This is a genomic window from Desulfosediminicola ganghwensis (assembly GCF_005116675.2).
In the GTDB taxonomy this organism is placed as follows: domain Bacteria; phylum Desulfobacterota; class Desulfobulbia; order Desulfobulbales; family Desulfocapsaceae; genus Desulfopila; species Desulfopila ganghwensis.
The window spans coordinates 4,276,030-4,330,000 of the sequence record NZ_CP050699.1; the positions used below are offsets into that span (position 1 = coordinate 4,276,030).

Annotated in this window: 47 protein-coding genes and 1 tRNA gene (1 of these 48 cut by a window edge); 28 read left to right on the forward strand and 20 right to left on the reverse strand. The window is 48.9% G+C overall.

Annotated elements, in window-relative coordinates; translation table 11 throughout:
• Both FCL45_RS18270 and FCL45_RS18275 read left to right on the forward strand, forming a co-directional pair.
• Window positions 1-274, forward strand: partial view of a bile acid:sodium symporter gene (locus FCL45_RS18270; RefSeq protein ID WP_136798512.1) — the 3' portion only. It extends 686 nt beyond the left edge of the window; the window shows 274 of its 960 coding nt (coding positions 687-960); the start codon falls outside the window, past its left edge; the stop codon is at window positions 272-274.
• A gap of 31 nt (window positions 275-305) precedes the next feature.
• Window positions 306-1,172, forward strand: a complete 867-nt coding sequence (locus tag FCL45_RS18275; protein ID WP_136798513.1) for a DUF2156 domain-containing protein — start codon at window positions 306-308, stop codon at window positions 1,170-1,172.
• Window positions 1,173-1,231: 59 nt separating this feature from the next.
• Here the strand turns inward: FCL45_RS18275 and pyk are convergent, their stop codons facing one another.
• The 3 genes from pyk to FCL45_RS18290 form a co-directional block, all read right to left on the reverse strand.
• Window positions 1,232-2,647, reverse strand: coding sequence for a pyruvate kinase (pyk, locus tag FCL45_RS18280; protein ID WP_136798514.1), 1,416 nt, complete (start codon window positions 2,645-2,647; stop codon window positions 1,232-1,234).
• A gap of 136 nt (window positions 2,648-2,783) precedes the next feature.
• Entirely contained in the window at window positions 2,784-3,143 is a 360-nt protein-coding gene (locus tag FCL45_RS18285) for a translation initiation factor Sui1 (RefSeq protein ID WP_136798515.1), read from the reverse strand.
• 34 nt (window positions 3,144-3,177) lie between these two features.
• Entirely contained in the window at window positions 3,178-5,556 is a 2,379-nt protein-coding gene (locus FCL45_RS18290; protein ID WP_136798516.1) for a DNA topoisomerase 3, read from the reverse strand.
• A 432-nt stretch (window positions 5,557-5,988) separates the two neighbouring features.
• Here FCL45_RS18290 and FCL45_RS18295 point away from each other — a divergent pair, with 432 nt between their 5' ends.
• Window positions 5,989-7,293 carry a CDP-alcohol phosphatidyltransferase family protein gene (locus FCL45_RS18295; protein WP_136798517.1) on the forward strand — a complete coding sequence of 435 codons (1,305 nt, stop codon included), beginning with the start codon at window positions 5,989-5,991 and terminating at the stop codon, window positions 7,291-7,293.
• A 226-nt stretch (window positions 7,294-7,519) separates the two neighbouring features.
• The gene (locus tag FCL45_RS18300) at window positions 7,520-7,852 is read left to right on the forward strand and encodes a hypothetical protein (RefSeq protein WP_136798518.1); all 333 of its coding nucleotides are present in this window, start codon (window positions 7,520-7,522) and stop codon (window positions 7,850-7,852) included.
• 55 nt (window positions 7,853-7,907) lie between these two features.
• Here FCL45_RS18300 and FCL45_RS18305 read toward each other — a convergent pair whose 3' ends face one another.
• A complete protein-coding gene (locus FCL45_RS18305; protein WP_136798519.1) occupies window positions 7,908-8,279 on the reverse strand; it encodes a hypothetical protein in 372 nt (123 codons plus the stop codon).
• 584 nt (window positions 8,280-8,863) lie between these two features.
• On the opposite strand from FCL45_RS18305, the gene FCL45_RS18310 reads away from it, so the two are divergent.
• A complete protein-coding gene (locus tag FCL45_RS18310; protein WP_136798520.1) occupies window positions 8,864-9,160 on the forward strand; it encodes a hypothetical protein in 297 nt (98 codons plus the stop codon).
• A 321-nt stretch (window positions 9,161-9,481) separates the two neighbouring features.
• Here the strand turns inward: FCL45_RS18310 and FCL45_RS18315 are convergent, their stop codons facing one another.
• From FCL45_RS18315 to FCL45_RS18340, 6 genes are all read right to left on the reverse strand, one after another.
• A complete protein-coding gene (locus tag FCL45_RS18315; RefSeq protein ID WP_136798521.1) occupies window positions 9,482-10,081 on the reverse strand; it encodes a superoxide dismutase in 600 nt (199 codons plus the stop codon).
• A 421-nt stretch (window positions 10,082-10,502) separates the two neighbouring features.
• A complete protein-coding gene (locus FCL45_RS18320; protein WP_136798522.1) occupies window positions 10,503-14,147 on the reverse strand; it encodes a DUF3683 domain-containing protein in 3,645 nt (1,214 codons plus the stop codon).
• A 365-nt stretch (window positions 14,148-14,512) separates the two neighbouring features.
• On the reverse strand, window positions 14,513-16,228 hold the full coding sequence (recD, locus tag FCL45_RS18325; protein WP_136798523.1) for an exodeoxyribonuclease V subunit alpha: 1,716 nt from the start codon (window positions 16,226-16,228) through the stop codon (window positions 14,513-14,515).
• Window positions 16,215-19,793, reverse strand: coding sequence for an exodeoxyribonuclease V subunit beta (recB, locus tag FCL45_RS18330; RefSeq protein ID WP_167495824.1), 3,579 nt, complete (start codon window positions 19,791-19,793; stop codon window positions 16,215-16,217). The genes recD and recB overlap by 14 nt, the downstream gene beginning before the upstream one ends.
• Entirely contained in the window at window positions 19,786-22,971 is a 3,186-nt protein-coding gene (gene recC / locus FCL45_RS18335) for an exodeoxyribonuclease V subunit gamma (protein WP_136798525.1), read from the reverse strand. The genes recB and recC overlap by 8 nt, the downstream gene beginning before the upstream one ends.
• Window positions 22,972-23,182: 211 nt before the next feature.
• Window positions 23,183-23,473 carry a hypothetical protein gene (locus FCL45_RS18340; RefSeq protein WP_136798526.1) on the reverse strand — a complete coding sequence of 97 codons (291 nt, stop codon included), beginning with the start codon at window positions 23,471-23,473 and terminating at the stop codon, window positions 23,183-23,185.
• Between FCL45_RS18340 and FCL45_RS18345 the strand changes: the two genes are divergently transcribed.
• Entirely contained in the window at window positions 23,474-24,526 is a 1,053-nt protein-coding gene (locus FCL45_RS18345; RefSeq protein WP_136798527.1) for a type 2 periplasmic-binding domain-containing protein, read from the forward strand. It begins immediately after the preceding gene.
• A gap of 112 nt (window positions 24,527-24,638) precedes the next feature.
• Here the strand turns inward: FCL45_RS18345 and FCL45_RS18350 are convergent, their stop codons facing one another.
• Window positions 24,639-25,133 carry a universal stress protein gene (locus FCL45_RS18350; RefSeq protein WP_136798528.1) on the reverse strand — a complete coding sequence of 165 codons (495 nt, stop codon included), beginning with the start codon at window positions 25,131-25,133 and terminating at the stop codon, window positions 24,639-24,641.
• A gap of 322 nt (window positions 25,134-25,455) precedes the next feature.
• On the opposite strand from FCL45_RS18350, the gene FCL45_RS24405 reads away from it, so the two are divergent.
• Entirely contained in the window at window positions 25,456-26,184 is a 729-nt protein-coding gene (locus tag FCL45_RS24405; protein WP_217907603.1) for an MOSC domain-containing protein, read from the forward strand.
• A gap of 96 nt (window positions 26,185-26,280) precedes the next feature.
• Entirely contained in the window at window positions 26,281-26,592 is a 312-nt protein-coding gene (locus FCL45_RS18360; RefSeq protein ID WP_136798529.1) for a DUF1820 family protein, read from the forward strand.
• Between the two features lie 70 nt (window positions 26,593-26,662).
• Here the strand turns inward: FCL45_RS18360 and FCL45_RS18365 are convergent, their stop codons facing one another.
• The 8 genes from FCL45_RS18365 to hisB form a co-directional block, all read right to left on the reverse strand.
• Window positions 26,663-28,606 (reverse strand): AMP-dependent synthetase/ligase, encoded by a 1,944-nt coding sequence (locus FCL45_RS18365; protein ID WP_136798530.1) that lies wholly within the window; start codon window positions 28,604-28,606, stop codon window positions 26,663-26,665.
• Window positions 28,603-29,286 carry a bifunctional demethylmenaquinone methyltransferase/2-methoxy-6-polyprenyl-1,4-benzoquinol methylase UbiE gene (ubiE, locus tag FCL45_RS18370; RefSeq protein WP_228721361.1) on the reverse strand — a complete coding sequence of 228 codons (684 nt, stop codon included), beginning with the start codon at window positions 29,284-29,286 and terminating at the stop codon, window positions 28,603-28,605. The genes FCL45_RS18365 and ubiE overlap by 4 nt, the downstream gene beginning before the upstream one ends.
• Window positions 29,287-29,329: 43 nt before the next feature.
• On the reverse strand, window positions 29,330-30,358 hold the full coding sequence (locus tag FCL45_RS18375) for a zinc-dependent alcohol dehydrogenase family protein (RefSeq protein ID WP_228721514.1): 1,029 nt from the start codon (window positions 30,356-30,358) through the stop codon (window positions 29,330-29,332).
• A gap of 231 nt (window positions 30,359-30,589) precedes the next feature.
• Window positions 30,590-31,963 carry an asparagine--tRNA ligase gene (gene asnS, locus FCL45_RS18380; RefSeq protein ID WP_275942939.1) on the reverse strand — a complete coding sequence of 458 codons (1,374 nt, stop codon included), beginning with the start codon at window positions 31,961-31,963 and terminating at the stop codon, window positions 30,590-30,592.
• A 20-nt stretch (window positions 31,964-31,983) separates the two neighbouring features.
• The gene (locus FCL45_RS18385) at window positions 31,984-32,877 is read right to left on the reverse strand and encodes a damage-control phosphatase ARMT1 family protein (RefSeq protein WP_136798532.1); all 894 of its coding nucleotides are present in this window, start codon (window positions 32,875-32,877) and stop codon (window positions 31,984-31,986) included.
• Window positions 32,874-33,605 (reverse strand): tRNA lysidine(34) synthetase, encoded by a 732-nt coding sequence (locus FCL45_RS18390; RefSeq protein ID WP_136798533.1) that lies wholly within the window; start codon window positions 33,603-33,605, stop codon window positions 32,874-32,876. The genes FCL45_RS18385 and FCL45_RS18390 overlap by 4 nt, the downstream gene beginning before the upstream one ends.
• A 182-nt stretch (window positions 33,606-33,787) precedes the next feature.
• Window positions 33,788-34,411 (reverse strand): hypothetical protein, encoded by a 624-nt coding sequence (locus FCL45_RS18395; protein ID WP_136798534.1) that lies wholly within the window; start codon window positions 34,409-34,411, stop codon window positions 33,788-33,790.
• A gap of 85 nt (window positions 34,412-34,496) precedes the next feature.
• Window positions 34,497-35,099, reverse strand: a complete 603-nt coding sequence (gene hisB / locus FCL45_RS18400; protein ID WP_217907604.1) for an imidazoleglycerol-phosphate dehydratase HisB — start codon at window positions 35,097-35,099, stop codon at window positions 34,497-34,499.
• Window positions 35,100-35,352: 253 nt separating this feature from the next.
• Between hisB and FCL45_RS18405 the strand changes: the two genes are divergently transcribed.
• The 5 genes from FCL45_RS18405 (at window position 35,353) to truA (ending at window position 38,388) form a co-directional block, all read left to right on the forward strand.
• Window positions 35,353-35,427 (forward strand) — tRNA-Gly (locus FCL45_RS18405).
• A gap of 70 nt (window positions 35,428-35,497) precedes the next feature.
• Window positions 35,498-35,926, forward strand: coding sequence for a 50S ribosomal protein L13 (rplM, locus tag FCL45_RS18410; RefSeq protein ID WP_136798535.1), 429 nt, complete (start codon window positions 35,498-35,500; stop codon window positions 35,924-35,926).
• 18 nt (window positions 35,927-35,944) lie between these two features.
• Window positions 35,945-36,337 (forward strand): 30S ribosomal protein S9, encoded by a 393-nt coding sequence (gene rpsI / locus FCL45_RS18415; protein WP_136798536.1) that lies wholly within the window; start codon window positions 35,945-35,947, stop codon window positions 36,335-36,337.
• Window positions 36,338-36,554: 217 nt separating this feature from the next.
• Window positions 36,555-37,595, forward strand: coding sequence for an N-acetyl-gamma-glutamyl-phosphate reductase (gene argC / locus FCL45_RS18420; RefSeq protein WP_136798537.1), 1,041 nt, complete (start codon window positions 36,555-36,557; stop codon window positions 37,593-37,595).
• 28 nt (window positions 37,596-37,623) lie between these two features.
• Entirely contained in the window at window positions 37,624-38,388 is a 765-nt protein-coding gene (truA, locus tag FCL45_RS18425) for a tRNA pseudouridine(38-40) synthase TruA (RefSeq protein ID WP_136798538.1), read from the forward strand.
• 101 nt (window positions 38,389-38,489) lie between these two features.
• On the opposite strand, the gene FCL45_RS18430 is transcribed toward truA, so the two are convergent.
• Window positions 38,490-39,464: a LysR family transcriptional regulator gene (locus tag FCL45_RS18430; protein WP_136798539.1), complete on the reverse strand. Its 975-nt coding sequence runs from the start codon at window positions 39,462-39,464 to the stop codon at window positions 38,490-38,492.
• A gap of 289 nt (window positions 39,465-39,753) precedes the next feature.
• Here FCL45_RS18430 and FCL45_RS18435 point away from each other — a divergent pair, with 289 nt between their 5' ends.
• From FCL45_RS18435 to FCL45_RS18505, 15 genes are all read left to right on the forward strand, one after another.
• On the forward strand, window positions 39,754-40,176 hold the full coding sequence (locus tag FCL45_RS18435; protein WP_136798540.1) for an NADH-quinone oxidoreductase subunit A: 423 nt from the start codon (window positions 39,754-39,756) through the stop codon (window positions 40,174-40,176).
• Complete coding sequence (locus FCL45_RS18440) at window positions 40,149-40,682, forward strand: NADH-quinone oxidoreductase subunit B (RefSeq protein ID WP_338031710.1); 534 nt, start codon at window positions 40,149-40,151, stop codon at window positions 40,680-40,682. The genes FCL45_RS18435 and FCL45_RS18440 overlap by 28 nt, the downstream gene beginning before the upstream one ends.
• Window positions 40,683-40,742: 60 nt before the next feature.
• Window positions 40,743-41,285: an NADH-quinone oxidoreductase subunit C gene (locus FCL45_RS18445; RefSeq protein ID WP_136798542.1), complete on the forward strand. Its 543-nt coding sequence runs from the start codon at window positions 40,743-40,745 to the stop codon at window positions 41,283-41,285.
• Window positions 41,282-42,400: an NADH-quinone oxidoreductase subunit D gene (locus FCL45_RS18450; protein WP_136798543.1), complete on the forward strand. Its 1,119-nt coding sequence runs from the start codon at window positions 41,282-41,284 to the stop codon at window positions 42,398-42,400. Before FCL45_RS18445 ends, FCL45_RS18450 begins: the two co-directional genes overlap by 4 nt.
• Window positions 42,401-42,410: 10 nt before the next feature.
• The gene (nuoH, locus tag FCL45_RS18455; RefSeq protein ID WP_136798544.1) at window positions 42,411-43,421 is read left to right on the forward strand and encodes an NADH-quinone oxidoreductase subunit NuoH; all 1,011 of its coding nucleotides are present in this window, start codon (window positions 42,411-42,413) and stop codon (window positions 43,419-43,421) included.
• On the forward strand, window positions 43,422-43,862 hold the full coding sequence (locus tag FCL45_RS18460) for a NuoI/complex I 23 kDa subunit family protein (RefSeq protein WP_136798545.1): 441 nt from the start codon (window positions 43,422-43,424) through the stop codon (window positions 43,860-43,862).
• Window positions 43,859-44,383 (forward strand): NADH-quinone oxidoreductase subunit J family protein, encoded by a 525-nt coding sequence (locus FCL45_RS18465; protein ID WP_136798546.1) that lies wholly within the window; start codon window positions 43,859-43,861, stop codon window positions 44,381-44,383. The genes FCL45_RS18460 and FCL45_RS18465 overlap by 4 nt, the downstream gene beginning before the upstream one ends.
• On the forward strand, window positions 44,383-44,709 hold the full coding sequence (nuoK, locus tag FCL45_RS18470) for an NADH-quinone oxidoreductase subunit NuoK (protein ID WP_136798547.1): 327 nt from the start codon (window positions 44,383-44,385) through the stop codon (window positions 44,707-44,709). Before FCL45_RS18465 ends, nuoK begins: the two co-directional genes overlap by 1 nt.
• A 17-nt stretch (window positions 44,710-44,726) precedes the next feature.
• Window positions 44,727-46,220: a monovalent cation/H+ antiporter subunit D family protein gene (locus FCL45_RS18475; RefSeq protein ID WP_136798548.1), complete on the forward strand. Its 1,494-nt coding sequence runs from the start codon at window positions 44,727-44,729 to the stop codon at window positions 46,218-46,220.
• Window positions 46,217-46,468: a hypothetical protein gene (locus FCL45_RS18480; RefSeq protein WP_136798549.1), complete on the forward strand. Its 252-nt coding sequence runs from the start codon at window positions 46,217-46,219 to the stop codon at window positions 46,466-46,468. Before FCL45_RS18475 ends, FCL45_RS18480 begins: the two co-directional genes overlap by 4 nt.
• Window positions 46,458-48,248 (forward strand): Na(+)/H(+) antiporter subunit D, encoded by a 1,791-nt coding sequence (locus FCL45_RS18485; protein ID WP_136798550.1) that lies wholly within the window; start codon window positions 46,458-46,460, stop codon window positions 48,246-48,248. The genes FCL45_RS18480 and FCL45_RS18485 overlap by 11 nt, the downstream gene beginning before the upstream one ends.
• Window positions 48,249-48,275: 27 nt before the next feature.
• Complete coding sequence (locus FCL45_RS18490; RefSeq protein WP_136798551.1) at window positions 48,276-49,799, forward strand: NADH-quinone oxidoreductase subunit M; 1,524 nt, start codon at window positions 48,276-48,278, stop codon at window positions 49,797-49,799.
• A gap of 34 nt (window positions 49,800-49,833) precedes the next feature.
• Window positions 49,834-51,246, forward strand: coding sequence for an NADH-quinone oxidoreductase subunit N (locus FCL45_RS18495; RefSeq protein WP_136798552.1), 1,413 nt, complete (start codon window positions 49,834-49,836; stop codon window positions 51,244-51,246).
• Window positions 51,247-51,393: 147 nt separating this feature from the next.
• Window positions 51,394-52,629, forward strand: coding sequence for a M48 family metallopeptidase (locus FCL45_RS18500; protein WP_136798553.1), 1,236 nt, complete (start codon window positions 51,394-51,396; stop codon window positions 52,627-52,629).
• Window positions 52,630-52,818: 189 nt separating this feature from the next.
• Entirely contained in the window at window positions 52,819-53,712 is an 894-nt protein-coding gene (locus FCL45_RS18505; protein WP_136798554.1) for a phage holin family protein, read from the forward strand.
• Window positions 53,713-53,971: the final 259 nt, after the last annotated feature.

Sequence of the window (53,971 nt, forward strand, 5' to 3'; positions counted from 1 at the left end):
CGGCTCCGTTCCACTGGTCATTGCGCTTACCTTCACCTTTCACCTCGTACTGGTGCTCCTTGCCCTCCTTCTTACAGGTTGTACCGGAATTGGCAAAGGCCGGCGGGAAAGTGTTATTCTGATGGGAGGCCAAAAGACCCTGCCGCTCTCCATCATCCTGCAGGTCTCACTTTTCCCAGAGTATGGTCTGGCGCTGGTAGTCTGTGTGCTTCACCACATAACGCATTTGGCAATGGATGGATTTCTGGTACAGTACCTCAAAGAAAAACAGTGATCAAAAGTCAATTTGAAAGAGAACTTCAGCCATGAACAGTATCCCGCTCTATCCGGATTCCTGCAGCCTCTCGATGCAACTGCGGCCTGTTCTGCACGATCGTCTGCGCCTGCTGCCCGAGGGCATATCCGAATTCACCTTTGCGAATCTCTACCTGTTTCGGGAAAAGCACCAGTATACGCTTTCCCGTCTGGTCAATGGGCAGCTCATAATTCTTGGAAATGATAACGGGGCAGACTTTTTCATGCTGCCATTCGAACTGCCCGACCAAAAGACCCTGAGCCAGCTCTTCAAAGAGCATAGCTCAATGAAATGTGTCTCAGAACCGCAGGCGAGCCAACTCGAAGCCATGGGGTTTACAACGACAGAGGACAGGGATAATTTTGACTACCTCTATTCACGCCAGGAATTAGCCGAGCTGAAAGGCAGAAAATTTCACAAGAAACGTAACCTGATAAAAGCCTTTATCAACAACAACGAATACCTCGCTCAGCCCCTGCTGGACGAACATATAGCTGATGCCCTGCAGATTCTTGAGCTATGGCATAACGAAAATATCGAGAGGGGTGCTAAAGATTACAATGCCGCCCGTGAAGCCCTGGAGCAATCCTGGGATTTGCAGCTCTGTGGAGGGATTTACTTCGTTGACGGTCAGCCGGCTGCTTACAGCCTGGGTGAAGAACTCGCCAACGGAACCAGCTTTGTCATCCATTTCGAAAAAGCGGTGGGCGGTTTTAAGGGCCTCTATCAGTTCATCAATCAGACTTTTGCCGCCATCCTGCCCAGTTTTTACATGACCATCAACAGAGAACAGGATCTGGGTGATCCCGGTCTTCGCCAGGCCAAACACAGCTACAAGCCCATTGGCTATGTAAAAAAATACAGGGCAAGCCTGTAAGCGGCCGGCCCTGTACAATGGAGCTATCTCAAACTGGTGCACATTGCAGCACCTGTCGACTACATCAGCTTTTCCTTCAAATTCGAAGCAGTACTGATTTCGATATATGACGGACCATGACTGGCACCGAAGCTGCCGGCCAACACGATAATCAGGTCATCATCCTTGAACTGTTTCTCATCCAGCAGTCTGCAGATTGACTTTCGGAGCGGCTCTGCAGAACTCTCCTCCCGGGATATGGTCTCTGCGTAAACTCCGTACGAGAGTGACAGGCGACGCATCACCTGCTCATCATAAACCTGTCCGTAAATAATATTGCAGCCCCGATATGCTGCAAGCTCCAGGATTGAGTTACCAGTCTGGGAGTCTGCAACAATGGCCTGGGTCTCAAGCCGCATTGAGGCTTTTACCGCGGCTTTGGCCAGGTAGGCGGCGATCCTGTTTTCATGGCTGTAAGCGACATCCAGGGGATTTCGCTTTTGCTCTTCCACCTCTTTGATTACTTTGGCCATGGTTCGCACTGCCTCCTCAGGATATTTGCCGTTGGCAGTCTCTCCTGAGAGCATCAGTGCGTCGGCGTGGTCGAGGCAGGCATTTGCTACATCTGACACCTCGGCCCTGGTCGGCCGTGGCGATTCGATCATGGTATGAAGCATCTGAGTTGCGACGATCACCGGGCTGCGCCTTTCAACGCAGGTTTCAATAATCCGTTTCTGAATGAGTGGGATTTTCTCCGTAGGCACTTCCACCGCCAGGTCGCCACGCGCTACCATGATCCCGTAGGCGTGATCGAGAATCTCGTCAATATTTTCCACCCCCTGAGAGTTCTCAATCTTGGCGATAATCTTGATCGGCGAGTTCATCTCACCAAGTATCTCAGAGACTGCCAGCACATCTTCTTTATTTCTGACAAAAGAGTGGGCAATGAAATCAAGATTGTTTTCCGCTGCAAAGCGAATGAACCCCTTGTCTTTCTCGCTCAAGGCGGGCAATTTCACATGAACTGAGGGGATATTGATGCTTTTATGTTTTTTGATAACACCATCATTTTGCACAATACAGGAGAGATAGCTGTCGTCTTTGGCGGTAACGGTGAGCCCCACCAGACCATCATCAATCATGATCGAGCTGCCCACAGGAATATCTTCGACGAATTTATCGTAATTGACACATATCACGTCATCATGGGAGTCCTCGTCCGGCGCGCCCTTGAAGCGGATGATATCATCCACCTTGACGTTCAGAGATTCTGCCATGTCACAGGTCCTGATTTCCGGGCCTTTGGTATCAAGCAGCAATCCGATCTTGCTGGAAACAGCCCTGGTGTTGCTGATTACCTCCAGGGCATCGTCGTGGGTCATATGCGCGGTATTGAGGCGAACCACGTTCACCCCCGCATCATAGAGCCGTTTGATAAATGGTACAGAGCAGTTCAGGTTGGAAATTGTCGCTACAATTTTTGTCTTTTTCTGCATGATTGTGACCTTCCTTGTACAAGGGGTAAGCTTTAAATGCCGTACTCCCGGCCGCAATAATTACAACGAATACAGCCACGGTTCACCAGAAGTATGGCATAAAATCCTCGTCCGTTCCACGCAGAAACCAACCTGTTTATCCTCCGGCCAGCTTCACCGTGAACCCTTTTTTCTTCAGGCACTCCACCAGGGCCTGTCGATGATCTCCCTGAATCTCGATAATACCGTCTTTCACTGTGCCGCCGGTACCACTGTTCTGCTTCAGTTCTTTAGCCAGCTTTTTGAGTTCTGCCCCGACCAGAGGTACTCCGCTAACCAGCGAAACCCCGCTTCCCTTGCGTCCTTTGGTCTGGCGGCTCACCCTGACCACGCCGTCATTCGGCACATCCTGCCGCTTTGGAGCACAACGACACTTCTTTAATTGTTGCCCGCAATCGGGACATCGCCCACCAGTCTCGGTTGAATAGACCAGGGTGGAATCACCTGATTTTCTCATGTTCTCAATTTCTCCTGATTCTCTTCCTGTTTCATCAAGCCTGATCAGCCGCATCTTTTTTTGCAACAGTCGGATTTTGGGCCGGACGCTGCTGCTGGCGGTTATCTCCCCGTCGCTGATCGAAATTCATAATATCACCCGGCTGGCCATTGTTATCATGCCGTAAGGGGTGACTTGCGTTTTCACATTTCCAGAAATAGAAATTGGCATTCTTCATGGAACGTATTCGCGTCATCTGTTTTTTGCACCCCTCAGCAGGACAAGGCACCTTGGCTGCGTTGGGATCGATGAGCGGCTCACCCGGTGTACCATTTTCATCCCGCAAAAGAGGACATTTCCCTTCCTTTCCTGTGGAACATGCCCAGAAGTAACTGCCCATTCTTCTGTTGCTTTCATAACGGATGAGATAGCCTTTTTCACAGTGAGGACATTTCGGCCCTGTCTCAGGCCTATCCATAAAAGCAGCGCCGGGGGCACCATTGTAGTCCGAACGAAGCGGACAACCTTTCTCCTCACCAGCGTCACACACCCAGAAAAATCGCCCTTTCTTGGTTTTCGACTCCAGCCTGGAAAGTCGACCGCCGCAGAGGCATCTGTATATCTTGCCGGTAACCTTTTCGGAGAACCTGGTAGCAAGGGCATAACGCACCATGTTCAACATTCGCCGGGTGAGTTCAGCCATAAACGCCTCCCGGTCAAGATCTCCCTCACAAATTCTGTTAAGAGCATCCTCCCAGATTGCCGTCATGCCTGGATTCTTCAGCGACGGGTGGATTTTATCAATCAGTTCCCGGCCAAGGGGTGTGGAAATGAGCACCTTACCCTTCTTCTCCAGATAGGTGCGGTTCTGCAACTCACCGATAATATTGGTTCTGGTAGCAGAGGTGCCAATCCCCGAGTTTTCCTTGAGGCGTGCCTTGATCACAGGGTCATCCACATATTTATGTACCTCGGTCATAGCAACCTGCAGAGATGCCTCGGTGAATCTGCTGGGTGGTTTGGTGAACTTCTGTTCCTTTTCCACCTGCTCTATGCCAACAGGATCACCTTTTTTCACTCGAGGCAGCAATTTCTCTTTGGTCTGCTGATCGTTCAGCACCATCCACCCCTTATCCTTGATGGCAATTCCGCTGCCCTTCCACAGCTCTTCTTCGACCTCTGCCACTATCGAGCTGGAGTAGTACTGATAATCCGGGTAGAACTGTTTCAGAAATCTCTTTGCCACCAGCTGGTATATGTTCCACTCTTCTTCAGTGAGACGCGGCGGTTTCACCTCTGTGGGAATTATTCCATGATGGGCCTCGGCACCTTGCTTTTTCGTGTTCCAGGCCGGGGACTGAATTGTGGGATCTGCCTCATGCGCCCCTTCCATATTCTGGGCTCGCAAAGTGGCCAGAACACGTGGTGCATCCTCAAACATTTCGTTGGGCAAATACCTGCACTCTGTACGCATATAGGTAAGGACTTTATGCTTCTCATACAACCCCTGGCCAATATCCAGGGTTTGCTTAGGCGAGTAGCCGAACTTGTCTTCCGCTTTTTTCTGCAAATCTGAGAGCAGAAACGGCAAGGGCGGGCTCTTCCGCTTGAGGGTATCTTTTTTACTTTTTACGACTCCATCTTTACCGCTGACCTTGGCGATTACCTGCTCTGCCACTGCCGGGTTGACCAACCTGCCCTCTGCATCTAGCCCGGAAGTTAATTCGTCCGGTTCCCAGGTTGCGACAAAATTGCCTTCAGGATGCTGGACAGTAGCCCGTAATACCCAATAGGGTTTCTTGGTGAACTGCTCGATTTCCCGGTCCCGGTCCACCACCAGCGCCAGGGTCGGCGTTTGCACCCTGCCAGCTGAGAGTACATTGTTCTGGCCGGCTGCCAGGGTAAGGCCACGGGTGACGTTGATACCCACCAGCCAGTCAGCATTTGAGCGACAGATGGCGGCATCTTTGATATTTCTGAACTCGTTATTGTCTTTGAGGCTCTTGAATCCTTTTTCGATAGTCCGCACATCAAGCGCCGAGATCCAGAGCCGATCCGCCGGGCCGGTGTATCCCAGGTAATCGAGAACTTCGTCTATGATCAGCTGCCCTTCCCTCTCGGGATCTCCGGCATTGATCACCTTGTCGGAATTTTTCAAAAGACCTTCAATTATAGCCAGCTGTTCCCTGGAACGTGGAATTGGCTCGAGTATCCATTCATCCGGAATTATCGGCAGATCGTCAGCACGCCACCGCTTGAATCTGGGGTTATAGACATGCGGGTCGGCCTGCTCAAGGATGTGGCCTACGCACCAGGTGCAGACAATATCCCCCTTGCATTTGTAGTAACCTTTGCCACGGCCCACGATTCCCAGGTAACTGGCGAGATCCTTACCAACACTTGGTTTCTCTGCTATAAGCAGCGTTATTCCCATCAATAAAACTCCTGACAGCTAAAGGCGTAAAAACATACTGATAACATAGTTGACCCTCCCCAGCATAAACCGGTAACAATAAATTAGCAGACACTATCCTAAGAAATTCTAAAAAAAATAGTTGGGGTGAGATGAATTTTCGCGGGTTGCGAATGTACCATGGAAGAGATGATAATCACAACCGCTATTGAAAGTTTCTGACGGGGATCATGCTGCTGCCCCACGCTGAGTCCGCAGGATGTGGTAAGAATAAATAATTTTAGAGGGTGATTGTTACTCGCACTGAGGTTGCCTTATATAAAGAGAGGACAAACGTTCTCACCAATGGACTATTACCGGCAAAAATGGTAAACAGTGCTCCGTAAACTCGATATACGCTCCCATACCAATCACAAGTAACTCATGGGAGTTCAAGACATACAAAGAGAAAATATGGAAAGAGTACTCGTCATTATCATCGCTTCCCTTATCGGAACCTCGTTTTATATCTGGATTGCCCGCATGGTGCAGAGGCCATCGTTCAGGGAACTGATCTATTCACACCAGTGGCTGCTTCACCCCAACTCAATCTGCTATTGGCGTACAGCCATGGCGGTGGTCGGTTTTTTTCTTTATTTCTTCAGCCCGTTCCAGTCACTATCCATAATCATCTTCACCTTTGCCGCAATCATGGACGGTGTAGACGGAGTTGTGGCCAGGGGCGCTAACCTCGGCACCAAATGGGGGGAATGGCTTGATCCGTTATGCGACAAACTCACCTACTTGCCACCGTTACTGGGCTTTGCCTATATGGGCATAATTTCAGTAAAGCTTGTCTGGATATTGATCGTTATCGAATTCTTCGGGCAGTTCCTCGCCCGCCATGTGCTCAACCTGCTGAAAACCTCCGGTGCCGCCAATAACTTCGGCAAAATTAAGGCGATTATCTGTTTTGCACTGGTGATCTTTTGCGCCCTGCTGGATGCCAACCCTGCACTTATCAACCTTGGCAATGAGATACTCATCGCCTGCATCATTTTAGCGGCTGCCTCTATTGTCTTTAAGTTTATTCCAAACCGCCTCTATGCAGACCTGCTCTCTACCATGAACTTCTGCTGCGGTGTCGCAAGCCTCTACCTCGCTCACAATTATCTTTTTTCCTGGGCAATCTGCATCATAATCATGGGTCAGCTTTTTGATCTCTTTGATGGCAGAATGGCAGAATTACATGGTGGTACCAAATACGGGCCCTACCTTGATGATATCGCAGACTTCGTCAGCTTCGGGCTAGCTCCTGCCTATATGCTGATCATACTGGGCGGTAATTTCGCCTGGCTTTTTGCCGCCATATACCTGGCTGGTGTGGCTTTCAGGCTTATCCGGTTCGTCACTGTAGACAAGATGCGTAATGACCTGCCCGAGGGTATTTTCAACGGCCTGCCAAGCCCCGCCGGAGCCCTGTTCGTGCTGGGCGCGACCCTTGTCTGCCCACCTGTTCTCTTGCTGGGCATGGCTGGACTTTCCACCGCTTTCATGGTGAGCCATATCCGATTCGCCCATTTTGGACGCGTAATCATGAAGCAGATTCCCCGTCCTGTCTTTTTTGTTATCAGTTCCTCAATAATTGTTATGCTGGCATACATTCTTAAGACAAAAAATATCGAGATGTTCGGTTATCTCATATTGGGTTCTGTACTGCTCTATATGGTAACCGGCAGAATGTGGCTCCCAGCTGCGAACCCGCCTCCCAAGGCATAGCTTCAGTTATCGATTCCAGGGCAGTTCTTTCTAAAACTACTGCCCCGGAAAATTCGCTTTTTTACCCCATCATTTCGATATATTACAATACATTCTCTAATTTTTACGTGACAGCCTGTACGTATGTCTTACAATTTACCTGATAAAGATTATTAAGATCAATACCATTACAGGAGAGAGCGCTTACCTGATTGATCGTGATCAGATTTTATGCCTCATTTTTGTCATGTTCCAACCATTAGATACACCACAACCAAAACAGCTTCCGCGCACTGTCGAGGAGGTTGTCACCATCCTGCTAAACGACCTGCCGCTTCGAGACAGAGTTGTACTTTCCACACTCAGCGAAGAAGAACTCGATACCTCTGTTTACCTTGCTCTCGCCAAATCCATTCGCGAAGAGTTCGGTCTTTACAACGGTAACGATTCTCTTATCGCCTCCTGCAACTCGTTTCTCGGTGTGGAGTACGACAGCTATGAAGACCCGGCGATGGTTATCATCAAAGAACTCTGGAAAAAGATCAAAGGAAACCATCGCCTGAGAGTCATCAAAGGCTGAGTCGGTACCTACTCTCACCACACGTAGCCCCTGTCCCTGGTGGTGCCTGCTGGTGCTACATCCTGATCTTTGCTTCAGTCTTGCTTGGATTTTTCAATAGATGCGTATATCTATTGCATGCCGCTGCCGCAAACCTGTCGAGTATATTACTCAGATCTGAAGCGTTCCAGATAGTTTCGAAGTCGGAATTTGAAGTGATTGTATCGCTGAAGTTGAACTTACAGCTACTCTCCGGGGGAGTGGTATTGAGGGAGATATCCTCATAGCCTGGTCTCAACTTATCTTCGGAAGCCCGGTTGATAAGTTCCATAATTGTGTGAACAAAGAATTTTTTCACATCCTCTGTTGATTCCGCCGAGCCAATCTGTTGCCTGAATGCCGGCAGGAGTTCTTTCTCAATCTTGGAAAATGAATGCTGTACAGTCATGTACACTCCTCCTGATTACCACAAAGCTGTTGTGTTTGGATAACTTCAACCAGAGCTGACTTGAACTGTCAATCTCCTGACAATTTGTCCAGTTTCCTTCTAAAATTACCCCTACTCAAGAAATCTAGGATTTGATTATCCGACTGTCAATGACCCGCAGTGTCCTCGGCGAATTCCTCCGGACCCATTGCAATCACAACTCTTGTCTTTTTTTCCTTAAGGACACACAATGAAGTGATAGCCTCACCGGATAGAGGCTCGAGATGCGTTGATTTCAAGTTGACCACAGCAATAGAACAACCTCATCTTCCCGCCTCATCGTCGCAAGCCGGGTTGCATCCCATAATGTAATGAAGATATAGAGAATTATACATTCTCAGGGATTGATCCTGCCTGCCAGGAAAGAAACATGAAAGTACTGACATCTGCCATTTTCATGCTTGGCCTCCTCACATTCCCCTCGACTTCAATGAGTGCATGGGATTGCAATGGCCCCTGGAAAGTAATGAGAAACAGTAAAACTTCGCCCTGCAAAACACTTGGTTTAAACAGCAGGACCGCAAACTGCCGCGCCGGTGATAAGTATGAGGTATTCTGTGATGACGACAAAGGAGGAAAATACCGGATCTGCCAAGGCACTCGCCGATGTCCTTCAGCGCGTAAAAATGATCATGACTGCACCTATTGGGATTATAACAACGACCGCCCCTGCCCTCCTGGCTACAGAAATAACGACTGTTATGGCGACTGTAGTTCCTACCGGAAAGAAAAACACTACTATAACTGCCGGGACTGGGATTACTATTATGATCGCCCGTGTCCCAATGGATTTAAAAATTATGACTGCCGTGGCGGTTGCGAACCCAGATAATGGCTACTAATTACCACAATCTCCCAGCTTCACTCAGCAAAACGTGAGGGGTAAGAGTAAGGTATTAGGGAATAGGTGTTAGGAATAACAGCTTAAAGCAAAAAGAAAAAAGAAAATTCCCGGCAACTCGATGCGATGATTCGAGTAGCCGGGAGGGCTACCTGTCAATTTGCCATGCCTTTCATATCTCACCTTCCGCCGCAGCTTTTCGTGCTGAAGGTACGTGTGATCACATTCGTTTTAACTACCAAAACCCGTTCACCATACCAGGAGAACGGGTTTCTTTGGTTCTGAGTAAATGTATGTAGCAACACCCTGCTACACCATGTAATTATCCTGCTTCGAAATATTCATTCACCTTTTCCCAGTTCACTATCTGCCAGAACGCTTCAATATACTCAGGTCTGCGATTCTGGTACTTCAGGTAGTACGCATGCTCCCACACATCAATTCCGAGCACCGGCTTTCTGCCTAGACTCAGCGGATTATCCTGGTTGGCCGTGGTTACTATGGTGAGCCCGTTTTCCTCTTTCACCAGCCAGGCCCAACCGCTGCCGAAGAGCAGTGCAGCAGCATTGGAAAATTGATTTTTGAAATTCTCGAAGCTGCCGAATTGGGCAATAATAGCCTCAACTGCGGGGCCTTGCGCTGGTACGTCTTTCTTTAATAGCGGCCAGAAGAATGAATGATTGGCATGACCACCTCCGTGGTTGCGAACTGCTCCCCGAATTGCATCCGGCACCTGATCGAGGTGAGCAATCAACTCTTCTGCGCTCTGCCCTCTAAGATCATCATGACCCTGCAGAGCTGCATTCAGTTTATCAACATACGTCTGATGGTGCCTGCCATGATGAATCTCCATGGTTTTCGCGTCGATGAAAGGTTCCAGTGCATCATAGGCATAGGGTATTTCCGGCAGTACGTGACTCATATAGACCTCCAGCTCTGTATGTAAACGGGCAAACACATCGCCCGATTCAATCAACAGCTCAATGGTGATATGTGAATAACTCCTGGATCACGGTCAGCATTGAGTTGCCACCTCCATCCGACATTCTTCGACATTTTGTCAACGCTTGCCGAACGTTACAACTACCACATTGTGATCTGGAAACCTTTTTGTCAAGCACTGCAGCTACCGATTTTTCTATGTAATTTCAAGTCCCAAAGTAGCAATTTCAGAAAAATCTGAAGCTGACTGCTGGAGAGACTCATTTCACGTGCATTTTTCTCCATAGCGCGAGTTTACTTTCAGCCGCGCCGGCCGAAAAAAAAGGCAGCATCTCCATATGCTGGAGATGCTGCCTTGTAATACGACAACAACTATCTTGATTATAATATATAAGACAGGATTAAAACGTCACTTTCTCTGTTTTGGCCACCAGCTTGTCAAAATCGATTGCCCAGGCTTCTCCGCCAAGGGACTTGGCAAGGATAACTGCCATGTGCTGAGGCTTAACACCAAGATCACGGTTGCGTCCAAGCCCTGAAATACAGGAAGGACAATTCGTCACGATAGTGGGTTCACCGTAAACACCTTTTTTCGCCTCTTCGATGGATTCACGCTTTCTCTGCATCATCTTAAAGCTGATGTCAGGCCGGGAGATAGCAAGCGTTCCGGCTTCGGAACAGCAATTTGCCACAGGACGAACTTCCTCCGCAATCTGTCGTGCCAGCATTACCCCCTCACCATCAAAAGAATCATGACACGGAGCGTGATAAAGCACCGTTTTCATCTTACGCTCAGAGAAGTTCAGAGCACTGTTCTCCAGGACAAAGCTGCTCACATCCTCTACCCCGCAGCCGAAGATCTCTTCTGCACCGATTTCATGAAGAGACTCGCGACAGGTACCGCAACTCACCACAAACTTATCAAATACGATATAGCCCAGCATCTCACGAATCTGGCTGAGAATAATCGAATTTCTAAGGGTGATCTCGTCATGCATTTCCTTCTTGGCATTCACCTGGGCAGGGAAACCACAACAGAGGTACGGTGGCGGCAGGATAACCCTGATATTGCTCTTCAGCATCACATAGATCGCAGCCATTGAGATATCTGAGTAGAGACGTTCAGAACCACAGCCAGGAAAGTAGAACACGGTTTTAACCGGCTTCCCTTCCGGTAGCAGCATCAGCGCCTCGTTGGCAGAACATTCAGGCAGGTTAGCCCAGAGGTCCTTTCCGGGTGCGGGCATCATGGGTGATTTGAGCATGGTGACATACTGCCAGTCCTTCTCCTGTAACTTGACTGGCGCCATCTTCAGCGCTTTCACTCCAATCTGCTGGGCTGCACTACCCCACTCCAGAACACCTTTTCGGAATACAGAGTTAAAGGTTTTGTTACGATTTTTAAGAAATGTAAGGGACAACCTGGTAGCGGGCGCGGTATGTTTATACCCGAGATCACTCAGGATTTCTCGTTCAAGGACACTCACTTCAGCAGTATCGATATTCACCGGGCACGGGCTGAGACATTTACCGCACATGGTACAATGATCGGCAATCTCTTCCAGGTTCTTCATCTGGGTGAAACGCGGCTGATGGGAACGCTGAATATCATAGAGCAGAGCCTCGATCAGGGAGCCAATCACCATGTTTTTATTGCGTGGATGCATGAAGATATTGGAACCGGGATAATAGACACAGCATCCCACCATGCACTTTCCGCAACGGACACATTTGGAAATCTTGGCAGCAAGGGTTTCAAGCGAGCCATGTTGCAGAATCCTCGCTTCAAGCTCGAGCAGGTTGAAAGAAGGTGTGAATACCTTTTCAATTATCTCAGGGTCCGTCAGCATACCCGGGCTCATCAGGCCTTTCGGATCCACTTCCTGGCGGTATTTGATAAGTTCCTGGCGACGTTCCTCCTCCATGAACTTCATCTTGGTGATACCGATGCCATGCTCACCACTGACAACGCCATCGAGCTCTACCGCTTTGGCCATTACAGCCTCGGCGGTTTTATCAGCACGTTTCATCATCTCACGGTCATTGGAGAAGACCGGGATATTCACATGGTTGTTACCATCACCGGCGTGCATATGGGTGGCGATAACAATTCTGCGCGACCGAACGTGTTTATAAATGTCTTCAATGCGTTGAGACACCTTGGCATAGCCGGAAAAGAGCTCCAGGAGATCTTTCATCAGCTGCTTTATATACGCCTCGTGCCGAACAGACTCTGTGGTTCGCAGTTCGAGCTTGGACAGGGTATCTTCACAAAGTTCAAGCGCCTTTGGAATTTTGGCCTCCAGCCAGTCCGGGTCCTCGATCGGCTCAGCCTGACGAAGGTACCCCATCACCTTGTGAATAAACTGCTGCTTATTATAGATATCCTCGTTGATATTGTGCTCATCGACAAAACGCGTAAACTCCGCCAGTGCCGCCAGAGGCAGGACGATATCTTCATTCAGCTTAAAAGCGTTGGTACGGGCGGCAATTGCACCCAATCGCTTGCGATCACGCCAGAAACGGGCGGCCTCATCAGCATCCTGGGCAATAAACAGCTCGGTGTTACCATAATTTTCAAGCAGTTTTATCAAACGGGACTTGCCGCTCTCGATCTGGTCTCTGTTATGACCAACCATATCGATCAGCAGTACCGCTTTCGGATGTTCGCTACGGGCCGCCTTGAATTTGTACTGGATAGCGTTGATGTACTCTTCATCAAAGTGCTCCAGGGCGATCAGGGCTTCTTCACCCTCATTTTTAAACTCATCGGAGATCTCGACAATGACCCGGCTGGCCTCGTCCATATCTTCTCCGTAAAATTCCAGACAGTAGGTGATCTTGCGTTCATAGGCAGTGTAGAGGACGAACTCCGCGGAGGTGATGACACCATCCACACCCTCTTTCTGCAAACCGGGAACGCCGCCCAGTACCTTGTTGGTGATATCCTTCCACAGACCTTTCTTGCGGATATCTTCGGCGGCCAATTCGATGGTTTTCTGCACCTGCCCTCTGGCATCGGTAATTTCATAGCTGACTATGTCACCCGGCAGAATTTTGCGCATCGGGTGATTCAGGCGAGTTACTGTCAAAAGCCCACTGCCCGGCATTGCAATTTTAAACGAGAGCAGGTTATCAATGGCGGTTCCCCAGAGAACTGCGGTTTTGCCACCGGCATTCTCTGCGATGTTGCCGCCGATAGTTGATGCCCATGAGCTTGTCGGGTCTGTTGCAAAAACAAGTTCGGAAGCCTTGGCATGAGCCATCGCATCCGAGGTGACCACACCGGCTTCCACCTTGATTACCGGAACGTTCTTCTCCTCTTCTTCAAGATGGGCGAACTCGCGGTACTCGATGGGATAAATCTTAGTCAGTTTTTCGGTATTAATGATGACACAGCCGCTTGCCACCGGCACACAACCACCGGTAAGACCTGTACCGCCACCACGGGGGATAACATGCAGACCAAGTGATGCTATGGCGGTCATCAGCGGTACGACCTGACTCTCACGGGAAGGACGGACCACGGCCACCGGCAGATAAAGACGCCAGTCAGTTGCATCAGTTGCATGACCGATCAGCGTGAACGGATCGAACCAGACGTTATCTTTGCCGAGAATTGGTGTAAGTTTTTTTAGAATCTGCGCACGATGTGCAGCGGCACCGCTGATCTCGGTCTTCATCTGCTCTAATCGCTCACGGCAGATACGAACCAGGCTGAGGACCTTGCCGGAACCTTCGGAATCACCCTGCCAGGAACCTGCAGCTTTTTCGATAAGAGAGAGATCCTCTTCTGCGGTATCAAAGAATTGCTGACGACGGGACGACGAATCGATGAGTTCCTGATACAAAAAGGGGTTTCTGCGGAGAATAAAAAGGTCTCCCATGAAACGCATCACCAGACGGGCAGACCGACCGGTAATACGCTGGCTGCGCAATTCCTGTAAGTCCTCCCAAACCTCCTGCCCGAACAGGTGGTTGATGATGAGCCGATCATCGGCCGAGGTAAAGTTATAGGGAATTTCCCGATAATCTTCTTTCTGCATCGTTGTGTCCGCCTTTTCTTTCAAGGATTTCTTCAGAGATGAGCAAGCTTCTGGTCATCATTTTACGTTTTCTGTAATTTCCTATGGGGTACAGCTCTACATTCCTTTAAAAACAGCAGCGACCAGATCAGACAACAGCCTCAAATTACGAATTCCGCAGTCCCTGTTTTACAAAAAACACTGGTGCCTCAGCCGTCGTACTGACAAAAAAATCAGTTACGACAGACCAGAAAATTTAACATTTCAAAGGTCTTAAACGCGGGATTTGGAGCGAAACGCCCGACTGAACTGCTTCGGGATACTCGTCGTCATTTGCGACGAGCCTTACGAGGGCATTGGGACAACACCCTACGGACTCCGTACAATCACTGCCTTTTTTCGGTATCTCCAGCGAGCAGCATATCTGACAACCCACTGTATCTTGGATAATCGAACTGGAGAGCATACACTAAAATCTTTTTAGATGCTACTATATGTGCAAATTCTTTTGCCCGAGTAACACCAGTATAGACCAGTTGGCGGTTGAGCAGAGGTCCCTCTTCTTCGGGCAGCATGATCAGTACTTCCGAAAATTCCGACCCCTGACTTTTATGAATGGTCATACCGAATACAGTCTCACACCTCGGTATTCTGTAAGGAGGGTATTTTTTCACTGAGCCATCCGGCTTTTCAAACCACACTTTCATGGCTCCGTCGCCATCCGCAGCAATATCCGGTAAACATATACCAATATCACCATTAAACAGCCCGAGATTATAGTCATTTGCGGTGATCATTACCGGTCTGCCCAGATACCATGGAGATTGATCGACCTCGTATCCATTTGTTTTCAGAATCTTTTCCACACCGGCATTAATCCCCTGCACTCCACGGGCACCGTGACGACCGGCACAAAGGACCTGAAATCTTGAAAATACAGCAAAAACCTCAGCAACACCACGATGTGTCATTTGCTGAGCGACACTTCGCACCTTCTCCATATAGACGAGATACCTGGCACCGACAAAACGAAAATACGAATTCCGCAGCAGAGTGACATTGCCAAAATCATCACCGACCAGAAGCTGCCATGCCTGTTCCCCGTCTCCAGAATTAATGGCCTCGGCCAGACTCTTTATTCCCGCATCGAATCGATAACTTTTCTTCAGCTCACCGGTATTGTCCGGCAGGCTTCTAATGCAGTCATTGAGTACTGCTCCCGACTCAACGGAGGCTAGCTGGTCTTTATCGCCAAGTAGAATAAGACGTGCGCCCGACGACAGAGCGTCCACCAGCTTGCTCATCATTGCCAGATCGATCATCGAGGCTTCGTCAACTACCACGATATCCCAGCGCAAAGGGTTATCTCTATTATGCCTGAAACCGGGAGAGTTCTTTCTAACTCCCAGTAACCGGTGAAGAGTTGATGCAGTCGTCGGAATTCGCTCAATTATCTCTTCCCCGAAACTGATCCCCTGCAGGCTGTTGCCAATGGACTCCTGCAGACGCATTGCGGCTTTACCGGTGGGAGCGGCAAGAGCTATCCGTATTTCCAGTCCAAAGACCTCCAGCAGCAAGCCGATAATTTTTACCACCGTGGTGGTTTTCCCGGTACCGGGTCCCCCGGATATTATGCAGAGCGACTTTTTCAGGGCTACTTCAGCTGCTCTGCGCTGGTAATCAGGCTCAGTCCCTTCCACCCCGAAAACCCGATCCAGCAGTACCTGAAGATCCTCGGCTGAAAGTTGAAATTCACTATCGCTTACGCTGGAAAATGCTTTCAGCTGAGATGCCAGTCTGCGCTCATACTGAAAATAGCGCTGCAGATATAATCGTTCACCCCGCAAAACCAGAGGAGTATCGGAGGTGGCTGAAACCAGAGGTGAGCTACAGAGTAGATCAACCTCTTCTCCACTCACCTGAATACAGCTGTGACCGCTCTCCATGGCCAGCGAAAGTTGCTGTATCAGAGTTTCAAAAGACTCTTTTTCCTTACCCACCAGGCCGGATCGTTTAGCCATAAAACGTGCGAAGTGTAGATCGAGCAGTCGCGGCTGTTTCTCTCTGGCCGGTAATGCCACGGTTTCATCAGCAGATTTCATCCCTTCCCCCTATGGCCAGATCGAGCTGCCTGAGTATTTCATAATCGGGCATATCGCTATAAACCCCACTCGCTGGAAACGACGGATTCATTCCACGCACAAAGAGATACATCACCCCTCCGAAATGCTGCTCATAACTATAGCCACCCAACATGTTATCAAGAAACCTGTGCAGTACCAGGCTGTAAATCCAATACTGCAGACCATAATTGTGATGGGCCATAGCTTCGGTTAACTGCTGCCCCTGATACTCCTCGGATAGTTCACCGAGGAAGTTGGTTTTGTAATCGAGTACGTAAAACCTGCCCCGATATTCACAAACCAGATCGACAAATCCCGTCAGGTATCCCTGCATTTGCCGTGGTGTCAGCGGCACCACGGCAGGTTCATGGGCCAAAAGAGTATTGAGCCGCGTGGTATCGAGATTTTTCATATGAAAATAGAACGGCATCTCCTTCATGCAGCGGCTCTCATCGAGATCAGCCAGGCTGAAGCTGTCGTCATTACCAGCTAAAGATTCAGCCCTGAGAGGTGTCTTAACCACCGAGGCCAGAAGCTCCTGCACCCGCTCCGCCTGTACATCCACGCCATATTTTCCGGAGAGTCGTTCAATCTCCGGCTTATATTCAGGGAACTTGTCCCGTATCGCCAGTTCCGCAAAGGGAATCAGCTCCAGGCTGTCATGAATGAGATTACCAAAGTTGGCGCCGGCCGGCAGACCGCGATGCAAAATCGGCTCTTGGCTCTCCAAATCTATCAACTCCAGCGACGTTTCTGAGCCGTGGTCCTCCTGCTCACTCAGGGCGGCCATGGCCGAATAACTGGACATCTGGTAGTCGGTTTTAAACAGGCGCCCACCCGCGACCCTCGCTTTAAGCGGCTCGGCTGCCACCGGTTCGGGACTGTATTCTGCCTGCAACTCTGTATCCCAAGCTAAAATGCTGTGCTCAACCCCGGGATTGGCGGCAAGATCGGCAAACAATTCCTGCTGAACGGTAGAGCTGCAACTCCGCTTTGCGAACAAGAGGTAGCCGAGCGCGGACTCAAAAGACTGCATTACCTTACCGTAGCTCTTTACATCGGCCCACATGGTATAACAGCGTAACTCGGCCCTGGTCAGCGCCACATACAGCAGGCGCAAATCTTCTGCCAGCTCCTCGGCAAGGGCTCTTTCACGATGCATTTCAAAGTTATCCGAACCGATATCAACCACCAGACGGTGATCCTCATCGTGGCAACTGAGCAGTTCCTTCTGCATCTTGATCATGCCTGAGCGATACCAGAGCACCGGGCAGAACACCACCGGATATTGCAACCCCTTCGCGCTGTGCATGGTGACTATACGAACCGCCTGCTCGTCACTTTCAAGACGCAGTTCGCGGTCTTCATCCCGCTGATCTCCGGCTACCCGTGCCTGGAGCCAGAGCAGTGTCTGATCCGGGCCGAGCTTTTCTTCCGTCTCCGCTTCCTGCACCAACTCGATGAGATGCATGATATTGGCAATTCGACGTTCGGCCAGGCTTTCCTGGGCCAGGTTCACATAAACATCTTCAGCGCTCAACAACCGGTTCATCATCGACAGAAAACCTTTGTCCTGCCAGAGTTGATAGTACTCAAGAAAGCGATTGAACCAGTTATCATACTCTGTTTCGCTCTCCCAGATACGCTGCAACTCGTTGCCGGTATGGCTGAACCAGGAAATTGTCATCGCAGCTTTAAGCCGGTAACTGTCACCGGGCACTACCAGTCCCTGCAGAAGACTATGAAGTTCTCTGGCCTCTGTGGTCTCAAACACTCCTGTTTTACTTGTCACTATCGCCGGCACGCCGACCCTGGCAAAAGCCTGCAGATACTCGTTTGCCTGTCTGTTGGTTCGTACCAGCACCGCAATATCCCGGGCCTGCAGTTTCCGTTCATCGACCTTACCATCCAGCACTTTACGAACTTTAGCCGGTTGCTCATGGTGCAGTAGACGACATGTTTCGTAAATCACATACTGCTGGAATTTCTGAGCCGCTTTCCCCGAAGCCCAGCGTCCGTCTTTAGCGCTCTCCATCTCAGCCAACTGACAATAGTGCATCACACCGAGTGGCTCACCTGCAAGCAGCAAAGTACCATCATCTGCCGTTTTTGCCGGTTCTACCGGATAAAACGGCATCTGCGTCTCATCAAAGTCAAAAGGCCTGGTGCGGGCAGAAAACAATCGATTCACTTCTTCAACCAGCTGCGGATGGGAGCGATAGTTGCGTTGCAGAGTCAATTGATCGCCGGCTTCATTTCGTGCCTTGAAATACGAGTAAATATCAGCGCCACGAAAGCGGTAAATAGCCTGCTTAGGGTCGCCGATCAGGTAGAGATAGTGTTGGTCATCGCCGAACAGCCTTGAAAAAATACGCCATTGCGCCGAATCCGTATCCTGAAATTCATCAATCAAGGCCATCTTAAAGCGTTCGCCAAGCTTGTCAGACAACAGATCATCAGCCTGATCCAGCGCTTCATCCAACCTCCTGATCAGGTCGTCGAACGACATGTAGCCCAACTCCTGCAGGCGTGTGCGCAGTTCACTCTCAAGTGTTTTGATAAGCTCGCTGCGAAAAGAGAGCAGGAGTTCAGTTGCAGCCTGGTCAAAATCATGGGGGAGATTGCTGACAGGTAGTGGCCAGTCAGCCAGGAATGCATCCTGAACATTTTTTTTCACCTTCCTGCTGTTCAATTCCCCTTTCAGGCCGTCAACGGTAAGCCAGTTCAATGAATTAGGGAGAACAGAGGATTGGCCACCGAAAAACAATTCGGCACGCTGCCACCACTCGTCAAAACCTTCCTGCAACTTTTTCTTAAACTTGCCGTCCGCCAACGCATTCTCAAAAAACGGTCGCAGTGTATCGGCATGGGCAGCCCACCAGCGGCCCAGATCGTCATAGGATGTCTCGAAGCGGGTAATAATATCGGCCAGAGGCATGAGCTGAGGCTCCAGGCAGTCATAGCCCGATGCCACGCCAAAGACACTTTTATAGAGCTGACCCGGGGTCTGGTAGTGATCGGTGAGCACACCACACACCCGGGGTGACAACGGATATACCTGGTTGCGCCAGAAATCCTGCACTACCTGCTCACGAATCCGATCAATGTCGGCCAGCAACTCCACATCGAAGAGCTGACCGCTCTCAAGGGCCTGCTCGGTCAACATACGCTGACAAAAAGAGTGAATGGTGAAGATACCCGCCCGGTCGATATCATAAAGCCCAAGTTGCAGAAGCTTTTTCGCCCTCTCCCTGTCCTGAACAGTTTCCAGCCAACTCAGTATGGTCGCATCAGCCGTTGCCCCGCCATCGAGCAGGTCACGGGCCTGGGCAAGCCTTTGCCGGATTCTGCCACGCAACTCCTCCGTGGCGGCCTTGGTGAAAGTGACCACCAGAATCCGGTCTATGGGTATTTCAAGTTCGGTGATCGCCCGTAAAACCAGCATACCAATGGCATAGGTCTTGCCGGTGCCCGCGCTGGCCTCTATCAGGTTTATACCGGTATTGAGCTTCGATCTGGCACTATCGAGAAATTGATCAACCATCGGTCTGACTCCAAATCGGTAACAATACTGTCCGGCAGAGTTCTTCGAACTCCGAATCAAGAAAATCTGCCGGATCACTGTTGCGTAACAACAGGGCCAGCTCTGCATCATATCCATTGTCCAGGGTTCTGTTGAGCGCTGTCAGAGCCGCCTGCAACATACCCTCACCTTTAGGCAGCCTCTTCACCCATTCGATACCGGGCTCGACCAGCAACCTGCTTGGCGATTTATTGCCTGCCACAAACAGGTCGAGCATCAGCTCAAGGTTTGGCATAAGCCCTGAGCCACCAGACAATACCCTGCGGTCATCACTACCACATACATAGGTTGTGGTAAAACTGCCCGTTACCTCCCGGTAAACGAGATGATGCAACCAGCCTTTCAACACATCTCTGCCACGCAGTTTTCCATAGCGGCAGAGCAATATCCCCTGCTCGTAGATATTGGTAAGTCGTCCCCGTAAATGGTACCCGCTAACATCGAGTTCGATATCAAGATCCTCAGCTCTCTCTCCCATATCAAGTTCTGAAATTGACAGGGCAAACGACTCCATTTCACTTCTCTTTCTTTCAAACTCAAGGTTACCTGGGGCACCGAGCGGCCAACGGCCTGTCGTTGTCAGTTTATTGAACCTGTCGTCCAGGCTCTCCCTGTTCAATATCGCCTCGAGTATCTCCTGATCCAACAGATACTTTTCAAGTCCATCGGCCTGAAACGGCTCACTCTCATCCACGGTCTCCGCGTCACTTCCAAGCTGAATATTCAGGCAATTCCGAACAAACCAACGCTGTGGATTGGCATAGAAAACGAGGAGATCTGCAAAGTTTATCATTCCGTTTTCGATATCCCGGCTCCCGCTCCACCAGGCAGACCTTATCACCCGATCACCCCGAAGATTTTCTGCCACTTTCAGATAACGTTCATCATAACTGAACAGCGTATCGGACAGACCTGAGAAGTAGTGACGGCTAAACGGATGCAGAGGGTGCCGAACAACGAAATTCCGGCGTTGATAATAATCTTCGAGAATTTCAAGCAGCTCAGATACTACCACCGAGGGGGGAATCTCCTCATTGGTTCTGATGGACTGACCGATGTAGCTTATATAGAGCTGATCACGGGCCGCGAGCAATGCCTCCAGGAACTGGTAGCGATCATCCATCCGCCGCGATCTGTCACCCGGTTTATGTTGAAGGGCAAGCAGATCGAAAGTTGCATGGCGGTCATTGGTCGGGAACACCGTATCGTTCATGCCGATCAGACACACCACCTTGAAAGGAATGGAACGCATGGGCAGCATTGAGCAGAAGGTTAACTGTCCCCGCAAAAACCCTGAACTGGAACGAGTTTCCCGAGCAGTATGATCCAACCAGGTTCGTACCACTTCAAAATCCACAGGACTGTTGTGAAAATGCCCCGGCCCATCGGCCAGATCAGCCAGTACTTCCTGGAGTTCCAGGAATTCCTTGGTGATAAAACGTTCACTCTCGTCGCGGAACAGTTCACGGCAATAGTGAATAAACAGCTCAGCCCATTCTTTTAAGGTGTAACGTTTACTGAAATCTCTCTGGGCCCGTTCTATGATATCGATAAATTTGCAGAGACCACCGAGCGAGGCGGCACCGCTTCCTTCAATATCCGTGAAAGGCAGTACACCAGCCACGAACTCGTCACGGTCCATGGCATAGCCCATCAGCAACCGCTCCAGCCCGACCTGCCAGCTCCCCTCACCCATCTCAGGCAGCCCCATCTCTTTCCGTTGCCGGGCCGACAGCCCCCAACGAATACCGGCCCGCACCACCCAGTCATGGAGCTTTTCCAGATCAGCCGGAGCAAGATGCAGAGGCTCGGCAATGACCGGCTCTTTCAACAGGGTCATGACCTCATCCCAACCGAAACGTCCCTTGAACAGAGCCAGAAACTCATCAAATGCAGCAAAGACACTATTTCGCTTACGGAGGCTTCTATCGGAAATCGAGTGCTGGATATCATCAAAAACTGAGGGAATCAGCGCTGCATACTCCTGGATATCCGGGGCCATAACCACAATATCCCGTAATTGGAGTGCAGAATCATCATAGAGCCAGCTCTTGATATGGTCTTTGAGGATGGAGAGTTCACGCAGCCTTGAATGGCTGGATACAATACGGATGGAGTGGTCATCTTCAGGCCATTCCTCATCGCTTCTAGCCACCTCTCCCGCCAGCAGGTCGGACTGCAGCGTCTTGAGCAATGACGGTTCACCATCCTCCAGCGGGTCGTAATAACTGTCAAAGTCGAGATCGAAATCGACACCCTCAAGCAGCATCCGTTGAAAATCCCTGCCTTGCCGTCCCAAGGAAATAAGCAGAGGATGGCTTTCCGGTGTTTCTTCGATTTCCATAGGAAAGTTCGATGCACTTATATCGTTTTTCAGGCTCCTGAGCAGTACCTGCCGGCGACTTTCGATATCTCCCCAGTACTCCCGGCATGGGGAAAGCAGAAAGAGATGAACGTCGGAGTGACGGGCCAGGCCCTGAAGAAAATTCAGGAAAAGCGGCGGCATTATGGAAAGACCGAAAACCGACACTCGCTGGGGTACAATATGGCTCAGATCATCCCCCTGCTGCAAACGTGTCACCAGTCGGCCCAGTACCTGGCCACGATGGGGCATATTGCCAAGACGCGCGGCCAACCTGTTCCACAGTGCGCACTGCCAGCGCTCGGCGGGATCGCTGGACACCATCCTTTGCTCGGCCCAGGAATCTATCATCTGAGGGCGCATAAGCTGGTACTGATCAAATACATTTGATAACTGGTCGGCAAGCTGAAAGCGCTTCAATTCCAGATTCTGCCCCTGCAGATAGTTGATGAGCGGAGAATAGACCTCGCCATCGAGGTCACGAAGGATCTCTTCCAACTGCCAGGCTACGGATTTTCTGTCATAGCCATCAGGCGTGATATCCATATCGAGACCGGCGGCAATATGGCGGAGAAAACCGAGCGGCAGATGGTATTCGAAATTACAGAAGCTGGTGAAATGATCGGCCAGGGTCTGGGAGATCATACGCTCCATCCCCTGGCTCTGGATCAGGAAACACTCCGGGGCAAACAGATCCCGGCGCAGATCCACTTCGAACAGCTGAACCAGGTGATAAAGCAGGTTTTCCGTTCTGTTGGAAACGTGAAGATAGAGCATAGCAGCTCACAGTTGTGAAGTTCAAACCGCTGCGGAACCCTCGGCAGAGCCTGGAGAGTAAAGCGGTTGCCGAAGCGTTAGCTGAACAGGAAATTTCAAAATCAACAGGAAAATTCAACAAACATGTCAAGCCGATACAACTCCGCCTGAATTAACCTGGTGATACCGGGAAATCTCAAGTTCCGTGTTTACACCTATGGTACAGATGGTATTATTGCGTTACGCCTGCATAATCGTAAATGCCGTAGATCAGGCCTGCCATAATACCGATGGCGAAGAACAAACGTAAACGTCGATCCCAGGGCATTGTTTTGCCGCCTGCCATATATTGCAGTAGGGCAATAACAATATAGGTTATACCTGCCACATACGGTGCAGTCTGCAATATCTGCCAGCCGGTGGCCTTGGCGGTCGCCATGGCATCGCTACCCAGCCTGAGGTTAAAGAGCAGGTAGAGAACTGCTGACAATACAAAAGTAATTCTTTCCTTAATTTCTGACATATGAGCACACTAGAAGCGTTATATTTTCCCGGAACAGAACTTTACTCCGGAAGTCAGTTCCCGATTTTTCTTTTTTTGGACAAGGTTCATCTGCTTCAGCCGGTCGAGGAAGAACATGCCGCCGGCGACACCGCAGATATATTCATAACACGAGGTCTCTGTCAAGCACATACTCCGGTGGTTCTTGGCGAAAATCGTGACCGATTCTTGCGCCTTATCTCCGACATCAGGGAGCGTAAAGATGACTACGCCGCCCAGCTCAGCGGTCTGACCATAGCCTCATTATCGCAAAAAAAGAGTTCTATAGACGATAGTCAGTTTGGAATTATTTCCTCCCTCCTGGGTAGTCAGGGGGTTAAAGCACAGCCTGAGCAGGAGGATGATGTAGAACTCTGGCAGGCTCGCCTGGTATTAAAGATCGGGGAAATTCTTGACCGTGAGGATGAAGAGATAGCTATGCAGATGGCTGTTTTGGAGGACGATGAACAAGGTCTGTTCAAGGCGCTGCAGGGCGAATTTGATGATGACGAGGAATCTCTCTTCGATGAGCTGAAACAACTCAAGGAAAACATCTCCAAGCCAACCGCATCCACAATAGCGAACAGACTTTCCGCGTGGTCGAAACTTTATCGGGCAGGAGAAATCCCTTCCCGGTACATCTGGCTGACTCATTCTGAAGAAACTGGTGATACCATGCTGGAGAGGTATCAGGAGCAAACAAACATCGCGCCCGTGAAGCTGGTACAATTTACGCTGCCGGCCAATATCGGCTGGGCGCGCACAGAAGCAAGCGATGCAGCCACCGCCTTTCGCAGTCAATACCCTGAACTGATACAAAAGATTAACGAAGCCCTGCACAAAAAAGACAGCACCAGCCTGCAGGAATTGTCAGTCGAATGGTCACAGGCACTGGAAGCACATTTCCCTGCCTCCCAAACCGGCAGAACCGAGCTTGAGTTCTATACCATCGCTGACCGGCCATGTGATGAACTTATCGGCTCTGAGAAAAAAGATTCCGGCATGCTGCTCGGCATCGTTCGCTGGAAAGAGTGACAGGCTTTTTCCGGCCACTAGAAAGCTCAACAGCCTACAAATATGAAAAGGGGCTGCCCGTACATTACGGGCAGCCCCTTCTTTTTTGTGAGGTCTAAACGTATTTCAGCCCTCACTTCTTTTCAGGTGCAATGCCACACTTATATGGATTAATGGTTAAAACCGGACACTGGGCTGCCCGAACCACTTTGTCTGCCACACTGCCGAACATGATCTTCTCAAGCCCTTTGTAACCATGGGTTCCCATGATGATCATATCACCTTCCACTTCTGCCACAAACTCTACAATCTGTTCAGCGACGTCGCCCATGAACACTCGACTTTCCAGTTTTGTAACACCATATTCGTCGCACTTTTTCTTAAGCTCTTTACAAAAACTCTCCATCTTATCCTCAGCACCTTCCACCAGTTCACTTTCCAGATTGGGCATGCTCATCTGGGGAACAAAGAATCCCGAGTAATCTTCAAAGTTCTGCACAACAAAAACGAGATACATCTCGGCCTGGAACTTTCCAGCCATATAGGCCGCCGACTCTGCGATCATTTTTGAGTTATCAGAGAAATCGATAGGTGTGACAATGCGGCGAACGTCCATAATTGTATTCATACAAACCTCCTGTTGCTCCAGTCCAACTGCTTATAGAATGATATCCCATAGAGCCGGACATCACCCAGCTGCAGCACCGGTTTAGGGTTTCGGTCTATTGTGTTAATTCTTATATTATCTCTATTTTTTCACAGCACTGTAGAATAATCAAGGGGTTATTCCACACCTGATTACCCATTCCAGAAGGAATTATCATACCACATCAATAACTGACCTGTTAACTGTTGAAAATTTGTCATTACTGAATATTGTGTTCGGGTTATTCGAATTTATCAGACGCCCAGACAGTGAGCGTATTCTTGTATTTTTTTGGAGGAATGAGATGATGCGGATTAAGGCAATCTCGATCAGTGATCGTAAAGGTGTTCGAAAGAAAAATATCGATTCAGTCAAGCTGATCGAAAGTTTTGGTCTTGAAAACGACGCACATGGTGGAAAATGGCACAGGCAGGTGAGTTTTCTTGCTGAAGAGTCCATTCAGACCATGCGCGATAAAGGCCTTGAAGTAGTGGCAGGAAACTTTGCCGAAAACATTACCACAGAAGGTATCGATCTCTGCAATCTCCCGGTGGGTACCCATATTCGTCTCGGCCGGACTGAGCTGATTATCTCCCAGCTTGGTAAAGTCTGCCACAATCCCTGCGCAATCTACCACCAGGCCGGTGATTGTGTCATGCCGCGTGAAGGGATTTTCGGTGTGGTCATCCAAGGTGGTGAAATCTCCGTTGGTGACGAGATAGAGGTTCTTGAAAAGCGCTCCAGTTCAGCAGCTATTATCGGCAACCGTGACAGTGAGAAACAGTTCGGTGAGCAGATCGGTGAGATTCTGGTAAACAAGTGGCAGCCGGGCTTTATCCGTTTTGACACCTTAAAGCAGAAAGAGGATAATCTGGAAGCTGTTTTAACGGATTTGATTGAGACTCAGAATGTGAGCAGAATCGTGATATTCGACCCGAGCGGAAAGCATGCGCTGGCGCTGGCCGGAAGAACTATACCTGACAGTGTCGAACTCCACTATTGCAAGTCCATCGAAGAGCTTGAGCAGCTTTAGAGCACGGCTTCTGTCCATGTGCGGTCACATCAAGCTGTCCGCACATGATCAATTACTATAAGATTCATTCATTTAACCTCCCCGGATCACTCAAGTATGACCGTATACCGCGTTCACTTCACCTGGAAAGAAAAAGAATACTCCCTGAAGGCGACCAGCCTTGACCTGACCCATCCCTATTTTGTCTGCATCAAGCATATTCTGCTGCCCGAAGAGAAAAGCTACCTGATCAATCCTGCTGACGATGAGATCCGCAAACATTTCTCTGAGGTGAGGCAGTTGATGCTGCCTTTCCAGTCTGTTTCCCTTATTGAAGAGTACCCGGAAGACCCCGACCTGAAGGGAAACGACGACAACGAATCACCTGCCGGCAAAGTAATTACCGATCGATTTTCCAGAAAAAGCTGAAACGAAAAAAGCCTGACGGGTAATCCCGACAGGCTTTTGGTGACAGATCCCACAACGACTGATTGCTGATTTAATGTAAAATCTCGTTAATCAGCTTCTTATACTTCTTCTCGATTACGTGGCGCTTCTTTTTCAGCGTGTTGGTCAGCTCCTCTCCCAGCTTGAACTCATTGTCCAGGAAGGCGATGTTCTGCAATTTCTCATAGGGTTTGAACCCCTGCTTTGGCATGAGAAGACGATTCATCTCTTTTTTCACCATATCGAGTACATGGCGATCTTTGAGTAATTCTCCTTTCTCTTTCTTCAGATCGTCGTATTTTTTCTCAATAAATGTTTTCAGCTCTTCCATATCGGGGACCACAAGCGCGCCGAGTCCTTTTTTATCCTGCCCCACCAGAATTGCATCCTGCACGAAGGGGAACATGGAGATAGTATTCTCGATACGGGTAGGATCGATATTTTCACCGCTGGCAAGCACAATAATTTCCTTGGCCCGACCGGTAATAACCAGCTCACCGCCAAGGGTCATTTTGCCCAGATCGCCGGTTCTGAAGAAACCGTCTTCGGTGAAAGATCGTTGATTCTCTTCATCCGCATTATAATAGCCGCTGGTAACCTGGGGACCTCGTACCTCAATCAAGCCTTCAGTCCCTGTGGGTACAGGCTCACCATGTTCTGAGACAATTCGTATCTCGGTTTCGGGAACTGCAGGCCCGAGAGTCCCATACACCCGACAGGTCAGGCCACGCCCGGCAATTGCCGGAGAGCATTCCGTCATGCCGTAGGCGTTGACTATGCGTACACCAACCGCGTCGATCCATTCTTCCAGATACCCCGCCAGGGTTCCACCACCAGATATGGCAAGCCTCAATCTACCGCCAAAACGTTGCTGAACAGCAGCCAGCTTCTTCTTGGCAAGCAGATAAAGTGGAAATATCAGGACAATCTTCAACGCAGCAAGAGCCATCTCAAACCACTTGGCACCAAACCATTTCTCCTCATATACCGGCAAGCGGCCAAGAAGCTTACGCTTGTTTCGACGAAAAACCGTAGAGGCCCACACCAGGGTACGAAAAATTCGGTTGGGTGTGGCACCCTTTTTACGGATAGCAGCCTGCACCCTGGAATAAAGAGATTCCCAGACCCGGGGAACAGTCGCCACCATAGTCGGTTTATAATGTTCCAGATCCTGGGCAAAGGTTTTTACAGAGGAATAGACCAGGGTGGTCCCGCCCGCGAGGGCTACGTATTCCGCAGTACGTTCGAAAATGTGCCAGGTCGGCAAAATCGAAAGCCAGGTGTCTTCTTCGGTTAACTTGATCAGGCCCGGAATAACCCGAACATTATGCATAATATTGGCATGTGAGAGTTGTACACCTTTCGGAAGCCCTGTTGTGCCTGAAGTGTAAATCAGGGTGAGCAGGTCATCTTCATGTATCTTTTCTCCCCGGGCGATAAATTTATCGACATCCTTCTGGGTGTAGGTTCGATCTGTCAATAAATCGGTGTAAGAGTAGGTGTGATTAAAGAGGCTGTGCAGGGAAGGACCTGTCATCACAAGGATATTCTTCAGGTTTTTCATCCCTTTGATGTATTCGTGATGATATTCAAGTAACTCGGGAGTCTCGATAACCAGATGGGTGGCATCAGAGTGGGAGATAATATATTCGAGTTCCTGAGACGGTGTATCCGCGCCCCTGGGGACATTGACCGCACCAAGGCTCATTATGGCAAGATCGGTTACAATCCAGGCATAACGATTATCGGAGAGCAGCATAACTTTCTGCCCTTTAGAGATCCCTCTCTGCTTGAACGCCCGGGAAAGGAGTAACACGTCTTCAAACAACTTCGAATAACTGACATGATGCTCTTCTTTGCCGTTACGATAGGTGTAGGCGATATTTTCTTTATAGCGGTTGGTACTGTCAAGCAACAGATCAAAAATAGTCTTCAGCACACGGGGTTCTTCCTGATCCTGGTAGGTGATAATTTCGTTATTCACGGTATCGTTCATTTTATTCCCCAATGTACACCGATAGTACCCAACATAAATTTTTTGTAGCCAACCTTTGTAAATCCTGCCTCAACAAAAGCATCCGCCAGCCCCTCAGCTGTATAAAAATCCATTGTTGAACCGGTCAGATAGGCGTACGCTGCTTCATCATTGGCAATCATTTTGCCGAGAAGTGGGATACCAACGGCAAAATACATGCGAATAAAGGGATAAAGCAAATTTTTATTTGGCGGTGTTGTGTCAAGACACACAACTCTGCCACCCGGCTTTAAAACCCGGTTTACTTCCTTGAGCACATTTACGGCATTATCGACATTTCTGAGTAAATAGCCAAAAGTTACTGACTCAAAAACATTATCCTCATAAGGTAAATTATTAGCATCCGAGACCTGCCAGTCGATATCAAGATCAGAAAAACGTTTTTTTGCCTCATACAGCATGTTCTGGGAGAAATCTGCGCCAATCACCTTGGCGTCCTGGTACGATTCCCTGCTGAGAGCCGCGATATCTCCGGTTCCGGTGGCAAGATCAAGAACCCAGCCATTGCCAGGGTCACCCGCTTTGTCCACCACAAACCGACGCCACTTCTGGTCTTGCCCCATAGTCATGACCCTGTTCATCAGGTCATACCTACCGGCTATGGCGTCAAACATTTTCTGTACACCCGGCCCCTTACTCAAAACGCGCTTCCTCCCTTGCCTTACTCTGCTGAAACCTCAGCTTTTATCCCATGACCAGCACCCGTGCTCCAGTGCCTTTAGAAAATTTCAAATCTCTCAGCGCCTCGTTGGCCTGAGAAAACGGATATTCAGTAACTTGCGGCCGAATACGCAATCTATCGGCAATACGTAAATAATCCCGTACATCTGCCCGGGTAATATTGGCCACCGATTTAACCTCTTTCTCTAACCACAAATGCTCCGGGTAATCAATGGTCTTGAGTAATTCGACATCATGACCTTCCTTGCGGATGGCATTTATAATCAATCTCCCGCCAGGTGCAAGCATTTTAAGGCTCTTGAGAACCGGCAACCAGGCCGGCGTGGTATCTATTATTGCCTCGGGAACAAGGGGCGGAACCTCATCCGTCCCACCGGCCCAGAATGCGCCAAGTTCACGCGCCAGGGCTTGCTGCTTCTCACTTCTGGCAAAAACCAAAACCTTACTTTCAGGATACAATCCTTTGGCAAGCTTGAGAACAAGGTGGTTCGAAGCACCAAAGCCGGTAAGACCGAGTACATTACCGTCTGCTATCGCAGTAAGCTTGAGCGAACGATATCCAATCGCACCGGCACATAACAGCGGTGCGGCTTCAACATCGCCTATTGCTGCTGGAATTTTATACGCAAAAGATTCGGCAACGACCATGTATTCAGCATATCCGCCATCCCGGTCACGCCCTGTGGCAAGAAAATCAGCACAAAGATTTTCTCGGCCTGAACGGCAAAAATCACATTCTTCGCAACAAGAGAATATCCAGGCCACCCCTACCCTGTCTCCGGGTAAAAGGGTGGTATCGGTCCCTGTTTCTACAACTTCCCCAACCACCTGGTGACCGGGAATAACTGGAAACGCTTGAGGAGGAGTACGCCCTTCAATTTCGTCGAGTTCGGTGTGACACACTCCACATACCGAGACCCTGATACAAATCTGTCCGGAACCCGGAGACGGGATCGGGACAGATTTCAACACGAGTGGAGCGGAGTTCCGATCTATCCGACCGGTCTTTTCGAGCAGATAGGCCTGCATCATCTTCGCCACTGTGGTTCTCCTATTTCAATTTTGGCCCCGATAATTTTAAAGGACCATATCTCCAGGATCAGATATCTCGGAGATCAGGAGTGTGTATCTGAGAAATATAACTTTCGTTACGACCAAGGTCTCAGGGTAAAATTAAGCGGAGTCTTATGCTGGAATATTTCGAGCATTAATTTTCCCCTGATAATGAAGAAATTGGCTAAAAGTGCTTTCTCAGGTATGCGCTTAGCAGGGGGCTGATCCCGGCGTCCTCGGGAATGGGATAACCTCCCGGATATTGGCCATACCGGTCACGAACTGCACCAATCGCTCGAAGCCGAGACCATAGCCGGCGTGCGGAACGCTGCCATACTTACGCAGATCAAGGTACCATTCATATTCTTCAGGCTCGATACCAGCCTCAATCATTCTTTTTTCGAGAACTTCGTAGCGCTCTTCACGCTGGCTGCCCCCGACAATCTCACCAATTCCCGGCACCAGAATATCCATGGCGGCAACAGTTTTACCATCATCATTCACCCTCATATAAAAGGGTTTGATGGACGCAGGGTAATCGGTAACGATCAATGGGCATTTATACAATTCCTCACTGAGGTAACGTTCATGCTCAGATTGGAGATCTATGCCCCATTCAACCGGAAACTCAAACTTCTTATCAGCCGCCAGCAATTCATCCACGGCTTCGGTGTAGGTGAGATGTACGAAATCTTTGTCGATTACACTCTTGAGCTTGGCGACAAGACCTTTCTCGATGAACTTGTCGAACAGGGCCATATCTTCAGCACAGTTCTCAAGTACGTCGCTCAGTACATACTTGAGCATTTCCGTGGCAACCTGCATGTTACAGGAAAGATCACAGAACGCCATCTCCGGCTCAATCATCCAGAATTCTGAGAGGTGTCGACTGGTGTTTGAATTTTCCGCCCGAAAAGTAGGGCCGAAAGTGTAAACGTTGCCGAGAGCCAGGGCGTATACTTCAGCCTGGAGCTGACCGCTGACAGTGAGCCCCGCACGTTTGCCGAAAAATTCTTCTGCATCGCTTTTGGGCCTTGAACCGTCTTTCCCCACGGTCGTTACCTGGAACATCTCACCGGCACCTTCACAGTCACTGGTGGTGATAATCGGAGTATGTACCTGGGCAAAGCCACGCTCATTGAAAAACTGATGGATTGCGTAGGAAAGCCGGGAGCGCACACGCGCCACACCGCCCAACGCATTGGTACGGGGTCTGAGATGACTCATTTCACGCAGAAACTCGAATGAATGACGCTTTTTTTGCAGTGGATATGTCTCCGGTTCCGCCCAACCGACAACTTCCACTTTTTCCGCGTGCATTTCAACATTTTGGCCTTTAGCCGGAGATTCCTTAGCGATACCGGTCACGATAACACTACAACCGGTGGTGAGGTGTTTTATCTCAGAATCATAGTTCTCAAGAGTTTTTTCGGCAATTATCTGTAAATTGGCCAGACATGAACCGTCATTGACCTCTAGAAAGGAGAAACCGCCTGTATCCCTTCTGGTTCGTATCCAACCCTGCACAACTATCTTCTGCTCGACAGGTTGTTCGCGCAACACTACATTTATCCGTTGCTTCATAGTATTCCCCATCTGAATATTTATTTCTGTCTTGAATGGTAGACAACCATTTCGCCATTTCCGCTTAATGTATGTACATTATCAGAAATGTCTGCCAGATGCTTACCTACCATTTTACATTTCACTGTCAAGAGAAAGAATATCTCACGCTCAACTTCGGAAAGCGTCTCAAAATTGCCCTGCCCTTTGGATATCACCAGATCGGCTGAGTAAAAATGCTCAAGAAACTCTTCTGAGCAGCTCTCGATGGGCGTGCCGGGACACGCTGTGCCATTGGTGATAATATTGGCAAATCGATCAAGTCCGGCTTCGCATGCGTCTTCCTTGAGAGCATCATTTATAATGGGCGCTTCCTTGACGGCCACGGTTACCTGAAAACCCCTCTCTACCAACAATTCCACCAGCAAGGTATCATAGACGATTTCCCCACAGTTATCTGTGAGATACAATATATGATCACCCTGGCTGAGAGTGTCCAGTTTTTCCAGGAGCCAGTTGCGATGATCTATGCCAAAATCCATATTTCGGCTTTTTTCGAACATCGCCTCAACATCAAAAGTGGCCATTGCGCCATAGTCGATAATATTGCCCGCTATGGCAAAACCGATGGCAGCGAAAAGTGGTCTCTCAGCGCTACGCACCTCCTCACGCAGTTTCGGTAAAAGAGCGAGTGCCCGCGAATTCTCCTGCCGTTTAACCTGATAATAGGGATCAGCCACCCCACTGACCCTGGCAATTGTGTCATATATTGCAACCGCATTGGCAGGTGGTGTTTTGTCTGGATCAATGGTTGTTATAACTTCAGCGACCGATTTCAAAATTTCTACGCTTCGCTTTTCATCACAATTCTGCAAACGGGCAACGCGCAAGGTTTGATTGAGGAAACACGGAAGACAATCAGGACTGGTTTTCATAGCATATATCCTTCTCGAACATTGGCCAGGGCGGCAAACATAGAGCGTTTTGCCCCAGGTTCACGCTCGTAGATATCGGCCAGGATAGAGCGCACCTTCTCACGCCGCGTGTCCTCCGCCAGAGGGCAAAGATTGGGAACCGGATTCATACCGTGGGATTCGGCAATGTTTATCACCTCATCCTTTTCAAGGTACGCCAGGGGACGGATAATGGACAACCTCCCCTCAAACAGCTGCTGTTTGGGGAGCATAGTAGAAACATTACCACTATAGAGTAAATTGAGAAACAACGTCTCAATAAGATCGTCCTTATGGTGACCCAGGGCAATCTTGTTATATCCCCTCTGCCTGGCGAGATCGAACAGCTGGCTTCGACGGTTTCGAGCACATTGATAACAACTACGATTCTCCTCGGTCATGTCCCAGGCCCGCTCCACCGTATATTCAATGCCGAGTGGGGTCACCTGGGTACCGATACTCTCGTGTGGACCCACAGATCCCTCGTGCTCTTTCCAGAACTCATGGTCAACAGTTATGGCATGCAACGTATAGCTAATTGGTGCTTTCTTCTGCCAGAAACTGAGTGTCCAGGCCAAGGCAAGACTGTCTACACCACCCGAGAGCGCAAGGAGCACCCTGTCCCCATCCTCAAGCATTTCATAATCATGCATCGCCTGACCGATCCGTCTATTAACAGATGGCAACAGCGTTGGTTCAATTTTCTTCATACTTCAATTCACATCCCATAAGACAAAACGCCCGCGTGCCGACCAGAACAAAGTCGACAACACGGGCTCAATTTTCAATACGGCGTTCCAGGTTTCAGTTTCTCAACTATAATACGACAGGACTCTGCTGCAACATGCTGCTGCATTGGCTGTGGCAGGCATACTCCGGCTATTGCTCATATCTATATCTTGATATACGGACACTCCGCAAGTCGTTCCTTTACCCCCTGAGAGACAAGCTCTTCGACAGTAATCCACTTAAACCCTCTGCTTTGCGCTTTACCAAAAGAAAAAATATTACTGAACAGTGACTGTTGGGTCTCATTGAAGTCAGCTGCCCAGAGAACATTTTTGCTTTTCGCATCTACGATCCTCAGATCAAAGGATGCTGAAGCAGGAGCATCAGCTGCATACTCACCACCTTCCCGCTGTTTAAACCGACGAACGGTTGTGATCATTACAGCATCACAACCAGTAATCTGACTGACATTTCGAATTACTGCCAATAGACCTGACCCCTCGCCTGTATAAAGAGAGTCCAACTCATCAGAGCTCAAGACCCGGACATTGACATTGGCGCCGATCTCCCGGGCCATGAGTGTATCAATAAGAGCGGCTCCTCGCCTGAGAGTTACAGACTGGGTATTTCCGGTCTCATCAGCCAGCGCCCTGGTAGGAAGCACGGCGACACAGTTAACAGCTTCAGGAATTTGACGGGCACTATCCTCTGATGACTTCTGACCTGCACAGGATGACAGCAGTAGCAAGCAACAAATAAACAATACTGCAGTTAGCGAACGTTTCACGGGACCCTCCTTTGAGTTAAACCTCAATTGCGGTTAACACCTCCCGGGTCGGCCAACGGAATTATCGCTGCAGGTCAGAGCAAAATCACAGGCACCCTTTGCTTGACATGACTATGCCGGAGGCCAATGGTCTGGTCGCGTCATTCATTGCTCTGCCAAGAGCCTTGAAGACTGCTTCTATAATATGATGTGCGTTCTCTCCATGTAACAGGTCGACATGCAGGGTTATACCAGCATGCAGACTGAAGGCCCTGGCGAATTCCTTTGCCAGACAGGTATCGAAGGTTCCGACTTTTGGGTCGGACACAGGTGCATTATAATGCAAAAACGGACGATTAGAAAGGTCTACCACCACTCGAACCAAAGTTTCGTCCATGGGCAGATAGCAGCTGCCATAGCGTTGAATTCCGCTTTTGTTACCTAATGCCTTGGCAAATACCTGCCCAAGGCAAATACCGATATCCTCAACAGTGTGGTGATCATCGACCTCAGTATCGCCATCCGCATCAAGTCGCATATTGAAAAATCCATGCACCGTGAATAGAGTGAGCATGTGGTCAAGAAATGGTACGCCCGAATCAATCGTGCATTCACCTTTTCCGTCAAGTTCCAGGTCAAGCTGGATGTCGGTCTCAGCAGTCTTCCTGGCAATAGATGCCTGCCTGGTCGTTATCATTTCATCACTCATGAAAGATTCTGCTCCATATAAAGTATTAAAATTGGGTTGAATAGTAGGATAATTTCAAGTGCGAGATTTCAATATTGTTTAAATCTGCGCAACTGATTATCATACTCTAGAAGCATTAAACGATCTCTATTTTTCGTGACACGAATTGCCAAAAAAATTATAATTAAATTTCAAACGTAACGGAATTTTTTATTGACACAGCGCCATCCAGCTTGTATATATGCCGCTGTTTTGACATTACTCAACAGCACGAGCGGGAATAACTCAGTGGTAGAGTGCAACCTTGCCAAGGTTGACGTCGCGAGTTCGAATCTCGTTTCCCGCTCCATTTGCGAATATAAAAGGTTCGGCGCTGCTGAGCCTTTTTTTATTAATTGACAGCTATTTAGAGGGACACAATGAAAACCTATCTTGCTCCAGTCAACGAGATCGAAAGAAAGTGGTACGTTGTCGATGCAGAGAACATGGTACTGGGGCGTCTGGCTACAGAAGTTGCCTCTCGCCTGCGTGGAAAGCACAAACCGACTTTCTCACCGTTCATGGACAATGGTGACTTTATCATTGTCACCAATGCTGACAAAATCCAGCTTACCGGCAATAAGATGGACGCTAAAATGTACTATCGCCACACCGGTTACATTGGCGGTATCAAGGAAGCTACAGCAAGAGAACTTCTTGCAAAGCATCCTACCGACCTGGTAATGAAGGCCGTAAAAGGCATGCTGCCAAAAAACAAGCTTGGCCGCGCACAATTGAAAAAACTTAAAGTTTACGCTAGTGCAGAACATCCACACGCAGCACAGCAACCTGAAGTTTTAGCTATTTAATCCTGGAGAAAATACACCATGGCTCAAGATCGTTTTTATGCCACCGGCAAGAGAAAGAACGCTATTGCACGTGTTTGGCTTACCCCTGGTACCGGCAAGGTAATCGTCAACAAAATGGATGCTGACGCATACTTTGGTGGCACCTTCAAATCCCAGAAAATTGAAAAGCCTTTCAAAATCACTGAAACCGCTGAGCAGTACGATGTTCTTGCTACTCTTAAAGGTGGCGGTAAATCTTCACAGGTCGATGCGCTGTCCCATGGTATCTCCAAAGCATTGCTCGAGGTCAGCCCTGAGAACCGCTTGCCATTGAAGAAATCCGGCCTTCTTACCCGTGACCCACGTGTCAAAGAGCGTAAGAAATACGGACAGAAAGGTGCACGCGCTAAATTCCAGTTCTCCAAGCGTTAATCAACGTATTTTTCAATCCTGTTTTTTCCACTCCAGGGAGATTATACGACAGGGTTGTTACCTGAACGGAATCGCTTTTAAGAAGGCAATGACAGCTCGGCTGTCATTGCCTTTTTTCGTTTTCACAATTGAACTCCAGGGATATACTCAACACTCTTCTTCGCAATGTATGACCTGGGGGGGGCTGAACTGCCTACACCAACTTGAGGATATCCAGATGATCAAGGTCGCCATTATCGGAGCTTCCGGTTATACCGGGGTCGAACTTTCCCGCATTCTCTGCAATCACCCACACGTTACCCTTACAGCCGCCACATCGCGCCAATACGCAGGCCAGCCATTAAGCGAGGTATTTCCTAATCTGCGCGGTAAGGTTGATCTCGTTTGCGAGAATCTCTCCACCGATGAAATTGCAGAACGAGCGGATGTTGTTTTCACGGCAGTGCCGCACAAAACTGCCATGGATATCGTTCCTCAGTTACTGGAGGCTGGGAAAAAGGTTGTTGACCTCTCCGCTGATTATCGACTTCGAGATCTTGCAACCTATGAGAACTGGTATCAACCACACTCTTCATCAAGTTACCTTGCGGAAGCTGTTTATGGTCTGCCTGAGCGCTATCGGGATGATATTTCCAAAGCCCGCCTGGTTGCCAACCCGGGTTGCTACCCTACCTCGATAATTCTAGCTCTCGCACCACTTCTTGAAAGAGGAGCAATTGACAGCCGCACCATTATTGCAGACTCTAAATCCGGCACTTCAGGTGCAGGACGGTCAGCAGCTGTGGGCACTCTCTTTTGTGAGGTTGCCGACGGCTTTCGTCCCTACAAAGTCGCCGGCACCCACAGACACACCCCTGAAATTGAGCAAGAGTTGAGTTGCGCAGCAAAAACTGATATCACCGTCAGCTTCACCCCACATCTCCTGCCCATCTCACGCGGTATTCTCAGCACCATTTATGCTGAATTACAACCTGACTTTGATGCAGAGAAAATCGGGGCCATATATAAACAAGCCTATGAGAGTGAGACATTTGTGCGAGTGCTCCCCCACAATTCGCTCCCTGCAACCCAATATGTACGTGGTTCGAATTTCTGTGACCTGGGTTTTGCCATAGATACGCGCACCAACCGCATTGTGGTTGTGTCGGCAATTGACAATATAGTAAAAGGCGCTGCTGGTCAGGCAGTGCAAAACATGAACATCATGCTGGGCTTGGAAGAAGATGCCGGTCTTGCCGGAGCGCCTTTTTTTCCATGATTTTCAAATCATCAACAAGCTGGGACAAATGACAGCAGAACGCAACATAAAGCTTTCTATTGCCTTTGACGGTACCGACTTCAATGGCTGGCAACGTCAGAAACACGACGTTACCATTCAGGGCGAAATAGAGAAATGCCTCGCCACCATGACCAACTGCCAGACAGATCTGCATGGCGCCGGCAGGACTGATGCCGGTGTCCACGCTGATCAAATGATTGCCCATTTTTCTACCACGTCAGGTATCTCGACCGCCGCATTTCGTAAAGGGCTCAATTCCATGCTCCCTTATGCGATCAGAATCTTAGCTGCCGAGGAAGTACCTTTAGACTTTCATTCACGCTTCTCAGCCAAAGGCAAGCAGTACCAATACTCGTTATATACTGGGGAAGTAATGCCTCCTACAGAGAGACTCTATGCGCTACATGCCCCTTTCTATCTTGACTTCGATCGTATCCGGGAGTGCCTTGACCTGCTGATTGGGACTCACGACTTTTCGTCATTTGAAAATTCAGGGTCAAGAGACAAGGAGAAAGAGTCAAGAAAAGGTGCTGTCAGAACGATCATGGTAGCCAAAGTCGATAATCTCGATAAATATCGGTACAATTTCACATTTATTGGTGAAGGCTTTTTACGCCATATGGTTCGAAATATTGTCGGCACCCTGCTTGAAGTCGGTAAAGGCCGGCGCACAGTCAACGAATTTGGCCATGCACTGCAAGCAAAGGACAGGTCTGCCGGTGGTGCTACTGCTCCCGCCCATGGCCTTCGGTTAATAAAAGTACTTTACTGATTTTTCTTTTACCCCGGAAGAAATCAAAAAAAATCCCCGTAAAGCTCCTGAAAGCCTTACGGGGATTTTTTCTTTCTCTCTCTTCTTTTAAACTCTCTGTCTCAGCGCTTCTGGGCAGAATGACGGGCTAATAGTGACTGTAGTTTCCATGGCGACGAAAGACAAACTCTGTCCTCGTTGCAGGTGGTCATAACATCACAAAAATTCAGAAACTCTACCAATTCGTCAGTCAGTTCCTTATCTTTTCTCTGGATAACCCTGAGCTGACGTTTCATATCCAGCCCTTTCACCTTCAGAGCCTTAATCCAGCCATGTTCCGTCTCGCGACAAACACTTAAACTAGACAAACACGCGAGCCCCGCGCCGGACTCCACAGCCCTTTTAATTGCCTCCGGATGACCCATCTCCATAACCACATTCATTTTGTCGAGATAATCACCCATCTTCTCCCTGAAAGTGGCATCAGTGCCAGATCCCTTCTCGCGCATAATCCATTTTTTACCCTCTAAATCACTGTTCACATCGAAAGATTCGTTGTGTGCAAGAGGGTCGGTAGGTCCGCACAATATAACAAGCTCATCCTGAAACCAGGGGCGCACCTTAATATCACTGTTTTTACTCAGTATACCTTCGACATAGCCGACATCGCTATGACCATCGGCCACCAGCTTTTCAGCCTGTGTAGTGTTATATACCAGTAAATTGACATGCACTCTTGGGTGAACTCGCTTAAAGGCGCCGATCAAATATGGCAGGATATAATTCCCGAGCGTGGTACTTGCAACGACATCAATGTGTCCTTCGAGGGTATCATTACGTTCAGACATGATCGATTCGACGTTGGACACCTGACAAGTAATATCCTTCGCAAGTGGCAAAAGATATCTTCCCCGCGCATTCAACAGCAAACTGCGTCCATGACGATCAAAAAGAGACCCGCCGAGTTGATTTTCGAGTTCCGCCAGGGCCATACTGACGGCCGACTGGGTCACAAAAAGTTTTTTGCTTGCCTTGGTGACCTGTGCGGTCTCCGCAACTGCTATAAATATCTCTAATTGTCGTAGGGTGATAGACATTTTATACGCCGTTTTCAGTCAAATTGATACATTCCATCTTCTTTTTGAATTTAGGCTACCATAATAGCATGAATTCAGGGATTCTCAAGTTTTTTCACTGTATAAGGAGATGAAAAAAACCTTGCGCACACGGCCACCTTGTGGCATCGTCAAAAGCGTTCAAAATATTATTGACATTGCTATTTAAGTTTTCTATATCACGTATGACTCAGTTAAGTTGAGCAAATAGTTCAATATTATTGAAAGGACTTCCAGACAGCACTTCTCTCTCTTGAAAGGACAGTAACCTATGGAGCCTCAGTTCACCGAATTGTTGTACCGTGATCATATCCTCTGGGTCACGGCTTTTACCCTCGGCGGTCTCGCCTTTGCACTTGGACCTATCGCGATCGTCTATCTGCTAATGCCGTTAAAAACCCGGCAGATTCTCTCCAAAACCGAACAATACGTCGAATGTGGAATGGATCCTATCGGAGACAGCTGGATTCGATACGGCATTGTCTTTTATCTCTATGCCTTGATTTTCCTCGCTTTCGACGTCGACGTACTTTTTCTTTTTCCCGTAGCTGTAGCTTACAATTCTGAAATGTTCACGTCCTCTATCCGGGACTTCGTAGAAATAGTCATTTTTGTAGGAATTTTAACATTAGCGGTAGTTTACGCATGGATCAAGGGAGTATTTACGTGGGAACGGAGAACATACCTTCGATAACTGAACCAGTACCCTCATCAATTGTCCAGTTTGCCGTTGCAGACAAACTTATCAACATCTGCCGTGCCAACTCATTATGGCCACTGACTTTCGGTATTGCCTGTTGTGCTATCGAGATGATGGCTACTGGTTGCGCACGCTTCGACATGTCCCGCTTTGGTGCCGAGGTGTTTCGCCCCTCGCCAAGGCAGAGTGACGTCATGATCGTTGCCGGTACTATCACTAAAAAAATGATGCCCGGCATCAAAACTCTTTACGACCAGATGCCCGAACCTAAGTGGGTAATGGCCTTGGGTAACTGTGCCATTTCCGGCGGACCGTTCGCCTTTGAGGGACAGTACAGCATTGTCCTCGGTGCAGATGAATTTCTCCCTGTGGATGTGTATGTGCCAGGATGTCCTCCTCGTCCTGAGGCTCTACTGCAAGGCATAATCGAACTTGAGCATAAGCTGTCCGGCTGGAAGCGCTTCGAAAACCCGGAAGCGTCAGCCACCATGAAAGCGTAGCATAGTTCGCCTGGATTCACAGGCATCACATATACCCAGCATCTTCGGAGCACACAGGAAATGATTGCAGAAACAACCCTAAAGGCCTTACAGGCCTTGTTCCCCGAGCCTCGGCCAGAAGAAACAGTAGCAGATGTTTCTGATGTTACAGAGGAAATCGAGCAAGAAGATCAAGAATCACCTCCCAAGGATGAGCCCCGTCCTAACGGTGTTATCGAGCGTGATTACGCCATCCATGGGTACCACCTTGATGCCCAGGTCTCACCCGACCAGCTTCTCGAAGCCATCGATATCCTCGACAAGGCCGAATTCTTTATTGAAACCATAACCGGCGTGGACTGGATCAAGGAAAACCAGTTTGAAGTCATCTATGACTTCAGCCGCTATGACTTCGATATCTGCCGAGTTGTTATCAGAACCCGTGTTCCACGAGATGAGCCGGTTGTACCCACAATTACCGGAATCTATACCGGCGCAAACTGGCATGAGCGTGAAACACACGACTTCTTCGGAATCAAGTTTGAAGGACATCCACATCTTGTCCCTCTTCTTCTGCCCGAAGATGCAGATTTCCATCCACTTCGAAAGGATTTCAAGGCATGAGTAAACCTATTAAGCTTGGGCCGGACGAAACTTTTGTCCTGAACGTTGGACCCCAGCATCCTGCAACCCATGGTGTTCTTAGGGTTAAAATGCGGATGGATGGTGAGTATATCGTCGAGTCGGAGACCGTTATTGGTTATATCCACCGAATGCATGAGAAAATGGGTGAGCTCAAAACATACCCTCAGTTTCTCATGAATCTCAGCCGCATGGATTATCTTGGCGCAGTCGGCTATAGCCACGGCCATGTGCTCTGCGTAGAAAAAGCCGCGGGCATTGAGGTTCCGGAACGAGCTGAGTATATCCGCGTCATCATGGTGGAACTCAACCGGATTGCCTCGCATCTGTTCTGGTTTGGCGCCTTCGTAATGGATCTTGGTGGTTTCAGCCCACTGATGTACGCCCTGCAGGACCGCGAGCACATACTCGACATGATGGAAAAAGTGACAGGTTCCCGTCTCACCTACTGTTATTTCCGTTTTGGTGGTCTTTACAATGACATCGACGATGAATTCATCGAAGATGCCAGGCGCTTTATTCCACGCATGAGAAAATCTCTCGACAAGTATCACAAACTCGTTACCGGCAACATTATCTTCAGAAAGCGGCTGGAAGGCAACGCCCACCTTTCCAAGGAGACATGCCGCAAATACGGCGCATCCAGTGCTGTAGCGCGCGGCTCGGGAATTAACTTTGATGTACGTCGTAACGAACCATATTCAGTCTACCCTGAGTTTGACTTTGACATTCCGGTCTTCCATGAGTGCGACTCCCTTGCCCGATACAACGTACGCATGGCAGAGATTGAGCAATCACTCCGCATTGTAGAACAGGCTCTCGATAAGCTCCCTGATGGCCCGATCATGCCCCAAAAAGCACCAAAGATTATCAAACCGCCTGCAGGCGACTACTATCAGGCAGTGGAGACAGCCCGCGGCAGCTTCGGAGTACGCCTGGTAAGTGACGGGGGAAAGACTCCTTACAGGATGAAACTTCGTTCACCGACTTACTCAAACATGCATCTTTTTGACGAAACATGTGCAGGCATGCTGATCATGGACGCTCTTGCATTCATGGGCAGCCTGGACCTCGTTATCCCAGAGATCGACAGGTAAGGAAACTAATATGAGCTTAACACTTTTCAACGTAATCGGTGCCGTAATTGTCGCCATCGCCTTCGTTGCATTGAACGCTGCCTACCTCGTCTGGGCAGAGCGTCGAGGCGCCGGTCGCATTCAGCGCCGTCCAGGTCCGAATATCAATGGACCGCTCGGTCTTTTACAGCCACCTGCTGATGGTCTGAAACTGATGGCAAAACAGCTTATCATACCAGGCGGTGCCGACAAGGTTCTCTTTGTTGCCGCCCCTGTGCTGGCTATGTTTCCTGCCCTGATGAGCTTCGTCACCATTCCTTTCAGCGAGACTATCGTCGCCCACGACATCAACGTTGGTTTGCTGATGATTTTCGCTTTTGCTGCCAGCGGCTCCATGGCACTGCTTTTTGCCGGCTGGAGTTCCAGAAACAAATACGCGATGATGTCAGCCGTACGATCCGTATCCCAGGCCGTCGCTTATGAAATTCCTCTGCTGATCACCGCTATCACCATCGTCATGATCACCGGCTCCCTGAACCTGATTGACATCGTCAACCAGCAGGGACCATCCGTACTTCACTGGAATTTCCTGCCGCTTTTAGGTGATGGCAGCCCTAAAAACCTGCTGATGCCGCTTTCCTTTTTGCTCTTTTTCATCTGCACCCTGGCTGAGACAAATCGCGCACCTTTCGATCTAGGCGAAGCTGAAAGTGAACTGGTAGCCGGATTTCATATTGAGTATGGCTCAATGGGATTTGGTCTGTTCTTCATGGCCGAGTATGCAAACATCGTTATCGGATCCTGCCTTACGACGCTACTCTTTCTCGGTGGTTGGCATCCGCCTGTGCCGTTCCTGAGTTTTGTTCCCGGTGTAGTCTGGTTTCTGCTCAAGGTGTACATGCTGATTGCTACAGTCATTTGGATTCGCTGGACATTTCCGCGAACAACTATTTACGGCCTGCTCAACCTGTCGTGGAAGGTCCTCATTCCATTCTCTCTTTTCAACCTGCTCTTGACCGCAGGATTACTGAAGGTGTTTTAGATGGGTGCCTATTTCAGTGACATCTTTAAAGGGCTTTGGAGCCTCCTGGTGGGTATGGGAATCACTTTCAGGGAATTTTGGAAACCTGTGGTGACAGTTCCGTATCCTTATAAAACCTTTACAATGCCTGATCGCTACCGCGGTCACGTTGAATTGATCGAAAATGAAGAGGGCAAGCCGAACTGCATCGTCTGCATGGCCTGCCAGCGCGCCTGCCCCTCCGACTGCATTGCTATTAAAGGTGAAAAACCAGAAGGGTCGAAGAAAAAAGTACTCACCAGTTACATGCTTGACTTTACCAAGTGCTCGCTCTGCGGTTCCTGTGTTGAGTCCTGTAAATTTAACGCTTTGGAATTTTCCAAGGAGTACAACCTGGCCAGTACCAGGAAAGAAGATTTTTATTTTGATCTCCTGAAACGTCTGGAGGACCGCAACTCATGAATCCATCACTTTTCAGCGCGGATGGGCTCGTTGGCCTGATATTCCTACTGACCATAGCCCTGACTATTATTGGCGGCCTGATAGCCTGTAACGCAGAACGACTCGTTCGGGCAGTCGCAGGACTCATGATCTGCTTTATCAGCGTTGGCGCCCTCTACTATTTTCTGAACTCGCCCTTTGTGGCGATGATGCAGGTGCTAATTTACATTGGTGCCGTTGCCGTTACCATCTCGTTTGCCATCATGCTGGCTGCTCCTGAACAAAAACGGGATCACGGTCCCGGGCACGTCCTGGCAGGCCCTTTAGGCTTTATTACCGCAGCCCTTCTCACAGCGGGGCTTTCAACCCTCGCCTTGAAAACCGAATGGGCCAGCGAAGCTAAAGTTAATGATGGTTCTGTGAAAACTATTGGTGTTCAACTTCTCACCGATCACTCCATGGTGTTTGAGCTGATCTCCATCGTTTTACTCATTGCAATCATCGGAGCCCTTGTTATCGCTCGGGAAGGGAGGAAAAGCTGATGTCAGTTCTTGCCTTGTATGACAATCTTAACAGCTATTTACTCGTCGGTGCTCTGCTCTTTGGCATGGGAGTTTACGGTCTCTTAACCCGTAAAACCCTTATCGGAATGCTCATTGCTGCAGAGATGATACTGGTAGGTGCCTCTGTGAATTTCATGGCCTTCAACCGCTTCAGCGTCCCTGATCCGGCAACCGGTCAGATTTTCGCACTATTCATCATGGCAATCGCAGCCGCTGAAGCCGCCATCGGTCTCAGTATCGTGATCGCCATCTACAGGTATTACCGATCAATCGATACTAAGGATATCGTTAACCTCAAAGGCTAAGAAAGGAACCATCTGGTATGGATTACAATACTATACATGCTCCTGAGCTACTCATCGCACTGCTCATCCCCCTGATTGGCACCCTGGGTGTAATGTTCAGGGGCGGCGATGAGAACATTCGCGAGGGCATATCCTCTGTCGCGTCGATACTGCTTTTTGCCCTTGTCTGCACCATGATCCCCAAAGTGCTCCAGGGTAAAACGCTCTATTTCAATATGTTTGACATTCTGCCTGGTGTATCTGTTACCCTCCGGGCAGACGCAATGTCTATGATTTTTGCCCTGGTGGCATCCTCACTGTGGACCATCGCAGTATTTTACTCCATGGGCTACATGAGAGGGCTGAAAGAACATGCCCAGACACGTTTCAACGCCTGTTTTGCCCTGTCGATATTTGGGGCCATCGGCGTGGCGTTCTCGGACAACCTTTTCACCCTCTATCTCTTTTATGAGATTGTCTCCATCTGCACCTATCCCCTAGTTGCCCACCATCAGGATGAGGAAGGATACGATGGCGCACGCAAATACATCATTTATCTGACCACCACCGCCAAGGCCTTCCTGCTACCCGCAATGATCCTGATCTATGTGCTTACCGGCACCCTGGATTTTGCCAGTAATGCCTCCACCGGTATTTTCGATCCCGATACCAATCGCTGGATCGTGACCATGCTCTATGTTTTCTGCCTCTTCGGTTTTGCCAAAAACGGTGTGATGCCGTTCCATCACTGGCTGCCTGGAGCGATGGTTGCACCTACACCGGTCTCCGCCCTGCTCCATGCGGTTGCTGTCGTTAAGGTCGGTGTGTTCTGCACCACCAGAGTAATGCTCTACGTTTTCGGCGTAGATATGATGGATGCTTTCAATCTTGGTATCCCGACAGCCTACTTCGTCGGTTTCACCATTATTATGGCTTCAATCATAGCACTCTCCAAAGACAATCTAAAATCACGGCTTGCTTACTCCACAGTCAGTCAGCTTTCATACATCATCCTCGGCGTTGCCTTACTTACACCCACAGCCATAGAAGGTGGACTGATTCACATCGTCAACCACGCCTTCTCAAAAATCACCCTCTTCTTCTGCGCCGGTGCCATCTACGTCGCGACCCACAAGAAGTACATCTCAGAAATGGAAGGTCTCGGCAAAACCATGCCTTTTACCTTTGGTGCTTTTGCCATTGCCTCACTTTCGATGATCGGTGCTCCGCCAGTTGCAGGGTTTATTACCAAGTGGAACTTGCTTATCGGGTCAATAGAGGCACACCAGCTTGGAATTCTTTTTATCTTGCTGGCCAGTACCATTCTCAACGCCGCCTATTTCGCCCCTGTTACCTACAAGGCTTTTTTTGGCAAACGACCTGAGGGTGAACCCTATACCGGGATCAAAGAGGCTCCGCTCTCCATGCTTATTCCGATTCTTATCGCAGCAACAATATCTGTAATTATAGGCATATATCCGGACTTCATGTTAAGCTTCGTCAAGGCTGTAACAGGAGGATTGACAGTATGATTGTGAACCTCATTGAATCACTTAAGCGACATGCCCAGATGGTCAAGCTCTGCTGCTACATTGGGGTCGGGCTGATCGTATTCTGGAGCGCTGTCGCAGTGGACACTCACCACGCCCACACCTGGCTTGAAAAGATTCCAGGATTCTGGTCGCTGTTCGCCCTGCTTTCCTGCATAGTGCTCATTTTCTTCGCAGTCTGGTTCGGCAAAGCCGGAATTCAGACACGGGAGGACTACTATGACAACTAGTTTTATACATCCCGCCCTCATTTTGATCTGCGGGGCGCTGATCCTCCCATTTATAAAAGATCCGTTCAGAAAGCCGTATCTTGTTCTGATCCCCTTTCTGACCTTCATCGATGTCCTCTACCTGAGCCAGCATCATGGTGTCTACGGTGTCTTCACCTTCATGGAAGACTGGACACTCACCTTTGGTCGGGTTGACAGCCTCTCGTTGGTGTTCGCCTTCATCATGGCGCTGATGTCAATTATCGGCACTGTCTACGGACTCCATGTCGAAGACGAATGGCATCATATTGCTGCCTGGTTTTACGTAGCCGGTTCACTGGGCGTAATCCTTTGTGGGGATTACCTGGTACTCTTTCTCTTCTGGGAGATCATGGCGTTTGCTTCCACCTTCCTGGTCTGGTTCAACAAAGAGGAAGGGTCACTCGCCGCAGGTTACCGCTACCTGCTGGTTCACACCTTTGGTGGACTCGTTCTGCTCCTCGGTTTCGTACTCCGTTACCAGGCAACCGGCGATCTTTCATTCAGCCACATGGATGAATCCAACATGCAGCTGTACACCTGGCTGATCATGATCGGCCTGATGCTGAACGCTGCTGTTCCACCTCTGCACTCCTGGTTGCCGGACGCGTACAGTAAGGCCACTGTGGTCGGTGCCGTATTTATGTGCGCTTTTACAACCAAAACCGCAATCTACACCCTTGCCAGAGCATGTGCCGGATTCGACATACTGATTTACCTTGGCGTCTTCATGGCCATCCTCGGCATTATCTATGCGTTAATCGAAAATGATATCCGCAGACTACTCGGCTGGGAGATTGTCAGCCAGGTGGGCTACATGGTTGCCGGTGTCGGTATTGGTACAGCACTGGCCATTAACGGTACCGCCGCTCACGCCTTCGCCCACATTCTTTACAAGGGGCTGCTGTTCATGGCTGCCGGTTCTGTCATATATGCGACAGGGAAATCGAAATTCACTGAGCTTGGTAATCTCTATAAGAAAATGCCACTGACCCTGATGTTTATGGTCATTGGAGGCCTGTCTGTCTCGGCCTTTCCATTTCTCTCCGGATTTGTTTCCAAATCGATGATTATCAGCGCCGGATTTGAAGAACACCTGCTGATCCCGGCATTCCTGCTCACCATGGTTTCTGCCGGAACGTTCCTGGTTGCCGGCCTGCGTCTGCCATATCTGATTTTCTTTGGCGAAGACCGTTGTTCCGAAGAAACACGCGCCAAAGCTATCGATCCCCCATGGAATATGACCATGGCCATGGGCATAGCAGCATTCTTCTGTCTCATCGTTGGCTGCTATCTGCCGTTTCTCTATGACATGCTTCCGTTTCCTGAGGTCAGCTACCACCCATACAGCGCATATCACCTGAGTGAGACCCTGCAGATACTCGCTCTTACCGCTCTGGGCTTCTATTTCTTCAAGGACCGGATTGGGCCCAAGGCAACTATCAGCTTTGATCTGGATTGGTTCTACCGCAAAGGCGGTCAGGCTTTCTTCTGGCTGGCCAGGAAACCTATCCAGGCTGTCGATACCGCCTGGGGTGAAGTCTACAAAGTAGTCGGTCTCAGTTCACTTATGACCACCGCCAAGTTCTGGGGCTGGTTTGACTGGCACGGCATTGACGGAGTTGTGGACGGTACTGCCCGTCTGGTTCGTAATGTGGGTAGCAGACTGAGCCGCACCCTGCAGAGGGGACAGATTCAGGTCACTCTCTACTTTACGATATCATTTGCAGCCGTCTTGCTGTTTGCCTTCGCCTGGCTTTAATTCAACCTATTTTAAGGATCATTGGTAATGGATCAGCTACTGATTAATCAGGGACCTCCACTGCTCAGCATACTTATTTTCCTACCGATAGCTGGAGCCTTCTTCATGCTGTTGGTGAACAATGAGGATTTTGCCCGTTATTGGACGCTCGCCGTGACCTCACTCACTGCCGTTTTGTCCCTGCCTGTCCTTTTCGGCTTTGACAGATCGACGGCCGTCTTCCAGTTTGTTGAGAAACATACCTGGATTGAGTCTTTAAATATTAACTATATAGTTGGTGTCGACGGCATCTCAGTGCTTCTGCTGTTGATGACTACCTTTATAATGCCATTCTGTGTCCTCGCCTCCTGGACATATATCAAGTCACGTGTTCAGGCGTTCATGATCTGCCTGCTCATCATGGAAGCGGCCATGGTCGGTGTGTTCGTGGCGCTTGACTTCGTACTTTTCTACATTCTCTGGGAAGCGATGCTCATCCCAATGTACATGCTTATCGGCATCTGGGGTGGACCGAGGAAGATCTATGCTTCAGTCAAATTCTTTCTCTATACCCTGGCTGGCTCCGTATTACTGCTGGTTGCTATCATCTGGCTCTACTTCGAAAATAACAGCAGCTTCTTCATCCCGGATATGATGTGGAACGGCTATTCATCGATGGCCCAGATGCTTATTTTCCTGGCGTTTTTCCTGGCATTTGCAATCAAGGTGCCGATGTTTCCATTCCATACCTGGTTGCCTGCAGCTCACGTTGAGGCCCCTACGGCCGGTTCTGTGATCCTGGCTTCAATCCTCTTGAAGATGGGTACCTACGGTTTCTTACGATTTGCCCTGCCAATGGCTCCGGAAGCAACGGTTACGCTGATGCCATTCGTACTCTGGCTTTCCATTGCCGGCATTATTTACGGAGGATTCACCGCCCTCGCCCAGAGCGATATGAAAAAGCTTATCGCCTACTCTTCAGTTGGTCACATGGGTTTCGTGACCCTGGGTATCTTCGTGCTCAACCAGAGCGGTATCGAAGGTGCAATTCTGCAGATGGTCAATCACGGTATCACCACCGGTGCCTTGTTTCTCTGTGTGGGTATGATTTACGAGAGAACACATAGCCGTGAGCTCAAATCAGCGACAGGCGTTGGCCAATATATGCCAGTCTTTGTCACCTTCCTCGGATTCTTCTCACTTTCTTCGTTTGCATTTCCTGGCACCAACAGTTTTGTTGGTGAGTTCATGATTCTTGCCGGAGCTTTTGAACATAGCATTCCGCTCGCCCTTGCCGCTATTCCAGGTGCAGTACTTGCCGCGGCATATATGCTTCGCATGTTGCAGAAAGTTGTCTGGGGCGGGACTGATAATCCTGATCAATCCTGGCTCAAAGATCTGAATGTGAGAGAGATTGTCACTCTTTCACCATTCCTGTTCTTCGTTTTCTGGATAGGACTGAGCCCTCAACCCTTTATCAACCTCATGCGTGTCAGCGTTACAAATCTGATGAATGACTTCAACGCCTACAGCAATGGGGCTATGGCAGTTGCTGAAGCGATAATACGCTAAGGATTAACCACAAACGACCCTTAAAGGTACAGCGATGCTATTTCTACCTGAACTTACATTACTGGGAGCAGGACTCGTCTTTTTCGCACTGAGTCTTGGAAATCATCCCTGCGACACCATCAGAAATGTGGCGATCACCTTATTTGCAATTGTCTTGGCCACAACTCTCGCCACTGTCAACATGACAGGAGGGCTTTTCTACGATGCCTTCAGAGTTGATCTGTTTTCCCAGACATTCAAAGTGCTGATCGTGCTTGCCACACTCATAGTGGTAGTTTTCACCGACACCATGCCCGGGGTCAGTGCCAAATATAAAGCTGAATACTACATATTCCTGTCAATGTCGGTACTCGGCCTGATGATGCTTGTCTCAAGTGTTGAATTACTGGCAATCTTTGTTGCGCTTGAACTCTCCTCCTTTGCTGTCTACATCATGGTACCAATGCGCAGCACGGAACATGGCAGCAAGGCTCAAATGGAAGCAGGCATCAAATACCTGCTGTTTGGTGTTGCCGCGACAGGCTTCATGCTCTTTGGTATGAGCTACCTCTTCGGTCTCACCGGTTCCACCAGACTCGACGTAATAATTACCCAGCTTTCTACCATGTATACCCAGCCAGTAGTCGTTATAGCTGTGGCACTGGTATTGTCTGGATTCTTTTACAAGTTAGCTCTCTTTCCCTTCCACTTCTGGGTACCGGACATTTATCAGGGGGCCTCCAATGAGACCACCGCGTTTATCGCTGCTGTTCCCAAAATTGCTGCGGTGGCGATGTTGACCCGGTTTGTGATTCTCGCAGGAGACACTGGTCAGGTGATGGTAAACCTGCTTATGGTTTGCGCCGTTGCCTCGATGTTTTATGGCAACCTGTCTGCTCTGGTTCAAAAGGATCTCAAGAGAATGCTGGGCTTTTCCGGCATCGCCCATGCCGGTTTCGTGTTAGTCGGCTTGCTCACGTTTAAAATAACTGGTTATACCGCGGCATTATATTACATAACTGGTTACGTCTTCATGAACCTCGCCTGTTTCCTGGTCATCTGCAGCGTTTCAAAAGACGGCACGAATCTCGCCATTGAGGACTTAAGTGGTTTATACAAGAGAGCGCCCCTCCTGGCTTTGACACTTACCATCGGGCTCTTTTCTCTTGCCGGCATTCCTCCTTTTGTAGGTTTTACAGGCAAATTCATGTTACTCGTCAATGCCTTAAAGGAAGATTACCTGTTACTTGTTGTGCTGGCTGCGATTAACACCGCCATCGCAATCTACTATTACCTCTCCGTTGTTCGCCTCGCCTTCTGTACCGATACTGAAGACCGCGGACAAGTACAGACAAGCTTTTTAACGAATGCCGCATCTGTACTACTCATTATCTGTATAATTGTGATGGGTATTTTACCATCCCAGTTCCTCAACCTTGCACAGTCATCCATCTCGGTTATCATGTAATCAGTTACCGGTATTGCGTATAAACCACAAAGACCCGAAGGCAGAGTGCCTTCGGGTCTTTTTTTTATCGTATACTGTTATTAACATGAGTACATTCCTGCCAATATCGATGTTAACCGCTCAATACAATAGACTCAGGAACAGTAAATGAATAGCTGGCTTATATTTCTCTTGGTTGTAATCATTGGAAGTTATCTTCTTGAACTCACAATCTCCTACCTCAACCTGAAGGCGCTTGATCCTCAGTTACCAAAGGAGTTTGACGATGTTTTTGATGCTCAGGAGTATGCAAAATCACAGGAATATACTCGTGCCAGGACCAGCCTTTCACTTATTTCAGGCAGCATCGGCACCTGCGCAACACTTACATTCCTGCTCCTTGGTGGCTTTAACCTTGTTGATTCCCTAGTTAGAAGTCTTGAACTCAACTCCATCCTTACTGGTCTTTGCTTCGCAGGTTTTCTTGCACTGCTAGGCTTTCTCCTGAACCTCCCTTTCTCGCTCTATTCAACTTTTGTCATAGAAGAGAGGTTTGGCTTTAACAATACTACAGCCACAACATACGTACTTGATATACTCAAATCCGCTCTGCTTATGGTGGTATTGGGTGGCCCTCTGCTCGCCCTTATACTGTGGTTTTTTGAAGCAGCAGGTTCACTTGCATGGATATATTGCTGGATTGGAGTTGTTCTCTTCTCAATTTTGATACAATTTCTCGCTCCTGTGATTATCATGCCGCTCTTTAATAAATTTTCACCTCTCGAAGATGGTGAACTTAAGGAGACAATCAATGGATATACCGAGCGTGAAAAGTTCCGGATTCAAGGCATATTTACCATGGACGGCTCTAAACGCTCCAGTAAGGTAAACGCTTTTTTTACCGGCTTTGGCAGATTCAGGAAAATTGTATTTTATGACACACTTATGGAAAAACTCACCACAGGGGAGATAGTTGCGGTTCTTGCCCATGAAATGGGCCATTTCAAAAAGAAGCATATTATAAAGATGCTCGTGATCTCAGTAGTGCAGACAGGGATAATGTTCTACCTTCTGTCACTTATCATGCAGAATCAGGGGCTCTTTGAGGCCTTTAAAATGGATCATATCTCAACCTATGCCAGCCTGATATTTTTCGGATATCTTTTTTCACCTGTCAACATGTTGGTGTCCATCGCTTTTAATTTTATCTCAAGAAAACATGAATATGAGGCCGATGCTTATGCTATCGACAGCACCAGTACAGTGGATGATCTTATCAGCGGTTTAAAAAAATTAAGTCAGGCTAACCTGGTGAACTTAACCCCTCACCCGGTGGCGGTCTTTCTAGAATACACGCATCCTCCGGTTCTGGAACGCATTGAAGCCATCAGAAAATTGTCTTAGACTAAGAGTATAACTGCATGGATAATGGTCTTGACAGGAATCGTCATTCGCGGTTGATTATAAGAGTTATCTATCCCTGCTCATCCCACCCTATTATATGTTGTACTATGCTAAGAAATAGTTGATGTTTTTTAGGGGCAGGCTGCTAATTAAACCTCAAGCTATTCCTCGAATTTTAGGAGAAAACACATGAAAAATAATGAGTTTCGCACCCCTCTCATCCAGTCGGGTGTCCTGCTTGTAGCAATCGTGCTCATCATCTCCATGGTCCCCTCAGGAGAAGGCACGGGTGCCGGCGGTTTCATCGGTGCAGCTGTATCAGGCTTTTTCAGTCTAATTCTGTTTCTTATTGCACTGACCCTGGCGATTGGTGTTTCCATTGCTGTCCTGATAGCTATCTTCATCGGAGCAATAGCCTTACAATCACCAGAAAGGGCGTCTTCCCTCTACGCGGAGACAAAACAGAGATTCTTAAACCTTCTCCAGAACGCAGCAGCAGGTTCCAGTGCTACAGACGTTTCAGATACCAGTATCTCTCAGGAGGATTATGACACTATGAAAAACGAGCTCGTATCACTTCAGGGCGCCAACCAGAAATTGCAGAACAACGTCTCAACTCTTAATTCAAAGAATGAGCAACTGCAGGAAGACCTTCACGGCTTAACCCTGATGGTGGATGAACTCAAGGAATCTGAGAAGAAAATTAATGAACTGATTCAATATCTCTCTTCTAAAGTCGATGAGGATCCGGATAGTGCTATTAAGGATCAGATTCACAAGCTGGAAGAGATGTACGCCAAAACCAATGAGAATATCAGCAACCTGGCTGGCAGAATAGAGTCTATTGAATCCAGTTCCGCCAAAACGGCTGTTGGTATCCACTCTTCAGGTATATTCCAGTATATAGAGTCCGAAGATGATAAAAAGCTATTCTCAGACAAGATCCAGGAGGGTGTAAGCCAGGAACTTACCTATGCACAATTTGACAGCTTCCTTTCAGAAGCACTCCCAGCCCAACTGGATAAAATAATCAAGGATCACCCTTCACTCACTAAAGATTATATCCGTAGCATGCGTAAATAGTTATAGAAGAGCAGATCCTGGAAGATTATAAAAAAGGCCGGCAGAGTACTCTGTCGGCCTTTTTTATTTGCGAACCATGTTTAGAATTTCGCGTACTCGGGCAGTTAACACTCCTTAGATACTCACCTGAATTTCAATTGAAAAGAATACCGAGCCCTCACAACAAAACCTGTTGACAGTCTTCACCTCATCCTGTAGATTGCCGCGGTCTTTGAAACACGGAGAACAACACTCGACGACTAGAAGTCGCGCAGCTGAC

Excerpts from the sequence above, each read along its gene's own strand:
- FCL45_RS18385 (WP_136798532.1), bottom strand. The coding sequence starts at position 32,877 with ATGAAAACCAGTCCTGATTGTCTTCCGTGTTTCCTCAATCAAACCTTG.
- FCL45_RS18350 (WP_136798528.1), bottom strand. The coding sequence starts at position 25,133 with ATGAATACAATTATGGACGTTCGCCGCATTGTCACACCTATCGATTTC.
- FCL45_RS18290 (WP_136798516.1), bottom strand. The coding sequence starts at position 5,556 with ATGGGAATAACGCTGCTTATAGCAGAGAAACCAAGTGTTGGTAAGGAT.
- FCL45_RS18465 (WP_136798546.1), top strand. The coding sequence starts at position 43,859 with ATGAATCCATCACTTTTCAGCGCGGATGGGCTCGTTGGCCTGATATTC.
- FCL45_RS18320 (WP_136798522.1), bottom strand. The coding sequence starts at position 14,147 with ATGCAGAAAGAAGATTATCGGGAAATTCCCTATAACTTTACCTCGGCC.
- asnS (WP_275942939.1), bottom strand. The coding sequence starts at position 31,963 with ATGAAGCAACGGATAAATGTAGTGTTGCGCGAACAACCTGTCGAGCAG.
- FCL45_RS18490 (WP_136798551.1), top strand. The coding sequence starts at position 48,276 with ATGGATCAGCTACTGATTAATCAGGGACCTCCACTGCTCAGCATACTT.
- nuoK (WP_136798547.1), top strand. The coding sequence starts at position 44,383 with ATGTCAGTTCTTGCCTTGTATGACAATCTTAACAGCTATTTACTCGTC.
- FCL45_RS18300 (WP_136798518.1), top strand. The coding sequence starts at position 7,520 with ATGTTCCAACCATTAGATACACCACAACCAAAACAGCTTCCGCGCACT.
- FCL45_RS18345 (WP_136798527.1), top strand. The coding sequence starts at position 23,474 with ATGAGCACACTAGAAGCGTTATATTTTCCCGGAACAGAACTTTACTCC.
- hisB (WP_217907604.1), bottom strand. The coding sequence starts at position 35,099 with ATGAGTGATGAAATGATAACGACCAGGCAGGCATCTATTGCCAGGAAG.
- recC (WP_136798525.1), bottom strand. The coding sequence starts at position 22,971 with ATGCTCTATCTTCACGTTTCCAACAGAACGGAAAACCTGCTTTATCAC.
- FCL45_RS18495 (WP_136798552.1), top strand. The coding sequence starts at position 49,834 with ATGCTATTTCTACCTGAACTTACATTACTGGGAGCAGGACTCGTCTTT.
- FCL45_RS18295 (WP_136798517.1), top strand. The coding sequence starts at position 5,989 with ATGGAAAGAGTACTCGTCATTATCATCGCTTCCCTTATCGGAACCTCG.
- argC (WP_136798537.1), top strand. The coding sequence starts at position 36,555 with ATGATCAAGGTCGCCATTATCGGAGCTTCCGGTTATACCGGGGTCGAA.
- FCL45_RS18285 (WP_136798515.1), bottom strand. The coding sequence starts at position 3,143 with ATGAGAAAATCAGGTGATTCCACCCTGGTCTATTCAACCGAGACTGGT.
- FCL45_RS18435 (WP_136798540.1), top strand. The coding sequence starts at position 39,754 with ATGGAGCCTCAGTTCACCGAATTGTTGTACCGTGATCATATCCTCTGG.
- FCL45_RS18475 (WP_136798548.1), top strand. The coding sequence starts at position 44,727 with ATGGATTACAATACTATACATGCTCCTGAGCTACTCATCGCACTGCTC.
- nuoH (WP_136798544.1), top strand. The coding sequence starts at position 42,411 with ATGAGCTTAACACTTTTCAACGTAATCGGTGCCGTAATTGTCGCCATC.
- FCL45_RS18460 (WP_136798545.1), top strand. The coding sequence starts at position 43,422 with ATGGGTGCCTATTTCAGTGACATCTTTAAAGGGCTTTGGAGCCTCCTG.
- FCL45_RS18275 (WP_136798513.1), top strand. The coding sequence starts at position 306 with ATGAACAGTATCCCGCTCTATCCGGATTCCTGCAGCCTCTCGATGCAA.
- FCL45_RS18445 (WP_136798542.1), top strand. The coding sequence starts at position 40,743 with ATGATTGCAGAAACAACCCTAAAGGCCTTACAGGCCTTGTTCCCCGAG.
- FCL45_RS18480 (WP_136798549.1), top strand. The coding sequence starts at position 46,217 with ATGATTGTGAACCTCATTGAATCACTTAAGCGACATGCCCAGATGGTC.
- FCL45_RS18500 (WP_136798553.1), top strand. The coding sequence starts at position 51,394 with ATGAATAGCTGGCTTATATTTCTCTTGGTTGTAATCATTGGAAGTTAT.
- recD (WP_136798523.1), bottom strand. The coding sequence starts at position 16,228 with ATGAAATCTGCTGATGAAACCGTGGCATTACCGGCCAGAGAGAAACAG.
- pyk (WP_136798514.1), bottom strand. The coding sequence starts at position 2,647 with ATGCAGAAAAAGACAAAAATTGTAGCGACAATTTCCAACCTGAACTGC.
- FCL45_RS24405 (WP_217907603.1), top strand. The coding sequence starts at position 25,456 with ATGATGCGGATTAAGGCAATCTCGATCAGTGATCGTAAAGGTGTTCGA.
- FCL45_RS18360 (WP_136798529.1), top strand. The coding sequence starts at position 26,281 with ATGACCGTATACCGCGTTCACTTCACCTGGAAAGAAAAAGAATACTCC.
- truA (WP_136798538.1), top strand. The coding sequence starts at position 37,624 with ATGACAGCAGAACGCAACATAAAGCTTTCTATTGCCTTTGACGGTACC.
- rplM (WP_136798535.1), top strand. The coding sequence starts at position 35,498 with ATGAAAACCTATCTTGCTCCAGTCAACGAGATCGAAAGAAAGTGGTAC.
- FCL45_RS18390 (WP_136798533.1), bottom strand. The coding sequence starts at position 33,605 with ATGAAGAAAATTGAACCAACGCTGTTGCCATCTGTTAATAGACGGATC.
- rpsI (WP_136798536.1), top strand. The coding sequence starts at position 35,945 with ATGGCTCAAGATCGTTTTTATGCCACCGGCAAGAGAAAGAACGCTATT.
- FCL45_RS18430 (WP_136798539.1), bottom strand. The coding sequence starts at position 39,464 with ATGTCTATCACCCTACGACAATTAGAGATATTTATAGCAGTTGCGGAG.
- FCL45_RS18450 (WP_136798543.1), top strand. The coding sequence starts at position 41,282 with ATGAGTAAACCTATTAAGCTTGGGCCGGACGAAACTTTTGTCCTGAAC.
- FCL45_RS18505 (WP_136798554.1), top strand. The coding sequence starts at position 52,819 with ATGAAAAATAATGAGTTTCGCACCCCTCTCATCCAGTCGGGTGTCCTG.
- FCL45_RS18310 (WP_136798520.1), top strand. The coding sequence starts at position 8,864 with ATGAGGTATTCTGTGATGACGACAAAGGAGGAAAATACCGGATCTGCC.
- FCL45_RS18375 (WP_228721514.1), bottom strand. The coding sequence starts at position 30,358 with ATGATGCAGGCCTATCTGCTCGAAAAGACCGGTCGGATAGATCGGAAC.
- FCL45_RS18305 (WP_136798519.1), bottom strand. The coding sequence starts at position 8,279 with ATGACTGTACAGCATTCATTTTCCAAGATTGAGAAAGAACTCCTGCCG.
- FCL45_RS18365 (WP_136798530.1), bottom strand. The coding sequence starts at position 28,606 with ATGAACGATACCGTGAATAACGAAATTATCACCTACCAGGATCAGGAA.
- recB (WP_167495824.1), bottom strand. The coding sequence starts at position 19,793 with ATGGTTGATCAATTTCTCGATAGTGCCAGATCGAAGCTCAATACCGGT.
- FCL45_RS18340 (WP_136798526.1), bottom strand. The coding sequence starts at position 23,473 with ATGTCAGAAATTAAGGAAAGAATTACTTTTGTATTGTCAGCAGTTCTC.
- FCL45_RS18485 (WP_136798550.1), top strand. The coding sequence starts at position 46,458 with ATGACAACTAGTTTTATACATCCCGCCCTCATTTTGATCTGCGGGGCG.
- FCL45_RS18315 (WP_136798521.1), bottom strand. The coding sequence starts at position 10,081 with ATGAGTCACGTACTGCCGGAAATACCCTATGCCTATGATGCACTGGAA.